Genomic DNA, 55,055 nt, shown 5'->3' on the forward strand with positions numbered 1-55,055 from the left:
GCCCCCCCCCCGCCGCGCGGGGCCCCCCCCCCCCCCCCCCCCCCGGCGCCCGCCCCCCCCCCCCCGCGGGCCCCCCCCCCCCCCCGGCCGCGGGCCCCCCCCACCCCCGTGCCGGCGGCCGGGGGACCGCTGCCCGGTCCCCCGACCGCCACCCTCCGCGCCCTCCGCCCCGGTCGGCCCGTTCGGCAGTGCGGCTATCGTGCACAGGTGCACGAGGCGGCCCGGAACCCCGGGCAGGGCACGTGAGGGGAGCTCCAGGTGATCGGACGGGCGCTGAACGGGCGTTACGAACTCGTCGGCATGCTGGGCGTCGGCGGCATGGCCACCGTCTGGCGCGGGGTGGACCGGGTGCTGGGACGCCAGGTGGCCGTCAAGGTCCTGAACGGCGGCCTCGCCGACGACCCCCGCTTCGCCGAGCGCTTCAGCCGGGAGGCCCAGCACGCGGCCATGCTGGTGCACCCGAGGATCGTCATGGTCTTCGACTCGGGCGTGGACCAGGGCACCCCGTTCATCGTCATGGAGCTGGTCAGCGGCCGTTCGCTGGCCGCACTGCTGGCGGAGCAGCGGACGCTGCCGGTGGAGCGCGCCGTCGGCATCGCGGCGGCGGTCTGCGAGGCGCTGTCGGTCGCGCACGCGGCCGGGCTGGTGCACCGGGACATCAAGCCCGGGAACATCATGATCACCGACGACGGCGGGGTGAAGGTCGTCGACTTCGGCATCGCCCGGGCCGGCTCCTCCAGCAACCTGACCCAGACCGCGAGCGTGCTCGGTACGGCCGCCTACCTCTCGCCCGAACAGGCCACCGCCTCGGCGCTGGACGGGCGGACGGACCTGTACGCGGTCGGCTGCGTGCTGACCGAGATGCTCACCGGCGCGACCCCGTTCACCGCCGATACCCCGGTGGCGATCGCCTTCAAGCACGTCAGCGAACAGCCGTTGCCGCCGTCCGTCCACCGCCCGGGCCTGCCGCCCGCGCTGGACGCGGCGGTGCTGCGGCTGCTGGCCAAGAACCCGGCCGACCGCCCGGCCGACGCGGCCGCCGCCCGGGCCGAACTCCTCGGCACCGTACCGGGCTTGATGGTCGGTGACCCGACGGCGGAGCTGCTCGCGAGCACGGCCGGGGCGGCTACCCGGCTGCTGCCGCCAGTGCCCCACGCGCCGGTGCCGAACCAGCAGCACACCACCGTCCTGCCGCCCCAGCCGCCGGCCGCCGCCACCTCGGTGATGGCGCCGGTCCCCGTCGCGGCGCCGGCTCCCGGTCCCGCGTCGGCATCCGCGCTGGCTCCCGCCCGGAGCCGCCGAAAGCCGCTGGTGCTCGGGGCGTTGGGCGTGGTGGGCCTGGCCGGCGTCGCCGCGCTGGCCCTCACCGCCTTCGACGAACCGGCCGGCCAGGCGGCCACCGCCAAGCCGGCCGCGGCCACCGCCCCGGCCTCCACGGCCGCCGCCGCTCCGACGCCGACCGCCACCGCGTCCTCCGCGGTGACCTCCGCCGCGCCCACCACCCCCTCGGCGGCCCCGGCGTCGACCCAGCCCGTCCCGCGCAACCAGCCCGCCGCGCTCCAGATCCAGTCCTTCCGCCAGGCGGTGGCCCAGGCGCACGTCGGCAAGGAGCGGGACAAGCAGACGGACCTGCTGAAGATCCTCGACACCGCCGCGGCACGCGTCAACGAGGGCAACCCGGACGACGCCGCCCAGGAGCTCAGGAGCGCCCAGAAGGTGGTCAGGGACCTGGGCAAGAAGCACGCCGTCGACGTCGCGACGTACGCCAGCTGGAACGCCAGGCTGTCGGCCCTGTTCGCCACCCTGCACACTGCCGCCGACCTCCAGGACGACTGACGGAGGGCCTGTTCCGGGGCGTTCCGGGTCCGTGCGCGCCCCTCGAAGGCCACAATGGCGCCATGCTGACGATCGGTTCCCTCGTCCTCGGTGTCTCCGACATGCGCCGCGCCGTCGCCTTCTGGACGGCCGCCCTCGACTGCGTCCCGCGCGGCGGCCTGGTCGAGGACGACTGGACGGTCCTCGTTCCCGCCGCGGGCCGCGGCGGCGTGCAACTCGCCCTGGGGCTCAGCGAGTCGCCCGTCCAGGAGCACCCGCGCGTACACCTCGACCTCTACGCGGGGGACGCCGCCGACCAGGCCGCCGAGGTCGAGCGCCTGCTCGCCCTCGGTGCGGAGCGGGTCGACTGGGACCGCTACCCCGAGGACCCGGACTTCGTGGTCCTCGCCGACACCGAGGGCAACCGCTTCTGCGTCATCGACACCAGCCGCTCCTGAACGCACAGTGCTGTCCACAGCCTGTGGACAGCACTGTGGGGTGGCCCGGCGTCCGGACGCGGGACGCGGGCGCCGGCCGGGTCGGCCCCTCGGGGGTCGGAGCGGTGCGGGCGCACGCCAAACGGCCCCTCGCGAGACGAGGGGCCGTTGGAGCGCGACGGAGCGCGATGCGGCGCGAGGCGGAACGCGGCAGGGCGGCGTCCCCGCGCGGCGGCGCCTGCTACTTGGCGGCCGTGAGGGGCTTGCGGGCCCGGGTCAGCAGGGAGACGCCGGGCAGCTTCTTGACCGGCAGGTAGCGCTCGGCGGCGATCACCGTGCTCAGCGCCTTGTTGACGAGGGGCGGAACGTCGTCCAGGTCGCTGCCGGTGCTCTTCTTCCGGCGCCAGGCGGCGGCCGGGCGCAGCAGCACGTTCCAGCTGTCCAGGGTCTCCATGGTGAAGCCGCTGTCGACGACCACCTCGCGCAGGGTGCTGCGGGTGTAGCGGCGGACGTGGCCGACCGCGACGTCGTGCGCCGACCAGAGCTTCATGTCGCTCGGCACCGCGATGAGGGCGACCCCGCCCGGGCGCAGCACCCGGTGGATCTCGGCCATCGCCGCGTCGTCCTCCTCGATGTGCTCCAGCACGTCGAAGGCGACCACCAGGTCGACCGCGCCGTCGGCGACGGGGAGCTTGCGGGCGTCGGCCCGCATCACGGCGAGTCCGCGGTCGCGGGCCACCTCGGCGCCCTCCGCCCCGTACTCGACCGCGATCGGCTTCCAACCGTGCGCCCGCAGGACCCGGGTGTTGCCCCCGCCCGCGGCGCCGATGTCCAGGGCGGTGCCCGCCTTGCTGAACTTGGCGAGCTCCCGCGCCAGCAGTATCCGCCGCTCCTTGTACCACCAGTGCCGGTCCTCGAGCTCGGCGAGCTTGCGCACCTCGTGGCCTTCCACGGATCCTCCCGGACTTCTTGGTCTCCCTGGCCGCCCGCGGAACGCATCGTCCGATCGACCGAGCACATGAGAATTTCGTGAGGCCACTCTACGGGTACCGCGTCGCCGCGGATCAGAACGGCCCGGGCGGCCGTACCGCGGTGCGGGCCGGGTGCCGGCGGCCGGCCCGGAGCCCTCGGCCGTGCGCCGGGCCGTCCGCCAACTCGCTGTCGAGCAAAACCCTTTGATGGCGGGCTGGCGAAGAATGTGGCCGAGCTGCTCCGGTCGGGTGGCGCTCAGTCCTGCCCGCGGATCCTCCGCTCGACGTTCCCGCGGATCGCCCGGGACGCCGTCCCGGCGGCCGCCGCCAGGAACACGAAGTTGTACCCGATCTGGAGCGTCACCACGAGCCGCGCCGTCTGCCCCTCCGGGGTGATGTCCCCGTACCCCACCGTCGCCATCGTCACGACCGTGAAGTACAGCGCGTCCAGCCGGGTCTCCAGCCCGGCGAACTCCGCCCTGTGCGCGCCCAGTACGTAGTACGTGCCCGCGAAGACGGTCAGCGCCAGGATGATCAGGAAGACCAGCCAGACCACCGGCCGCCTGGCGGTGCCCCGCAGCACTCCGACGATCTTGGCCAGCATCAGCCAGCTCATCCCGACCAGCGCCCCCGCGAAGACCAGCCAGCTCACCAGCGGCCGGCGCTCGCCCAGCCATTCCAGCGGCAGCGTGAAGTACCCGGCCATCAGCAGCGCGGACGCGCCGATCAGCCAGAACCAGGCCCTCAGGTCGGCCGGCGGCAGCGGTTTCCCGGACATCCCGCCCAGCCTGCCCGCCGCTGCCGCCGCCCGCCCGTCGAACTGCTCCGCTCAGGCCGGCCCGCGCTGGACGTCCGGTACCGCCGGCCGTATCCGGTTCGGGGCCCGCTCCTGGTCGTCAGGCCGGACACGTGGGTCTTCACCGAATGTCACCCCAGGTGTCTCCGCCCGGCGATCTCCGTGTTGGACGACCCGTCGGCGAGGTGCCCCAGCACCTCTCCCTCCCGCTCGGTGGAGGGCACTCGGCCCGGCCCGCCCAGCAGCTCCGGCGGGCAAAGCGGCTGACGGAGCGATGGACGGTGCGGTCGACGGGAGCGGTCACGGAGGGCGCCGGAACGCGGGAGAGCCCCTGGTGGTTCACCAGGGGCTCTCCGGAGAAGACGGGGACTCAGGCGGTCGTCTCGGGCCGCTTGGTCTCGGTGGCCTTGGTCACGTTGGTCGGCGTGACGGCGGCCGGGCGGTCGGCGCTCTGCTGCGGAGCGGCGGTGCTCTGCGCGGTGCCCGCCGCGGCGTCCGCCGGAGTGTCGTCCTCGCGCATGGCCTTCGTCTCGGCCTTCAGGATGCGCATGGACTTGCCCAGACCACGGGCCATCTCGGGCAGCTTCTTCGATCCGAACAGCAGGATGACGACCGCCAGCACCACGAGAATGTGCCAGGGCTCAAGACCGTTACGCAGCATCCCTGGCCACCGGTCCCTTCTTGTCTCTAGGGTCATGGCGGGCGTTGGCGCCCGTGCTGGCCAGTATGCCTGGCCCTTACGGCGAACGGATACACCAGCCGGGAAACGCTGGCCAAAAACCAGGTGCCGTTCGGGCGGATCGCGAGCAACGCGACGTCCGAACGGCCGAATCCGGGTGCCGAAGCTCACACCCGCCGACCGTGGCCCGTGCGCTCGGTGGACGAACGGCGCGGGCCCGGGCGCTCAGCGGGGCCGGCGCGCCAGCAGGTAGCCGCGGCGGGTGGCGGCCTCCTCGGGCAGGCTCTCCCGTTCCAGCCGGGCCTCGACGGTGAACCCGGCCCCGGTGAGGTGGGCGGCGACGGTGTCGGCCTCCAGGAAGTGGAAGTCCACGTCGACCGGGTGGCCCCACCACTCCTCCATCCGCCGCACCTCGGAACCCAGGTGGAAGGAGACCAGCAGCACCCCGCCGGGCCGCAGCACCCGGCGCATCTCGGCGAAGGCGGGGGTCAGCTCCGCCGGCTCCAGGTGGATCACCGAATAGAGCGCCACGGCGGCGGCGAACTCCCCGTCGGCGGCGGGCAGCGCCAGCAGGTCCCCGGCGCGGAAGACGGCCCCGGGCTGCTCGCGCCGGGCCAGCTCGACCATCCGGGGCGAGAGGTCGATCCCGACGACCCGCGCGCCCTGCTCGGCCAGCCACCCGGCCACGTGCCCGGGGCCGCACCCCAGGTCCGCCACCGGCCCGCCGGCCGCCTCCTCGACGACCACCCGGAGCAGCGCCCGGTCGACCGGCTTGTGCGCCAGCTCGCCCCCGATCCGCCCCAGGTACTCCTCGGCCACCGTGTCGTAACTCCCGCGTACCCGCCCGTGGTCAGCACCCATGCCGCCACCCTGGCACGCCGGACCGCCCCGGTGCCCGCCGTTCCGGGCCCGCACACCGCATGTGCGCCAGGCCCACCCACTCCCGCCGCGCGGCCGGCCACTCCACGGCCCGCCGCGCTGCCGCCCGGCCGGGGACGGCGGAGAGCCCCGGCCCGGGACGGCGGAGAGCCCCCGCCCGGGGTGGACGGGGGCTCTCGATGACTCGCGTGGATCGGGCCGGGACGGGTCAGGCCGCGACGGCCTCCGGGGCGGGAGCGGGTGCGGGGGCGGCGGCCGGGAGGTGACGCATCAGGCGGTAGGCCAGGACCGCGGCGCCCAGGGTGGCGACCAGCCCGACCACGGCCGCGACGTGCAGGCCGTCGGTGAAGGCGGTGCGGGCGGTCTCCAGCAGGTCGGTGCCGAGCCGACCGGGCAGCTGGGCGGCGACGGTGACCGCGCCGCCGAGGGTGTCCTGGGCGGCCGTGGCGGCCTCGCCGTCGAGCCCGGCCGGCAGGGCGCCGTCCAGCCGGTGGCGGTAGACCGCGGCGCCGGCCGCGCCGAGCAGGGCGATGCCGAGCGAGCTGCCGAGCTCGACGGCCGTCTCGGAGGTGGCGGAGGCGGCGCCGGCCTGCTCGACCGGGGCGGCGGAGACGACCATCTCGGCGGTCATCGTCATGGTGCCGACCGTCCCGGCGGCCAGCACGCCGGCCGCGGTGAGGACGAGCGGCAGCGGGGAGTGCGCGCCGACCCGGGTCATCATCGCGAAGCCCACCGAGCCGACCAGGAAGCCGCCGCCCATCAGCACCGCCGGGCGGACCTTCCCGGCCAGCGCCGAGCTGATCCCGACCGCCGCGCCGATGCCCACGCTCGGCACCAGCGACCAGAGCGAGGCGGTCAGCGGGCTCATGCCCTTGACCAGCTGGAGGTACTGCGAGGTGAAGAGGGTGAAGCCCATCATCGCGAACATCGCGACGGTGTTGACGCTGATCGCGCCGCTGAAGGTGCGGATCCGGAACAGGCCCAGGTCGATCAGCGGGTTCGCGGCGGTGCGCTGGCGCCGCACGAAGGCGCCGGCCAGCAGCAGTCCGGTGGCGACGGCGACTACGGGCAGCGGGCTCCAGCCCTCGACGGAGACCGTCTTGACGCCGTAGACCAGCGGCAGGACCGCGGCCAGCGAGAGCGCGGCGCCGAGCAGGTCGAAGCGGCCGGCGCGGGCGGCGGAGCGGTACTCGGGGAGCAGGACGGGCGCGGTCAGCAGCACCAGGGCCATCACCGGGACGGCGAGCAGGAAGGCCGAGCCCCACCAGTAGTGCTCCAGCAGCAGGCCGCCGGCGACCGGGCCGAGGGTGGCCCCGGCGGTGAGGATGCCGCCCCAGGCGCCGAGCGCGATCTGCCGCTGCTTGGGGTCGTGGAACATGGTGCGGATCAGCGCGAGGGTCGAGGGCATCACGGTGGCCCCGGCGGCGCCGAGGGCGGCCCGGGCCGCGATCAGCTGCCCGGCGTCGTGCGACCAGGCGGCCAGCAGCGAGGCGCCCGCGAACCCGGCGGCGCCGATCATCAGCAGTCGGCGGCGGCCGATCCGGTCGCCCAGCGCGCCCATCGTGATGAGCAGTCCGGCCAGGACGAACGAGTACATGTCCATGATCCACAGCTGTTGGGTGCCGCTCGGCGCCAGCGTGGTGGAGATGTAGGGGACGGCGAAGAAGAGCACGCCCATGTCCATGGTGAGGACGAGGGTCGGGAGCAGGAGGACGGCCAGGCCGATCCATTCGCGACGGCCTGCGCGGCCGGTGGTTGCGGTCATGGGCAAGACCGTACGGATGAGTCAGACGCTTGTCTAGTACATATGTGTAAATCGCTCGTGCAAGACGAACGCATCAGACGGTCGTGCGAGACATTCGTCCAGTACTTCCGTAGGATCGGGGCATGGGAAACCGCGAAGACCTGATGGCCGGTGCCAAGACCTGCCTGTACGAGAAGGGCTACGGGCGCACCACCGCCCGTGACATCGCGACCGCCTCCGGGGTGAGCCTGGCCGCGATCGGCTACCACTTCGGCTCGAAGGAGGCGCTGCTCAACGCGGCGATGATCGAGGCGATCGGGGAGATGGGGGACGCCCTGGGCGCGGTGGTGATCGCCGCCAACCAGGTGTCGGACGACCCGGAGGTGCGCTTCGCGGCCGTCTGGGACGGCCTGCGGGACGTCTTCGTCACGCACCGCGGGCTCTGGGCGGCCCAGTTCGAGGCGCTCGCCCAGGCCGGGCACGCCCCCGACCTGGCGCAGGCCTTCGCGGCGGCCCAGAAGGAGGGCCGGCTCGGGCTGGCCGCGCTGTTCCAGGGGCTGCCGGAGGTGCCGGACACCGCGGAGGAGGTCGCCCGCGGGTCCTTCTACCAGACCCTGCTGGCCGGGTACTGCGCCCAGTGGCTGGCCGCACCCGAACTCGCGCCCAGCGGGCAGGAGTTCCTGCGCGGACTGCGGCTGGTCTGCGACAGCGTCCTCAACCCCGTGGAGGCCGCGCCCGCTACGCGGTGACCGCGGTCAGCAGCACCACCGAGTCGACGTGCGCCAGCAGCCCGTGCCGCTCCTGCGGAACGGGCTCCAGGCGGCCGGCCGCCAGCTCCAGCCGCCGACCGGCGATGGTCAGCGAGACCCGGCCGCGCAGCACCTGGACGCTGCCCGCGGTGGGCGGGTTGTGCTCGTCCAGCGCGGTGCCCGCGGTCAGCGCGATCACGGTCTGCCGCAGGATCCCGTCGTGCAGGACCAGATGGGCGCTGCGCCCGTGCGGGCTCTCGGCCGCCAGGGCGGCGTGCTCCACGGCGAGCTGTTCGAGATCGGGCATCGCGCCTCCTCCTCGCTCCGCGGGCGCTCCGTGTGCCCAGGGTCGCGGACGCCCGGGCGGCCCGCACCCGGAGGCGCCGGTGCCGTCCGGCGCGTGCGGGCCCCGGGGCGATGGCGCCGGCGTGGGCGGGCCGGAGCCGTGCGACGTGGGCCGGGCCGTCCCATCCGAGCAGCCCGAGGTGCAGGCCCCGCCGACTGCCCGCATCGTGGAGGCATGGCGACCAACCAGAGAATCTTCAGCGGGTTCCAGGTCAACCGCTCGCTGCTGGCCGGCGGCGCGGTGCTCACCGCGATCGGCACGGCGCTCAGTGCGGCCGGGGCGACGATGGTCTGCGTGGCGCTGGTCACCGCGGGCCGCGGCTGGCTGCGCGGCCTGGAGACCCCGCCGACCGCCCTCGCCCAACGGGCCCTGCACGAGGCACGGGTGGCGTCCACGGCCGGCTGGGAGGCCTGGCGCACCGAGCACGGCTCGCCCAACTAGGCGGGCCCGACAGGGCCGGGCCCGACACGGCCGGGTCCGACACGGGCGGCCCCGGCAGGGCGGGCCCAAGGGCTCGCCCCGCCGTCTCCCCGGCGACCCGAACGGGCCTACAGCCCGAGCGACTTGGCGATGATGCTGCGCATGACCTCGCTGGTGCCGCCGTAGATCCGGAACACCCGGTTGTCGGTGTAGAGCCGGGCGATCGGGTACTCCAGGATGTAGCCGTAACCACCGTGCAGCTGCAGGCACTTGTCGATCACGGTGGAGGCCGACTCGGTGCAGAACAGCTTCGCCGCGGCGGCGTCCGCGACGGTCAGCTCGCCGTCCTGGTACAGCTCCAGCGCCCGGTCCACCATCGACTGCTGCGCCACCACCTGGGCCTCGCAGTCGGCCAGGGTGAACTTGGTGTTCTGGAACTCGGCCACCGCCTTGCCGAACACCTTGCGGTCCTTGACGTACTGCACCGCGAACCGCACCGCCGCCGCGGCCGCCGCGTACGCGCCGACGGCGATCGCCAGCCGCTCCTGCACCAGGTTGTGGGTCAGGTAGGAGAAGGCCCGGCCCTCCTCGCCGAGCAGGTTCTCCACCGGCACCCGGACGTCGCTGAACGCCAGCTCGGCGGTGTCCGAGGTGCGCAGGCCGATCTTCTGGAGCTTGCGGCCGACGGTGTAGCCCTCGGAGGTGGTGTCCACGCAGAGGATGGACAGCCCGGCCCGGCGGTTGTCCGGGTCGTAGGGGGCGGTGCGGCAGACCACCAGGACCAGGTCGGCCAGCACGCCGCCGGTGATGAAGGTCTTGGCGCCGTTCAGGACGTAGTGGGTGCCGTCCTCGGAGAGCCGCGCGGTGGTGGTGATGCCCGCGAGGTCGGAGCCGGCGCCCGGCTCGGTCATCGCGATCGCGGTCATGATGTCGCCGGAGACGAAGCCGGGCAGCCAGCGACGCTTCTGCTCCTCGTTCGCGTACTCCAGCAGGTACGGCAGCACCAGGCCGGTGTGCACGCCGGAGGACCCGAAGCTCACGCCCGCCCGGGCGGTCTCCTCGGCGATCACCGCCTGGTACTTGAATCCGCTCTCGCCCGCGCCGCCGTACTCCTCCGGCACCTCGATGCCGTAGACGCCGAGCGCGCCGAGCTGCCGGTAGAAGTCGCGCGGCGGGTGGCCGTCGGCCTCCCAGCTCTCGTAGACCGGGACGACCTCGTTGGCGATGAAGTCCCGGATGGTCTCCCGGAAGGCCTCGTGGTCCTCGTTGAACACGGTGCGGCGCACGGCGGCGCTCCCTTCGACGGCACCGGCCGGGGCTGCCGGCCGGGGCGGAACATGCCTGGTGATGGCCCCACAAGTTAATCCGGGGTAGCTTCGGCTGTCCAGAGTCGGCCAGGGGCAAGAACGCCGTGCGGAGTACGGCCGGTGGGGGTGCGAAGTGAATCCTTGCTAGCCTTCCGTCGACGCCGGCCCAGGCCGGTCCCGGCGTCGCTCCGGTGCCGCCCCGGTACCGGCGCCCGGTACCGGCCAGGCACCCGGCCGAAGGGGAGGGAGGCTCGTCATGGTGGTCCGACGGCCGCCCGGGCGGCGCGCCCAGATCCTGGCCGTGGCCGCCGACCGCTTCCACCGGAGCGGCTACCACCAGGTCTCGATGACCGAGGTCGCCGCCGGCGTCGGCATCACCGCGCCCGCGCTCTACCGGCACTTCCGGGGCAAGCCCGAACTGCTCGACCGCGCCGTCCGGTTGGGCCTGGACGCGCTCGCCGAAGGCCTGCGTCCGGCCCGCACCACCGCCGACCTCGGTGCCGCGCTGGCCGCCGTCGCGGTCGGCCACCGCCCGCTCGGCACCCTGGTGCAGCGCGACGCCCGGCTGCTGCCGCCGGCCCGGCGGGCGGCGCTGCGCCGCGAACTGCGCGCCGACGTCGCCCTGATGGTCGCGGTGCTGCGCGCGGAACGGCCGGAACTCGCGGACGGGGACGCCGAATTGCTGTGCTGGTCGGCACTGTCGGCCTGCGCCGGTCTCTCCTACCAGTCGGCGGCGCCGCAGCCCCGACGGGCCGAGGCGCTGCTGCGCGAGCTGGTCGCGGCCGTCCTCGCGGTCTCCCTGGACGGTACGGCCGCGGGGCCAGTCGTCGTACCGGCGCCGGGGGCCAGGCCGCGGGCGCGCCGGGAGGAACTGCTCGCGGCGGCCGTGCGGCTGTTCCACCAGCGCGGTTTCGACAACGTCAGCACCGACCAGCTCGGCGCCGCCGTCGGCATCTCCGGGCCCAGCGTGTACCGGCACTTCGACAGCAAGGCCGAGCTGCTCGCCGCCTCGCTGGTGCGCAGCCGGGAGCGGCTCTGGCACGAGGTGGACGGCGCGATCGCGGCCGCCGCCGGGCCCGGGGCGGCGCTCGGGGCCGGGCTGGGCGCGTACGTCGGCTTCGCGCTGCGCAACGGGGACTACCTGGGCGCGATGCTCAGCGAGACGGAGCGGCTGGCCCCGCCCGACCGCCGGGCCGCGGTGGACTTCCGGCGGGACTTCCTGCGCACCTGGGTCGGGCTGCTGCGGCAGGTGCACCCGGACTGCGACCCGGCGGCCGCCCGGATCCGGGTGCACGCGCTGTTCGCGCTGGTCAACGACGGGGTGCGGAACCGCCCGCACAGCGCCCGGCCGGACCTGGGGGACTGCCTGCTGCGGCTCGGCCGGGCGGTGCTGGGGATCCCCGGGGACGGGCCCGGCTAGCGGACCGGGCGGGGGGCCTGGGCGCCGGCGTCGCCGTTGCCGTTGTCCTGGAGGACGCCGACGTTCCCGCTGTTGCCCGTCACCGCGACGCCGTTGTGCTGGTTGCTAGCGCCCGAACCGGTGGCCGTCTGCTGGGTGCCGACCACGTTGCCGTGGACGTCGCCGATGATGTTGCCGGAGCCGGCGTTGTTCACCGCGCTGCCGTTGGAGCGGTCGATCGCACCGGCGCCGTCGTCGGCGTGCGCGGTGGCGGCACCGAGACCGGCGAGGAGGAACGCCCCGAGGGCGGTGACGGCGGCGGCTGTGCGAATACGGGACACGCTGGTCTCCTGAACTGGACGTGCGAATGGTGGCGTCGTCCGGAGTGGCCGCTCCGGGGCGCCAAGGCCTGACGTCGCGGCTTCAGCATTCACCAGTGGGGTGGACGAACTCCACCGGACGGATGGCAATTCCCCCGATGGTGGAGGGCTGGTCAATGAGGAGCTGACCGCATTCCGTCATTCCCCGTCGTTCCCCGTCATTCGCCGGGGCGAGGTCCGGAAGAAAGAAATGGTCGCCGGATAGTCGCACTGGCACACTGGGGCCCCATGTCTGACGGTGCCCCGCCCGAGCCCACCCCCGCCGAGGAACTGCGCACGACCGAGGTCGATCTCGGCGGCCTGGTGAACGTCCTCGCCACCCACCTCTACTCCACCCCGCTGGTCGCCCTGCGCGAACTCGTCCAGAACGCGCACGACTCGCACACCCGCCGGCTCCTGGAGGACCCGGACGGCGACCACGACCCGCTGATCCGGGTGCGCGCCGACGCCGCCCGGCGGACCGTCGCCATCGAGGACACCGGCGCCGGCCTCACCGAGCCCGAGATCCACTCCTACCTGGCCACCGTCGGCACCGGCTACACCCGGATGCTGCGCGAGCTGACCGGCAACCAGGAGCTGATCGGCGCCTTCGGCCTGGGCTTCCTCTCCGCCTTCTCGGTCGCCGACGAGGTCACCGTCACCACCACCTCGCACCGCGAACCGCGGCTCGGCCACCGCTACCGCAGCCGCGGCGGCGAGCAGTACCGGGTCGAGCCGGTGCCCGCCCGGCCCCGCCCGGGCACGGTGGTCGAGCTGGCGCTCAAGGCCGAGCACGGCCACCTCGCCGACGAGGACGTCCTGCGCGACGTGCTCGGCCGCTACTGCGTGCTGCTGCCGATCCCGGTCTACGTCGGCGAGGACGACCAGCCGGTCAACTCCGTCGAGGTGCCCTGGCGGCAGGCCGTGGAGGGGGACCAGTACGCCGCCCGGATGCGCTTCGCCACCGCCTTCGGCCGCCGCTTCGAGCCGCTCACCGCCTTCCCGGTGCTGCCCGTCGAGGCGAAGGCCGAGGGGGAGGGGGCCGTCGGGGGCGGCACCGACGCGGTCGGCCTGCTCTGGGTCCAGGACGGCGGCACCTACGGCAGCAGCGACAACCGCGACCTCGCCGTCTACCTGCGCGGCATGCTGCTCGCCGAGGACGCCCGCGACCTGCTGCCCCGCTGGGCCGGGTTCATCGGCGGCGTGGTCGAGTCCAACCGGCTCACCCCCACCGCCAGCCGCGAGGACCTCCAGCGCGACGAGCACTACCACGCGCTCCGGCAGGCCCTCACCGACGCCATCGTGGACGGCCTGTACGAGACCGCCCGGATGCGGCCCGCCGCCTGGCGCCGCATTCTCACCCGGCACGGCAACGACCTGCTCGGAGCCGCGCTCTGCGACGAGCGGCTGTTCACCCTGCTCGCCGACGACGTCCCGGTGCCCACCTCGCAGGGCGACCTCACGGCCGGCGCGCTGCGCGCGGCGGGCGGCGGCGCGGTGCACGTCGCGCTCGGCAGCGGCGGCGGTTTCGAGGAGATGCTGTACCGGGCGATGCGGGTGCCGATCGCCCGCGGCGACCGCTACGCCGTCCTGCCGTTCCTGCGCCGCTACGCCCAGCTGCGCGGCTGCCGGGTGGTCGAGCTGGGCAGCGAGCAGGGCAACCGCGAGCTGTTCCGCGACCCGGAGCGCCCGCTGCCGGCGCACGAGTCGGCCTGGCTGGCCGGCGCCCTCGCCGACCCGGGCGAGCAGCTCGTCCCGGCCCGCTTCGACCCGCCCGGCCTGCCGCTGGTGCTGGTGCCGGACCGCGAGGCCGAGCTGAAGGCCCGGATCGAGGATGACCAGGCGGACGCCCGGATACCGTCCGCCGCCCTGCGGCTGGCCCGCGCCTTCACCGCCCGCACCGACGGCGGGGTCCGGGCCCGGCTGTACCTCAACCTGGCCAGTCCGGCGGTGCAGGACCTGCTGGCCGCCTACCGTGCCGGGCACACCGGCAGCGCGACCGCGGCCGGGCTGCTCCGCTCGATCAAGGTGATCATGGCCGCGGCCTCGTCCGGCCCGGCCGAGGGCGACCTCACCGCCGCGCTGGCCGGCATCGGCACCGCGGTCTCCGCCCTGACCGCCGCCGTCCCGGCCGGCCTGCCGGAGGTCCCGGACAGCCCCGGCGCCCTCTCGGAGGAGCCGTGACCGGCGGATTGTCAGTGGGGTGCGGTAGACAACTCATCAGCACGACGCAGGGGGAACGGACATGACCGCCGACATCTGGGCCTGGGTGCGCGACACCCACCGGCAGCTGGCCGAGGCCGGCCACCACCGGCTGGCCGACGCCATCGTCGAGCTGCCCGAGCACGCCACCGCGGGGCGCAACGAGCAGCTGGACGCGCTCTACCCGGAGGCGGTGGCCGCCGCCCGGGCCCTCGGGCTGCCCTGGGTCGAGGTCTACCTGCGGCACTGGCGGATGCAGAACCTGCTGAACAAGCGCCAGCAGGGCGAGGCGGTGCTTCCCGAGGCGGTCGACCTGCTGGACTTCGCGCACCGGGAGGAGACGGCGGGCTGCCCGCAGTCCGTCTGCGTGGTGCAGGACTTCGCCATCTGCCACGCCCGGGTCGACGGGCCGGGGTACGTGGCCGAGCGCCTCGCCGTGGTCGGCGAGACGCTGGACCGGATCGAGCCCGCCCGGGCCTGCTACGACTGCCTCTCCCGCGAGTACTCCGACGCGCTGGAGGACGACGGCCGGGCGGCCGAGGCGCTGGACTACCTGGACTCCGCGGCCAACCGGATGCGGGCGGCCGGCCAGCAGGTCTCGCTCCGCTTCCACCACGCCCGGGCCGGCACCCTGCACCTGCTGGGCCGGCACGAGGAGGTGCTGGAGCTGCTCGCGACGGCCGAGCGGGCCGAGCAGGCGCAGGGCCGCCGGCTGGACGAGCGCGACCAGCGCTGGGGCGCCCTGCTGAGGGCCCGCGCCCTCGCCTCGCTCGGCCGCACCGAGGAGGCGCTCGCCCTGCTGCCCGAGCGGGCCGAGGCCGACCGGCACGCGGACCTGCGCGGAGCCTGGACGCAGACGGTCGAGCTGCTGGTCGCGGCCGGCGTCCAGGAGAACGACGCCGAGCTGGGCGCCGTCCTGGCCGGCTGGGTCGGGTACCTGGACGGCGTCGGCGCACACCGCCCGTGCGTCGACCTGCTGCTGGCGGCGGGTCGGCTCGCGCTCGCCCGCGGCGCCCGCACGGTGGCGCTGACCCTCGCCGCGACCGGGGAGCGCAAGCTCACCCGGCTGCGGCGCACCGACGGCGTGTCGGAGCAGGTCGCGGCCCTGCGCGCGGCCGCCGAGGCACTGCCGGAGCCCGAGCTGCCCGTCCCGCCGGGCAGGCTGGCGGCGCACTTGGCCGAGCTCCGGGTGCCCTACGAGACCGGCGCCGACCTGCTCTCCGTCGCCCTGGACCGGTACCAGGGCGTGCAGGCCGGCGCCACCGAACTGGCGGTGCTCCTGGCGACGGTGCTGGGCGGCCTCGGCCACGCCCGGGCCGCGGCCGACGTGCTGTGGCGGTACCTGGAGGACGACCCGGAGGACCGCGAGCTGACCGGCGCGCTCGGCGAGATGCTGATCGACGCCCGGGACGCCGAGGGCATCCGCCGCCTCGCCGACCGGGTGGCCGTCTCCGCCCCGGCCGACGGGCACTGGATACGCGCCCGCTGGGCCGCCGCCGAGGGCCGCTGGGCCGAGGCGCTGGAGCAGTGCCGGGCGATCCTGGCGCTGGACGACGAGGTGCTCAACACCCGCCGCCTCGCCGCCCACGCCGCCACCGAGCTGGGCGACCACGCCACCGCGCAGAGGATGTACCAGGAGCTGCTGGAGCGCGCGGCACCGGCCGGCGCCGCCGAGGAGGAGGACGGCCACCGGACGGTCCAGGAGCCGGACCTGTGGCACCTGATCACCGCGGCCACCGCCAACCGGGACTGGGCCGTGGTCCGCTCCACCGGCGCGCTGCTCGACATCGAGTTCGACGAACCGGAGGGCCCGGTCGACGAGGAGTGGCAGCTGATCACCGTCCGCGCCACCCGCACCAACGGCGCGACGTCCGACCTGCCCGCCCTGCGGACCGGTCCGGCCACCGCGCGCATCCTGCCGGTGCTCGGCGACGACCTGACGCTCAACCACGGCGACGTCGTGGTCTTCGCCCCGGCCCTGCTGGAGCGCCCGCCGGCCGAGGACGCCCCGGAGGAGGAGCGGCACCGCTGGCGCCCGGTCTTCGAACTGCTCACCCTGCTCGACCCGGCCGGGTACACCACCTACTGGATCGACGGCGGCTGGCCCGGCGACGAGGCGTGGTCGGCACTGCGCGAGGAGCTGCACGACGCCGGGTACGCGGTCTGGGTGTACAGCGGGGACGAGTACCGGATCACCGACCCGGCGGACGGCGGCGACACCCTGCCCGGCGTCTACGCCGCCCTCGGCGTCCCGCCGACCGCCTCGGCCGCCGAGGCCGACGCCCTGCTGCGGCGGCTGACCGACGGCTGGGCGCACCCGCTCGCCTGGCCGGAGCTGGCCAAGGCGGCCGGCGCGGACCTCGCCCGGCACGAGGAGACCGTCGAGCGCTACGGGCTCTGACCGACCGACGACCGCACGGCCCCGGCGGGCTCCCGGCCCCGCCGGGGCCGTGCGCGCGTACGCGGCCCGGGACCCGCCGGCCTCCCGCCCCTGGCCGCCCGCACGTCCGGCCGGGAACCATCCAGCCCCGAGCCGAGTCTTTGTCAATGCTTTACTGTCTCATTGCCAAGACTCGACCTCCCGGAGTGCCCGCACCGTGACCAGCCTCGCCCTCGGCCCGTCCTGGCTCGATCCGACCACCCTGATCTCCACCTTCGGCCCGATCGGCATCCTGGCCATCGTCTTCGCCGAGTCCGGTCTGCTGATCGGCTTCTTCCTGCCGGGTGACTCGCTGCTGTTCACCACCGGCCTGCTGGTGGCCGGCGGCACCTACCTGCACCAGCCGCTCTGGCTGATCTGCGTGCTGATCGTGGCCGCCGCGGTGGCCGGGGACCAGGTCGGCTACCTCTTCGGCCGCAAGGTCGGCCCCAGCCTCTTCCGCCGTCCCGACTCCCGGGTCTTCAAGCAGGAGAACGTCGAGAAGGCCGCCGCCTTCTTCGACCGGCACGGCCCCAAGGCGATCGTGCTGGCCCGCTTCGTGCCGATCGTCCGCACCTTCACCCCGATCGTCGCCGGGGTGAGCAGGATGAACTACCGCACCTTCGTGCTGTTCAACGTGATCGGCGGCGTGCTCTGGGGCGGCGGCGTCACCGTGCTCGGCTACTTCCTGGGGCAGATCCCGTTCGTCCGGGACAACATCGAGGCCATCCTGGTCGGCATCGTGCTGGTCTCGGTGATCCCGGTGGCGATCGAGCTGCTGCGGGCCCGCCGTTCCGGCGCGGCCGGCACCGCCCGCCACCGCGCCGGGTAGGCGTCCGCCGCTCCGGCCACGTGACGCCGCGTACATGTGCGTCCGGCTGTTCGATCAGGCAAGGTGTAACCCGAGATCGAGCGGTGGCCGGCGGCCACCAGGGGCGGCAAGGAGCGGAAGTGCCTAAGCGGGGCCGACCGGGTGCGGGCAAGCGGGCGAGGGGAGGCCGGGCGGTCCGACAGGCGCGGCAGGCACCCCCGAAGCCGGTGCACCCTGCCGACGCCCCGCCCACCGAGGGCCTGCTCGGCCACCCCGCCCCGCCGGTCGAACCCACCGTCGTCGTCCCGCTCGCCCCGCCCGTCCCGGAGACCAAGGGCCTGCTGGCCCCCGAGCCGCAGCGGACTCCCGAGCCGGTGCCCGCGTCGTCGGCCCGGCTCGACACCGGCCGGGCCGACACCGGACGCGTCGACACCGGGCGGGCCGACGCTGGACGGCTCGACACCGGGCGGGCCGAGGCCGAGCGCCCGGTGCGCCGCCGTTCGGTCGCCGAGGACACCCTCACCCCCGAGGAGTGGCGGGCGGCCGGCTACACCCCGCCCACCGGCATCCCCGTCCCGGACCTGACCGCCGGCGCCCCCGGCGAGGTCCCCTGGCCGGACCGGATGCGCACCCTGCTGCGCACCCCGATGTCCGAGCGGCCCGCCTTCGAGCGCACCGCCCGGGAGATGCACCCCTCCGCGTCCGTCACCCGCAACGTCCCGCGCATCCTCGACCTGACGCTGCGCATCGGCGAGCTGCTGCTGGCCAGCGGCGAGGCGGCCGAGGACGTCGAGGCGGCGATGCTCGGCATCGCCCACGCCTACCGGCTGGACCGCTGCGAGCCCCAGGTCACCTTCACCCTGATCGGCATCTCGTACCAGCCGTCGCTGGTCGAGCCGCCGGTCACCGCCGACCGCGTGGTGCGCCGTCGCACCTCCGACTACACCCGGCTCGACGCGGTGTACGAGCTGGTCGCGGACATCACCGCGGAGAAGGTGACGGTCAACGACGCCTACCGCCGGCTCGCGGCGATCCGCCGCAACCGGCACCCGTACCCGGCCTGGTTCCTCGCCCTGACCACCGGCCTGCTGGCCGGCGCGGCCACCTTCCTGGTCGGCGGGCGGATGGACGACAAGGCCTGGCTGGTGTTCGCGAGCGCCTTCGTCGCGGCCGTCCTCGGCGACCGGCTGGCCTCGGCACTGGCCCGGCGCCGGCTGCCGGAGTTCTACCAGTTCGTGGCGGCGGCGATGCCGGCCGCCGCGTCCGGCATCGTCCTGTCGCTCAACGACTGGGGCCTGCGCGGGTCGGTCGTGATCACCGGCGGGCTGTTCGCCCTGCTGCCGGGGCGCGCCCTGGTCGCCGCCGTGCAGGACGGTCTGACCGGCTTCTACATCACCGCCGCGGCCCGTCTGCTGGAGGTGGTCTACCTGGTCGCGGGCATCGTGATCGGGGTGATGGTGATCCTCTACCTGGGGGTCGGCTTCGAGGCGAACCTGCGCCCGGACGAGAGCCTCGCGGGCGTCAGCTACCCGCCGGTCCAGATGGTCGCCGCGATGCTGCTGACCCTGGCCTTCGCGACGCTGCTGCAGACCGACCGCCGCACGCTGGCCCTGGTCACCGTCAACAGCGGCATCGGCTGGGCCAGCTACGGCGCGCTGGTGTACAACGCGGGGGTCAATCCGATCGCGGCCACCGGCGTGGCGGCCGGACTGGTCGGCCTGTTCGGCCAGCTGATGGCGCGCTACCGCAACGGCTCGGCGCTGCCGTACGTGACCGCGGCGATCGGCCCGCTGATGCCCGGTTCGGCGCTCTACCTCGGGATGCTCGCCTTCGCCCAGGGGCACTCCAGTGCCGGCCTGGTGTCGGTCTTCCGGGCGGCGGCGATCGCGATGGCGCTGGCCGTCGGGGTGAACCTGGGCGGGGAGATAGCCCGGCTGTTCCTGAAGCTGCCGGTCGGCGCCGAGCGCCCGTCGCTCTACCCGGTGATGCCGCGCCGGGCGGCCAAGCGCACCCGGGGCTTCTGACCGGACGCCGGCCCGCCGCCGGGGGCGATCCGGGCCCGGGCCACGTCACGGCAGCCAGCACGCAGCACCAGGAACGAAGGTAAGACCCATGACGACACTGCTGGACGGCTACCGCGACCACATCGTCGCCGCCCACAAGCAACCGCTGTTCCTGCTGCTGGTCGGATTCATCACCTCCTTCGTCTTCATCCGCTTCAGCGTCCGGATGATCCGCGCCCAGGTGCGCTGGTGGCCGGGCAACGTGACCCCGGGCGGCCTGCACATCCACCACATGGTGTTCGGCCTGGGCTTCCTGCTGCTCGGCGGCATCGGGGTGTTCGCCACCTACGGCGGGCACCCGTGGATCGACTGGTTCGGGCTGGCCTTCGGCATCGGCTGCGGCCTGGTGCTGGACGAGTTCGCGCTGATCCTGCACCTGGACGACGTGTACTGGAGCGAACAGGGCCGCAAGTCGGTGGACGCGGTGATCTTCGGCATCCTGTTCACCTCCCTGCTGCTGGTCGGGTACGTGCCGCTCGGCGTGGTGCCGGGCGAGGAGACCAGGTGGGGCCTGATCACGGTCATCTCGGTGAACGCGCTGGCCTCGGTGATCACCCTGCTCAAGGGCAAGGTGTGGACCGGCCTGCTCGGGATCATGGTCCCCGGCCTGTCCTGGATCGGTGCGATCCGGCTGGGCCGCCCGAGCAGCCCGTGGGCCCGCTGGCGGTACGCCGCGCGCCCCCGCCGCCGGGCGCGTGCGCTGCGGCGCGAGCGCCTGCTGCACCGGCGCGCGGACCGGGCCCGCACCTGGCTCTTCGACCTGATCGCCGGGGCGCCCGACAAGGTCCCGGCCAACCACCCGGCCGCGCACCGGGTGGCCGAGCGGATGGCCGCCCGGGCCACCGCCCACCTCGACGCGCACGCCGCCCGGGCGCTGGCCCGCCGTCAGGCCCGGCTGGCCGACCGCCGCTCGGCCGCCGCCGCGGGGGCGGTCGGAAGGGCCGGGGGTGCGGCGGACCCGGCGTCCGGAGTGGTCGAGGCCGCTCCGGTCCGCTCCCGGCTGGCGCAGCAGCGCCGCCGTACCGTCCGGGCCGGGCGCAGCCGGGCCGTCGCCGTCACTCCGACCGGGCTGGAGAGCCGGCCCGCGCGGCACCCCCGGCTGCGGACGCACACCCGCCGGACAGGGCGGTAGCCCGCCGCTCCGCCTGCTCCTGCACTTGCTCCTGCACTTGCGCCTGCTCCCGCGCCCGACCTGGGGTGCGGGCCACGGTCGAGGATGGGTCGGATCATCCGATGGTCACCCGACCGGCGGAGCGCTTTCCAGGCATGGAGCCAGCCGGAATTGAGAACATGATCCTCATGTGACCGTTCTGTCACGTGATGGGATGATTCATCGGACCCCGCCGATCCCCGGGCCGCCGCCCGCCCGGACGCCGCGCACCGTCCGACGCCGTCCCCTCCGGACCCGTCAGAAGGGATGTCGCGTGGCGCGCAGGCTCCTGCCGACCGTCCTGTTCTCCCTCACCGTCATGCTCGGGCTGCTCCCCGCCGCCCAGGCCGTGCCGACGCCCGGCGAACCGGTGGCCGTCGACCCGGCGACCGGCCGGGCCGTCGATCCGGCGACCGGCCGGGCCGGGGGAGAGGAGCCGTACCCGACCACCGAGGAGATCGACCGGGCCCGGGCCGACGCCGAGCGCAAGGCCTCCTCGGCCGACACCCTGGAGGACGCGCTCACCGCCGCCCGGACCGAGCTGGACCGGGCCGCGCGCACCACCGAACAGGCTGTCGAGGCCTACAACGGCGCCCAGCTCGCCCTCACCCGGGCCCGCGCCGAGGAGGACGCCGCCGCGCAGCGCGCCGCCGCCGCCGAGGCCGAGCGGGCGGCCGCCGCCGAGGACGCGGCCCGGCTCGCGGCCGAGACGTACCGGCAGGGCGCGGGCGCCGAGCTGTCCGCCCTCGACGCGCTGCTCGGCGCCCACGGCCCGCGCGAGGCGGGCGACCGGGCCGCCGCGGTCGGCCAGGTCGGCGAGCGCACCCGGCAGATCCTGGACGCGGCCACCTCCACGGCCGCCGCCGCCCGCAGTGCCTCCGCCGCCGCCCGGGCCGCCACCGAGGCCGCCGGGAGGGCCGCCGCCGAGGTCGGCGCGGCCCGGGGCCGCGCCGAACAGCGGCTCGCCGCCCAGCAGGTGGAGGTGGCCGCCGCCGCCCGTCGCCGCGAGCAACTGCTCGTCGAACTGGCCGCCGCCCGCAACACCACCGTCGAGCTGGAGCGCCGACGCCGCGAGGCGCTGGAGGCGATCGCCGCCCGCGAGGCCGAGGCCGCCGCCCGGGCCGCCGCCGCGGCGGCGGCAGCCGAGGCGGAGAGAGCCGAGGCGGAGAGAGCCGCGAAGGCCCAGGCCGCGCCGCCCCCCGTCCGCCCGTGGTCGGCCGAGGGCGCGGCCGCCGCCGTCGCCTTCGCCAGGTCCAGGATCGGCCTGCCCTACGTCTGGGGCGGCGAGGGCCCGGGCGGCTACGACTGCTCCGGGCTGACCATGATGGCCTGGCGCGAGGGGGGCCGGCAGCTCAACCACTTCGCCGCCGACCAGTACGCCCGGAGCACCCCGATCGGCTACCGCCAACTGCGGCCGGGCGACCTCGTCTTCTGGAGCACCACCGGCCGCGCCGCCGACATCCACCACGTCGGGCTCTACGTCGGCGACGACCAGATGATCGAGGCCCCGCGGGCCGGCATGCCGGTCAAGCAGGCCAGCCTCTGGATCATGGGCACCCCGGACTTCTACGCCAGGCCGTAGCCGGCACCCGCCGCCCGCCCGCTCTCGCCGGGGCCCGGCGGGCGGCACCGGCTACCGGCCGGACAGCGCGGCCGCCTCCCGGCGGCTGTCGCGCAGCCGCACCACGGTCCAGGCCCAGAGCGCGGCGAACGGGAGCGACACCAGGAGGACGGCGAGAGCGCTGCCGATCCGGCCGATCATCTCGGAGTCGCAGGCCTCCGCCATGTGGAAGCCGGTCGGCTCGTAGGAGGCCGGGGAGCCGCAGAGCCCGTCGCCCGGGAGGAAGACCAGCCAGAGCGCCCAGAGCCAGCCCGCGACCGTCAGCCCGCCGACGAGCTTCGCCGCCAGCGCCCGGCCCTCGTACTTCTCCAGCTCGCGGACGTACCGGTCCTCCATGGTTCCCCCGAAGCAGATCGTCTGTGCCTGAACCGGCACGAGGATGCCAGCCCGGGCTGCCCGGGCGCCACTGTCGGTGGGCCGCGTTAACGTGGCCGCCCGGACCGGCACTGAGGAGGCGTCATGCGACTGCGGGATGTTCGGGCGGAGGACGTCGAGGCGTACGTCCGGATGCGCTGCGACCCGGTGATGATGGCCGAGCTGGGCGGCCCGCTGCCCCGGGAGGCGGTGGAGGAGCGGCTGCGCAAGGACCTCGCCCTGACGGCCGCCGACGGCCCCTGGGTCAGGATGATCGTGCCGGACGGCGCCGAGGACGACGAGGCGGTGGGCACCGTCACGCTCTGGTCGGACGAGGAGGACGGCGTGACGGTCTCCGAGATCGGCTGGATGGTGCTGCCCGAGCACCAGGGCCGCGGCCTCGCCAAGGCGGCCGTCCGTCAGGTGCTGGACGCCGCCGCGAACGGTCACTGGGGCGAGATCCACGCCAACCCGGGGGTCACCAACGGGCCGTCCAACGGGATCTGCCGGGCGCTCGGCTTCCGGCTGCTCGGCGAGCGGGACATCGACTTCGCGGGCCGCGTCCTGCGCGCCAACCACTGGGTGGTGGTGCCGGGCGAGCACGTCGGGTCGGGCACGGAATAATCGGATGCCGCCACCCGGAGGGCCGCCGTACGGTGGCCCCATGGGCAGCAGCATCGATCACACGACCGTCGACACCGTGAACGGGCTCCAGGTCCGGGCGGTCTCCGAGGACGAGGTGGAGGCCTGGGGCCGCGCGCTCGACCTCGGCTTCCTGCGCCCTGACCTGGGCAGCGCGGCGGACCTGCGCCGTCGGCAGTGGGTGCCGGGCCGGATGCTGGCCGGCCTCGACGGCGACCGCCAGATCGCGACCTTCCGCAGCTTCGACGCGGAGCTGACCGTTCCGGGCGGGGCCGTCGTCCCGGCCGACGCGATCACCAACGTCACGGTGAGCGCCACCCACCGCCGCCGGGGCCTGCTCAGCGCGATGATGCGCCGGGACCTCGCGGCGGCGGCCGACCGCGGCAGCGCGGTCGCCATCCTGATGGCCGCCGAGTACAACATCTACGGCCGGTTCGGCTTCGGCCCGGCCACCCGTGGCGGCGGCTGGAACATCGAGCTGCGCCGCACCCGGGGGCTGCGCGACGGGCTGCCGGGGGTCCCCGGCGGCCGGATCGACTTCGTGACCATGCCGGAGCTGCGCGAGCTGGGGGCCGCGCTGTACAAGCGCTGGCGGCACACCCAGCCGGGCGCGATCGACCGCGACGCGCTCTGGTGGGAGCGCACCGTCGGGGAGGTCCGTACGCCGGGCAACGAGTTCAAGGAGCCGTTCGCCGCCGTCCACCGGGACGCCGACGGCGCGGTCACCGGTCTGGTGGTCTACCGGATCGGCGACAAGTGGGACGGCGCCTACCCCGACTGCAAGCTCACCGTGGAGGAGTTCCTCGCCCACGACCTGCCCACCTCCGTCGAGCTGTGGCGCCTGGTGCTCTCGGTCGACTGGGTGGCCCGGGTCGAGGTGCCCAACCTCGGCCCCGACGACCCGCTGCCGCTGCTCCTCCAGGACCCGCGCGCGGCCACCCCGCACGAGGACAACGCGGACCTGATGTGGCTGCGGGTGCTGGACGTCGAGTCGGCGTTCGCCGCCAGGACGTACGGCGCCCCGGGCCGGGTGGTGCTGGAGGTCGACGACAAGCTGGGCTACGCCTCGGGCCGTTGGGCGCTGGAGGTGTCCGAGGACGGCACCGGTCGGTGCGCCCGCACCACGGACGACGCCGACCTCGCGCTCGGCGCCTCGGAGTTGGGCTCGCTCTACCTGGGCGCCGAGACGGCGTCGAGGCTGGCCTCGGCCGCGCTGGTCACCGAGCTGCGCCCGGGCGCGGCGTTCGCCGCCGACCTGCTGCTGCGCACCCCGGTGCGGGCCTGGTCGCCGACCGAGTTCTGAGGCCGTCCACGTGGAGGAGGCCGGCCCGCGCTCGTCGCGGGCCGGCCTCCTCCGTCGTCGGGTGCTGCTCGTCCGGGTGCTACTTGACCGCCGTCTTGCCGATGGTGGGGAGGATGAAGTCCTGGATCAGGCCCTTGGCGTCACGGACGATCGGCCGGAAGACCCGGTAGCGGGACAGGTTGATCACCCGGGCCGCGAGCGGCGTCGAGCGGCGGACGAACTCCCTGGTCCGCTCGGTGTCCGGGGTGCGGTCGAAGACCCAGTAGAGCACCACGATCATCAGGTGCAGCCAGAGCACGTCCGGCAGCAGCTCGACCAGTTCGGCGTCCAACTTGGGCGCCAGCTCGGAGCCCTGGAGCACCTCGCGGAACAGCTCCACGGCGGTCGCCCGGGCCGGGTGGGACTCGTTGGAGAACGGGCTCAGCGAGCTGGTCGGGTCGGCGGCGGTGCGGAAGAACTGCGCGGAGAACTCGTGGTACGGCGCGGCCGTGTCGAGCCAGGAGGTCAGCGCGATCTGCAACCGCTCGGAGAAGTCCCGGGTGTGGGCCATGCGGCGTTTGGCGTCGGCCGCGTGCTCGTAGGTCATCCGGTCGTAGAACCCCTGGATCAGGAATTCCTTCGCGGAGAAGTAGTAGTACGCGTTGCCCACCGAGACACCGGCCTCGGTGGCGATCGCGCGCATGGTGGTCTTCTCGTAGCCCCGCTCCTGGAACAGCCGCATGGCCGTCTCCAGGATCAGCGCCCGGGTCGCCTCACTCTTGTCGGTCTTCGGCTGTGCCCGGCCGCCGGGCAGGGGCCCGGTCTCCGGCCCGGGCCCGCCCTCCGGTCCGGGCACGGCCGGAGCCCCGGCCGTGCCGTTCTCGCCGTCCGTTCGGTTCGTCGCTGCCAGGTCGTCCACGAGCACGAGCCTAGCCGGAGACGACGTTCCACCCGGTGTCGGTGCTCGTGGTACCGGATGCCCCCTCCGCATCCGGTACCACGACGACCCCCCTCATTTCGAACGCGTTCAAAAACCCAGCAGAACTGTAGTCGTATCGGTTGAACATGTTCAACTCCTTCTCTGTGGGAGGCTGGTCACATGATCAGTTCAGGTCAGACCCTCATCCGGCGCGGCGGACCGCGGGACGCCGATTCCGTCGCCGAACTGCACGCCCTGAGCTGGCGCACCGCCTACCGGGGGATCGTCCCGGAGGAGGGACTGGGCGACGGAATGGTCGCCCAGCGGCGCGAGCTGTGGAGACTCCGCCTGGACGCCGACTACGGGGAGCCGGAGAACACCCCGGAGCTCCTGGTGGCCGAACGGGCCGGTGCGACGGTCGGGTTCATCTACCTCGTCCCGCAGCCGGACGGCGCGGTGCTGATCGACAACCTGCACGTGCGCCCCGGCCTGAACGGTGGCGGCATCGGCCGGGAGCTGCTGACCGCGGCCCGCGCCCGGGTGGCCGAGCGGCACCCCGGGGCCGGACTCTTCCTGGAGGTGCTGCGGGACAACACCCGCGCGATCGCCTTCTACGAGCGCGAGGGCGCCGAGCGGGTGCGGGAGCAGGAGGGCGAGTTCCCCGGCGGATTCCTGCTGCCCGAGTACGTGTACGCCTGGCCGGCCGCTCGCGTGGCGGTCGGGGCCGACCGGCCGGAGCCGACGGACCGGTAGGAAACGGATTGGGGGAGTCGATCGGTGGGAACGGACCGATGGAGACGGTCGGTGGAAAGGGATCGGTGGAGGGACCGCCGGATCGTTCCGGTCAGTCGAAGTCGTAGACGGTCACCGGGACGCCCCGGGCCGTCAGCCGGGCGGTGACCAGCGGTTCGACCCGCTCCCACCGCCCGCCCGCCAGGCCGCAGCCGATCCGCGGCATGTGGACGGAGGCGCCGAGCCGGAGCGCGTGGCCGCCGAGCGCGGCCAGCCCGGTGTCGATCGCCTCGTAGCGCACCGGCACTCCGGTGGAGCGCCCCGTCCGGATGCCGCGCTGGCCGACCAGGTTGGCCACCCAGAGGTACGGACCGACCGGCACCAACTGGACGGCGCCCAGGCCGAAGTCGTTCTTCGCCCGCTCCCGGTGCCAGCGTCGGTACGCCGCCTCGGGCTCGGGCCAGCGTCTGGAGAGCGCGAGCACGAAGCCCTTGCCCCAGCCGCCGAGGTCGTTGCAGACGTGCGCGATCACCTTCACGCCCTTGCCCTGGGGCGTGGTGGCATCGCCTCGGACGTAGGTGATTTCCCCCATGCCTCGACGTTAGAGGGTGCCACTGACAATCGGCTCGGCATTTTCCGCCGCCCCGCTCCGGCCCCCGTCCGCCGCCCCGCTCCGGCCGCCGTCCAGCGCCGTGCCCTGGCCGCCCTCGACCGCCTCGCCCGCCGCCGTGCCCGCCGCGCCGTCCGCGGCCGGCGCCTTGCGCATCGTCAGGTGCCGCCGCCCCGCCAGCGCGATCAGCAGCGCGGCCCCGGCGGCCACGGCGGGCAGGGCGTAGCCGGTGCCCGGCGCGGCCTGCTCGGCGACTGTCCCGGCGAGCGCCGCCCCGGCCGAGATGCCGACCACGATGCCGGACACCGCCATCGCCATCCCCTCGTTGAACTGCCGCTGCGGCAGCAGCTCCTGGACCAGCGTCATCCCGGTCACCATGGTCGGAGCGGTGGCGGTGCCGGCCGCGAACAGCGTCACCCCGAGCAGCCCCAGCCCGGCCCCGCCCAGCCCGGCGGCGAGCGGCAGCAGCAGCACCGCGGCCATCGCCGTGGCGCCGAGCAGGAAGCGCGCACCCGGTGCCCGGCGCGGGGTCAGCAGCCCGAACAGCAGCCCCGCCACGCAGGAACCGGCCGCGACCAGGGCCAGCAGCAGGCCGGCCGAGGCCTTGTGGCCGAGCGCGTCGGCGTACGCCACGGTGGTGATCTCGGTGGCGCCGAAGACCATGCCGGTCGCCAGGAAGGTCAGCACCAGCACCCGCAGTCCGGGCGCCCGCAGCGGGGAGCCGTGCCGCCGGCCGGCCGCCTCCCGCCCCTGCGCCGGGGCGGCGGGCAGCGGGGGTTCGGTGCGCCGCTGGGCGGCGAACAGCAGGGCGCCGGCGGTGCCGAGGGTGCCGGCGGTGATCAGCCCGGCCTCCGGCGCGAGCGTGGTGCAGAGCACCATCGCGAGCACCGGCCCGGCCATGAAGCAGAGTTCGTCCAGCGCCTGTTCGAAGGAGTTGGCCAGGTGCCGGGCGGCCGGGTCGTCCCGGTACAGGTGGGCCCAGCGGGAGCGGGCCATGCCGCCGAGGTTGGGGGCCGCCGAGCAGGCCGCGGAGCAGAGCGGGAGCGTCCAGTCGGGTGCGCCGAGTCGGACGCAGAGCAGCAGTCCGGTCAGCGGAACGGCGTTGTACAGCGCGGCCGGTACCGTCACCCGCGCCTGCCCGTAACGGTCCACCAGCCGTCCGATCAGCGGCATCCCGATGGCGCCGGCGACCAGCCCGGCCGCCGAGACCGCGCCGGCCAGCCCGTAGGAGCCGCGCCGCTCGGAGAGCAGCACCACCAGTGCGACGCCGTTCATCGACAGCGCCAGCCGGCCGAGCAGCCCGGCCAGGGTGAAGGCGGCGGCGCCAGGGGCCGCGAACAGCCGCCGGTAGGAGGTGAGGAGGGCGCGCGGGGGCATCGGGCTCCTGTGAGCAGGGGGAAGGGGTGTGCACCCAGCCTGGCGCCGGCGGCGGGCGGCCGTCCAACACCTGTTCCGCCGTACTCACAACACGCTGTTGTTAATCTTCCGCCCATGCCCCGTGACCTGCACCCCCGTCTGCTCCGCGGCTTCGTCGCGACCGCCGAGACCCTGCACTTCGGCCGGGCCGCCGAGCGGCTGCACATCGCCCAGCAGGCGCTCAGCCGGGACGTCCGGGCGCTGGAGGGGCTGCTCGGCGAGGCGCTGTTCACCCGCACCACCCGCAGCGTCGAACTCACCCCGGCCGGGGAGCGGTTGCTGCCCCGGGCGCGCCGCTTCCTCGCCCTGCACGACGAGATCCTCGCCGGGGCGCTGACCGGGGCCGCCGCCCGGCCGCTGCTGCTCGACCTCAACAGCGACGTCACCGGCCCGGACCTCACCGCCGACCGGGTGCTCGAACGGGCCCGCGCCGCCTGGCCGGAGGGCGAACTGCTGGCCCGCTTCCACGGCGGACTGGCCGCGGCCGCCGCCGAACTGCTGGCCCACCGGCTGGACGCCTCCTTCGGCCGCTTCGCCGGGCTGCCGGCCCCGGTGCGCGGCCGGCTCGTCCAGCTGCCGGTGCGGTTGGAGCGGGTCTCGGTGATGATGGCGGACACCCACCCGCTGGCCGACCGCCCGGTGCTGCGGGTGGCCGAGCTGGCCGGGCACCCGGTGGACGTCTGCGCGGGCAATCCGGCCACCACCGAGTGGACCGACCTGGGCACCCGGCTGCTGCGCGAGCACGGCCTGACGGCGGCCGCGCCCTACGTGCCGCCGGTGGGCGTGGACGAGACCGCCCGCTACCTCGTCCGGCACGGCGATCCGATGCTGACCACCGTCGGCGGCCCGCGGATCCCGGGGACGGTTCACGTCCCGCTGGTGGAGCCGGTGCCGCTGAGCCTGGTCAGCCTGGTGCACCGGCCCGGCGAGCGTCACCCGGGGCTGCGAGCGCTGGCCGCCGCGGCGAGCGCGCTCGGCGCGGCGGAGGGCTGGCTGCGCCGCCCGGCGGGCAGCTGGCTGCCCGAGGCGGACGCCGCGCTGCTGCCGTAGCCGCCCCGCCGGGGGAGGGAAGGAAACCGCCCCTGCCCCGGGGGGAAGGGCAGGGGCGGTGCTCAGGGGGGAGGTCGGCTCAGGCCGCCTTGACGGCGGAGACGTCGAAGCTGAGCTTGACCTTCTCACCGATCAGGACGCCGCCGGTCTCCAGGGCCGCGTTGTAGGTCAGCCCGAACTCGGTGCGGTCGACGACGGCCTTGCCCTCGAAGCCGACCCGCTCGGCGCCGTACGCGTCGGTGGCGCTGCCGGTGTACTCCAGGTCCAGCACGACCGGGCGGGTGGTGCCCTTGATGGTGAGGTCGCCGGTCATCCGGTACGAGTCGCCGCCGAGCAGCTGCGCGGAGGTGCTGCGGAAGTGGATCTCCGGGTGGGTCTCGACGGCGAAGAAGTCGCCGGTGCGCAGGTGCTCGTCGCGCTGGGCCTGGTTGGTGTCGACGCTGCCGACCTTGATCACCAGCTCGGCCGAGGAGTTGCCGGGGTGGGACCCGTCCAGGTGCAGCCTGCCGTCGTACTCGGTGAAGCGGCCCTTGACGTTGGTGACCATCGCGTGGCGGACCGAGAAGCCGATCTCGCTGTGCGTGCTGTCGATCGTCCAGTCGCCGGTCAGGTGGGCGAGGTCCGGGCCGGCCGGGGTCCGGACGGTGGTCGCGGCGGGGGCGGTGACGGTCTTGGTGCGGTTGAACAGGCCCATGGCTTCCTCCTTGGTTCGAAGCCAGTTGTTTAGGCTTCAACTTGTTGGCTCCAGCGTAGGACAACTTCGTTCAACTTTCAACCATGCGGGGATGGCTTCCCCCGGACGGCTCAGCGGACCGGCCCTGTCGGCCCTCCCGGTTAGGCTGCGAGGAACGGTTCCACCCCTGCGAGGAACGGTTCCACCCCGCCCGGAAGGCCTCCGATGTTCGTCCTGCACGCGCTCTGGCGGGCGGACGGGCAGCTGGCGCTCTGGGCCGAGGACGCCCGCGCCCACCCCGGCGCCACCGAGCCGCCCCCCGGCCGGCCCGCCCCGCGCGCCCACCCCTACGCCTGCCCGGCCGGCGAGCTGGCCGCCGTGCTCGGCGGCATCGGCCCGGGCCTCGGCTGGCTCGCCGGGCAGGCCCCCGAGCGCTGGGCCACCCTGCTGCTGCCCACCGTCGGCACCGTCCCCGCCCCCTCTCCCGACCTGCCGGTCACCCCGCCGCGCGGCGGCGCCGTCCTCACCCCCTGGCGGGTGCCGGCGCTGCTCTTCGACACCGCGGCCGCCGCCCAGCTGCTCGGCGAGGTCTTCGACCCGGTCTGGGCCGTCACCGGCACCGACCTGCCCGGTGCCGGACGGGTCGAGGTGGTCCACGGCCCCTCGCTGCGCTGGCTCACCGGCGTGCACGACCTCGCCTGGCGGACGGTCGGCCGCGGCCGGGTGCTGCCGCTGCCGGTCGGGGCCGCCGACGGCCGCCCGCGGGCCCGGTGGCGGCCCGACCTCACCCCGGCCGGGCGCCGCGAGGCCGCCGCCCTGGCCGCGGGCTGCCCGCCCGTCCTGCTGGGGGAGTGGCCGCACGGGCCCGGCGGCGGCGATGCGCTGCTGGGTGCCGCCCTGGGCGCCCTGGTGGACGCCGAGGCCCGCGCCGCACTGGCGGACACGCCCTTCCCACCGCCCGGCGCGGCCGGGGCCGTCGCCGAACGCTGGCTGCACGCCCTCGCCACCCCCGACGGCGGGTTCGACGGCGCCCCGCCCGGGGAGGTCGCCGAACTGCGCCGCCGGCTCGGCGCCTGGTACGCCGCCGCCGAGCCAGTCGACCCGGCGGTGCGGCTCTGCTTCCGCCTGGTCGAGCCGCTCGGCCCCGACCAGGACGACCCCGAGGGCCGCCCCTCCGACGACGCCTGGCAGCTGGAGTTCCTGCTCCAGGCCGTGGACGAGCCCTCCCTGCTGGTCCGCGCCGCCGACCTGCACGAGGGCGGCGCCGCCCACGCCGCGCTGGCCCGCAGGACGGCCGACCCGGTCGACGTCCTGGTCGCCGAACTCGCCCGCGCCGCCCACCGCTGGCCCGCCCTGGACGGGCTGCGCCACCGCGCCCGTCCGTCCGCCCTGCCGCTCGACCGGACCGGCGCGCTGGACTTCCTGCGCACCGCCGCGCCCGCCCTCGCCGAGGGCGGCTTCGGGGTGCTGCTGCCCGCCTGGTGGCGCCGCCGCCCCCGGCTCGGGCTCGCCCTGCGCGCCACCACCCGGCCCGCGCCCGGCTCGCTCGCGGTCAGCGGCCAGGTGGACCGGGACGCCGTCGTCGCGTTCCGCTGGCAGGCCGCGCTCGGCCCGGACGGGGACCCGCTCAGCGAGCGGGAACTGGCCGAACTCGCCGCCGCCAAACAGGGGTTGGTCCGGGTGCGCGGCACCTGGCTGGAGGCCGATCCGGCCCAGATCGCCGCCGCGCTCGCCTTCCTCGCCGACCGGCGCGACGGCGTGCTCGCCGCCCCCGAGCTGCTGCGGCTCGCCCTCGACCCGGACGCGACGGTCGCCGGGCTGCCGGTCACCTCGGTGCGCGCGGACGGCCCGCTCGGCGAACTGCTCGCCGGGCGGGCCGGCGCCGCCCCCGCGCCGGAGCTGCCGCCGGACTTCCGGGCCGTGCTGCGCCCGTACCAGGAGCGCGGACTGGCCTGGCTGTGGACCATGTCCGGGCTCGGCCTCGGCGCCGTGCTGGCGGACGACATGGGTCTCGGCAAGACCGTCCAGACCCTCGCCCTGCTCGCCTCCGAGAAGGCCGCCGAGCGGCCCGAGGGCGCCGCCGCCCCCACCCTGCTGGTCTGCCCGATGTCCCTGGTCGGCAACTGGCAGCGCGAGGCCGAGCGCTTCGCCCCCGGCCTGCGGCGGTACGTCCACCACGGCGCCGACCGCCTCGGCGCCGAGCGACTGGCCGAGGCCGTACGGGGCGTGGACCTGGTCATCACCACCTACGGGCTGGTCCAGCGCGACCTCGCCGCCCTGCGCGCGATCCGCTGGCGCCGGGTGGTCGCCGACGAGGCCCAGCACATCAAGAACACCGGCACCGCGCAGTCCCGGGCGATCCGCGCGCTGCCCGTCACCCGGCACCGGATCGCGCTGACCGGCACCCCGGTGGAGAACCGGCTCGCCGAACTGCACGCCGTCCTGGACTTCGCCAACCCCGGCCTGCTCGGCCCCGCCGAGCGCTTCAAGGAGCGCTACGCGATCCCGGTCGAACTGCACCGCAGCCCCGAGCGCACCGCCGAACTCCGGCGCCGCACCGCCCCGTTCGTGCTGCGCCGGGTCAAGTCCGACCCGGCGGTGGCGGCCGAGCTGCCCGCCAAGCAGGAGATGACCGTCTGGTGCAACCTCACCGCCGAGCAGGCCGGCCTCTACCAGGCCGTGGTCGCCGACCTGCTGCGGCGGGTCGAGGGCATCCGGGGCGTGGAGCGGCGCGGCACGGTGCTGGCCGCGATCGGCAAGCTCAAGCAGGTCTGCAACCACCCGGCCCAACTGCTGCACGACGGCTCGGCGGTGGGCGGCCGCTCGGGCAAGGTCGCCCGGCTGGCCGAACTGCTGGAGGAGGCGCTGGCCGAGGGCGACCGCACGCTGGTCTTCACCCAGTACGCCGAGTTCGGCACGATGCTCCGCCCGTACCTGGAGCGCCGGCTCGGCGAGGAGGTGCTCCACCTGCACGGTGGGGTGTCCCGGGCGCGCCGCGAGGAGCTGGTCGAGCGCTTCCAGTCCCCGGACGGGCCACGGGTGTTCCTGCTCTCGCTGCGGGCCGGCGGCACGGGCCTCAACCTGACCGCCGCCAACCAGGTGATCCACCTGGACCGCTGGTGGAACCCGGCGGTCGAGGCGCAGGCCACCGACCGCGCCTTCCGGATCGGCCAGCGCCGGGACGTCCAGGTCCGCCGACTGGTCTGCGTCGGCACCGTCGAGGAGCGGATCGACGAACTCCTCGCCGCCAAGAGGTCGTTGGCCGAGGCGGTGGTGGGGGAGGGCGAGCACTGGCTCACCGACCTCTCGGCCGAGGCACTGCGCGAACTGGTCGCCCTCACCCGGGAGGACGCCGTGGCCGAGGAGGACGCGTGACCGACGACCCCCGACCGCCCGCGGTCAACGTCGCCGCCTACTGGCGCGGCGACTTCACCCTGCGTCCGGTCCCCGCCGAGGAGGAGGACGGCCCCGACGAGCCCTCGCTGCGCCGCCTCGGCCGCTCCGGCATCACCGTGCACGGCCGCGACCTCGCGGTCCTGCTCGCCCCCGCCTACGAGGCATTCCGGGGCTGAGCGCGGCGGCTACCGTGCGGTAGCGTCGCGCGGGTGACCGACACCCACGACACCGGGCCGGCCCGCGTGGCCGGGCCGACGGGAGACCCCGGCCCGGCCGGCGGAGCCCGGCCCGCCGACCCCCGGCTGGCGGCCTTCGAGCAGCACCGGCGGATGGTCTTCGGCATCGCCTACCGGATGCTCGGCAGCGTCGCCGACGCCGAGGACCTGGTCCAGGACACCTGGCTGCGCTGGAGCGGCGTCACCGGCCCGGTCGCCAGCCCCGGCGGCTTCCTGGCCCGTACGGTCACCAACCTCGCGCTCAACAAGCTGGACTCGGCCGCCGTCCGCCGCGAGTCCTACGTCGGCCCCTGGCTGCCCGAGCCGCTGGTCACCGAGCCGGACGCGACCGACGGCGTCGAGCGGGCCGAGACCGTCTCGGTCGCCCTGCTGGTGGTGCTGGAGAGCCTGTCCCCGCTGGAGCGGGCGGTGTTCGTGCTCAAGGAGGCCTTCGGCTTCTCCTACCAGGAGATCGCCGGGGCCCTGGACCGCACCGAGGCGGCCTGCCGCCAGGTCGGCAGCCGGGCCCGCGCGCACGTGCGCGCCCGCCGGCCGCGCTACGACGCCCCGCCCGAGCTGCGCCGCCGGGCCACCGACGAGTTCCTGGCGGCCTGCGTCGGCGGCGACCTCAACCGGATGCTGGACCTGCTCGCCCCCGACGTCGTCAGCTGGACGGACGGCGGCGGGGTGATCCGGGCCGCGCTGCGCCCGGTCACCGGCGCCGAGAACGTCGCCCGCTTCATCCTCGGGGTGCTCCAGCGGCTCGGCGAGGGGGCCGGCGCCCGTCCGGTCCTGGTCAACGGCGAGCCCGGCGTGCTGGTCACCGTGGGCGGAGCGGTCGACTCCGTCTCGGTGTTCGAGTTCGCCGAGCAGCCCGACGGCGCCGTGCGGATCTCGGAGATCCGCGGCGTCCGCAACCCGCACAAGCTGGCCCACCTGGCCGGCCTGGGCCCCGCTCCCGCCCCCGGTGACGGCCCCGGCCGACCCGGCCCGGCTTGACCCTCGACCAGGTCGAGCCCGCAGAGTCACCGGGATGGAGAGCGAGCTGCACAGCATCGGCGAACTGGCCCGCGCCAGCGGACTGGGCGTCGGCACCCTGCGCTACTACGACGGCGCCGAGGTGCTCACGCCCGCCTGGGTCGATCCGCAGACCGGCTACCGCTGGTACCGGCCCGGCCAGCTCGCCGACGCCCGGCTGCTGGCCCGGCTGCGCCGGGTCGGCCTGCCGCTGGCCGGCATCCGCGCCGTGCTCGGCGCCCGACCCGGCGGCGGCGAGGCCCGGCAGGTGCTCGACGCGCACCTGCGCCGGCTGGAGGACGGCCTCGCCGACGCCCGCCGCGAGCTCTCCCTGATCCACGCGATGATCGACCAGAGGGAGCAGCCGATGACCACCACCCCCGCCGGACTCCGGTTCACCGTCCCGGCCGACGGCCTCGCGGCCGCCCTGGACGCGGTCCGCTTCGCGGTCTGCGGGGACCCGGAGCTGCCCTCGCTCGCCGGCGTGCTCTTCGAACCGGACGGTCCGGTGCTGCGCCTGGTCGCCACCGACCGCTACCGGATGGCCTTCGCCGAGGTGCCCGCCACGGGCGACTCGCCCGAGGGGCCGGTGGCCGGCACGGTCGTCCCCGTCGCGCTGGTGGACGCGCTGCGCGCGCTGCTCGGCGCGGGGGCGGCCGAGGTGGCGGTCACCCTCGGCGGCGGGTTGGTCCGGGCCGAGGCCGGGGAGCACCGGATCGAGGGCGCCGCTCTCGACTTCGACTATCCCGACCACCGGGCCGTCGCCCGGCTGGAGCCCGAGCACCGGATCACCCTGTCCGCCGCCGACCTGCGCGCCGCCGTGGAGAGCGGCGCCACCCGGACCCTGCCCTCCGGCCCGGGCGGCGCCGACTGCGAGGTCACCGTCCTGACCCTGGGCGGGGACGGCCGGCTGGCGGTCGCCGACGACCCGGCCCCCGAGGGCTACCGGCTGGCCGTCAACCGGGACTTCCTGCTCGACGCCCTCGACGCCGGGCGGCCCGGGCAGCTGCTCCTCGAACTCGGCGGCCCGATCGCCCCGCTGGCCGTCCGCAACCCCGGGCGGGCGGGCACCTTCTCCGTCCTGATGCCGATCCGGCTGCCCGAGTCCGGCTGACCGGCGGGGCCGGCCGGCCGGTCAGCCGGTCGGAATCCGGAAGGACTCCGGAGGGACTCCGGAAGCGCTCTGGAAGGATCACCGCATGAGCCCGCACCCCGATCCCCCCGCCTCCGAACTCCACGTCCCCGCCCCCGGCGGCGGCCGGCTGTGGGCGGAGCGCCGCGGCACCGGCAGCCCGGTGGTGCTGCTGCACGGCGCCGGCATGGACTCCCGGCTGTGGGACGCCGTCGCCCCGGCGCTCTCCCGGCACCACGACGTGATCCGCTACGACGCCCGCGGCCTCGGCCGCTCCAGCTCGCCGGAGCGGGCCTTCGACGACGTCGCGGACCTGGGCGCCGTGCTGGACCACGCCGGTCTGCGCAGCGCAGCCCTGGTCGGCCTGAGCATGGGCGGGGAGACCGCGCTGGACTTCGCCCTCGCCCACCCCGGCCGGGTCACCGCGCTCGGCCTGGTCGGCGCCTCGGTCAGCGGCCACGACTGGCTGCCGTCCCCGGAGACCACGGCCTACGCCGAGGCCCGGCGGCGCGGCGACGCGGCCGCGCTGGCCGAGCTGGAGCTCTCGGTCTGGGCCGCGATGGGCCCCGGCGCGCCGGGCGGCGAGCTGATCGCGGCGATGGTCCAGGCGAACGCGGCCCGTCGGATCGTCAGCGAACACCACCTCGCGGGCGCCCCGGCCCGGGCGGCCGAGCCGCTCCTCGGCACCGTCACCGCCCCCACCCTGGTCGTCCACGGCGACCGCGACCACCCGGAGATCGCGGCGATCGCCGAGCGGCTCTCCGCCGAGATCCCCGGCGCCCGCGGCCACCTCGTCCCGGACGCCGACCACTACCTCCCGCTGCGCACCCCCGAACGGCTCACCGCACTCCTCCTCGCCCACCTGGCCTGACCGGCGACCGGCCCGCCCGCGCCCGCCTCCCGCCGCCGTCCCCGCCTTCCCGCCTGCCGCCCGGGCCGCCTCGCGCCCGGCGCGTTTGCTGCCGCTAGCACCCTGCTTGCATTTGCAAGCGGGGTGTTGCAGGCTGTCCGCATGGCCTCACTGAACGTCGGCTCGCTGGGCGAGTACATCCGCGAGCAGCGCCGCAACGCCCAGTACTCGCTGCGCCAGCTGGCGGAGGCCGCCGGCGTGTCCAACCCGTACCTCAGCCAGATCGAGCGCGGGCTGCGCAAGCCGAGCGCGGAGATCCTCCAGCAGATCGCCAAGGCGCTGCGGATCTCGGCGGAGACGCTGTACGTCCAGGCCGGGATCCTGGAGGAGCGGCGGGGAGAGGGCCTGGAACTGCGGGCCTCGATCCTGGCCGATCCGCTGATCAACGAGCAGCAGAAGCAGGCGCTGCTCGCGGTCTACGACGCCTTCCTCAAGGAGAACGCCGCGTCGGCCCCCACCGCGCCGACCGACGGCCCAGCCACCCAGAACACCCACCGGGAGGACCGGTAACCATGCCCATCACCGACGAGATCAAGAAGACCCTCAGCGACCCGACCCCGCTGTACGCCCTGGCCGGCGCCGGGGACCTCGCGTACGAGAAGCTGCGCGAGGTGCCGGGCCGGGTCGAGGCGCTGGCGGCGGACCGCAAGGGCGCGCAGGAGAAGGCCACGGCCACGCTCCACGAGGCGCAGTCGCTGCTGACCGGGGCGCAGGCCAAGGTCGCCGAGACCGTCACCACCCTGCCGACCGACTTCAAGGCGCTGCAGGAGCGGGCCCAGGGCTTCGCGCTGCAGCAGGTGGCCCGTGCGGTCGAGCTGGCGGTGAAGGCCAGGGAGACGTACGACGAGCTGGCCGAGCGCGGCAAGGTCGTGGTGGACAAGGCCCGCCCGGCCGCGCCGGAGGAGCCCGGGCGGCCCGAGGTGGTGGTGGAGCGGATCGAGGCCGAGCCGGTGACGGACGGCGCCGCCGAGCCCGCGCCGAAGAAGTCCGCCCGGGCCCGCAAGAACGCCGCCGACGCCGCGGAGTGACCTCGCGCCCCGTGGGGCACGACAGGTGACCGTGGGACGTTGACCCCGTCGCGGACGGTCGTCGTGCCAGGATGGACGGCGGTCGCAGCGCCGGAGTCGAGAGCAGAGGAGATCGAAATGGTCGGAGTGTTTCAGATTCTGGCCTTTTCCTACCTGAACCCGGTCTGGTGGGCGACCGTCGCCATCCTCGCCTACAAGCTGTTCGCCCTGGTCGACGCGGCCACCCGCCGGGAGGACGCCTACCGGGCGGCCGACAAGAAGACCAAGGGCTTCTGGGTGGCGATCCTGGCGGTCTCCTTCGGCTGGGACCTCCTGTTCGGGGTGAACTTCTTCACCGGCATCGGCACGCTGGCCGGCCTGGTCGCCTCGATCGTCTACGTGGTGGACGTCCGCCCGGCGATCCGGGCGCTGACCGGCGGCGGCGGGCAGGGAGGCCGGAGCAACACCGGGCCGTACGGCCCCTGGTAGGCGCGGCAGCGGACAACGCGACGGCCCGGACGGGGAGTTCACCCGCCCGGGCCGTCGTCTGCTCCGCCGCCGCTTGACCGACCGTCCGGCTACCGGACCGCCCGGCCGCCGGACCGCCGGCTGCCGGACCACTCGCCTGGCGGGCCATCAGCCGAGGATCAGCTGCACCGGGTTGCGCTCCAGCAGCAGCACCGCGACGTCGTCGGTCAGCGCGCCGCCGTTCAGCTCCTCGACCTCGGCGATGGCGCTGTCGACCAGCCGCCCCCTGGTCAGTCCGGCGGCCTGGTGGTCGCCGACCAGGTCCGCGAGCCCGTCCTGGCCCAGCCGGCGGGACCCGGCCCCGACCCGGCCCTCGATCAGCCCGTCGGTGTAGAGCAACAGCCGCCAGCCGGGCCGCAGTTCGACCTCGTGGGCGGGCCAGGCGGCCTGCCCGTCGTGGCACGGCAGCAGGCCGAGCGCGGGCCCGGCGAGGTCGGCGGGCAGGCTGACCGGCTCGTGGTCCCGGCCGAGCAGCAGCGGCGCCGGGTGCCCGGCGAGGTAGAGCCGGGCCCGCTCGCCGGCGCCGAGCGAGTCGAGGTCGCTGCCGGTGCCGCCGGGCTCGATGACGAGCATGCAGAGCGTCGCGAAGATCTCGTCGCTGCGCCGCTCGTGCTCCAGCACGTGCTGGAGGGTGGTGAGCAGGGCCTCGCCGGTGAGGCCGGCGAAGACCAGGGTGCGCCACGCTATCCGGAGCGCCACGCCGAGCGCGGCCTCGTCCGGGCCGTGGCCGCAGACGTCGCCGATCACCACGTGGACGGCGCCGTCGTCGGTGCGTACGGCGTCGTAGAAGTCGCCGCCGAGCAGCGCGCGCCGGCGGCCGGGGCGGTAGCGCCGGGTGAAGGAGAGCCCGGCGCCGTCGAGCAGCGGGGTGGGCAGCAGGTGGCGCTGGAGACGGGCGTTCTCCTGGCCGCGCAACTCGGCCTCGACCAGGCGCCGCTGGGACTCGTCGGCGCGCTTGCGCTCGACGGCGTAGCGCAGGGCGCGGGCGAGCAGCGGGCCGTCCGTCTCGTGCTTGAGGAGGAAGTCCTGGGCGCCGGCCGCGACGGCGGCCGCGCCGAGTTCGGCCCCGGCAGCGTCGGTGAGCACCACGACCGGGGTGTGCGGGGCGCGGCGGAGCAGCTCGTGCAGGCCCTCCAGCCCGTCCGAGGCGTCGGAGGGGTGTGGCAGGTCGGCGGGCGCGGCGAGGTCGAGCAGCACGCAGCCGAACTCGGGGGTGCGGGAGCGCCCGCGCCGGGCCCAGGGGGCGGGCGGGGAGAGCAGTTCGGTGGCCTGGTCCAGGCCGCGGGCCCAGTGGATCTCGATCGAGGCGCCGCTGTCGGCCACCGCGGCCTTGATCAGCTGGGCGTCCGAGGCGTCGTCCTCGATGACCAGCAGCCGCAGCGGCCCGTCGTCGGCCGGCCCGTCCGCCGCCGGAGGGCCGGCCGGGTCGGGGACGTGGGACGGGTGGGAGGCGTGCGCGGCCCGCGAGCGGGGGTGGGGTATCGGGGGAGTCGCCGTGGCCGGTCCGGTCGTGGCGTGGCTGCGGGCATGGCCGACGCGGGCGCCGTCGTGGGCGCCCGGCAGGTCCGCGGCACCAGGTGCCCGCCCGTCTCCCGTTGCGGGCATCGATCGTTCCTCCCTTTCCCCGACTGCGTAACGGTCGACGTCCGTCCGCGGTGCCCGCCTGGCACCGCGCGTCGGGAAACTTCTCGCGACCATAACGTGATCTCCGGGGATTTCTCCGGCCGACCGGCGCCGTTGTGGTTATTGCCACGCCGGTGGCGGTGTGGTGTCTGGACTCGGACGACGACTCGGCTCCCGTCCCGGCGGCTGCCGGGCGGCCCGGGGGAGGAACGGGAGATGGTGGCACGGATCACCCTGGTGAAGGGTGACATCACGGAACAGGCGGTGGACGCGGTGGTGAACGCCGCCAACTCGTCCCTGCTGGGCGGCGGCGGGGTGGACGGCGCGATCCACCGCAAGGGCGGGCCGCGGATCCTGGAGGAGTGCCGCCGACTGCGCGCCTCGCACTGGGGCAAGGGGCTGCCCACCGGCCGGGCGGTGGCGACGGCCGCCGGACGGCTGCCGGCCCGGTGGGTGGTGCACACCGTCGGGCCGGTGTACCGGGCGGAGGAGTACGAGGAGCGGGCGGAGCTGCTGGCCTCCTGCTATCGCGAGTCGCTGCGCACCGCGGCGGAGCTCGGCGCGCGCACGGTGGCCTTCCCGGCGGTGTCGGCCGGGATCTACGGCTGGCCGCCGGCGGACGCGGCCCGGATCGCGCTGGGCACCGTCGCCGAGGTGCTGGGCGGCGGTGACGCGGAGGCGGGCGCGGAGCTGACGGAGGTGCGGTTCGTGCTGTTCGGGTCGGAGATGTACGAGGTGTTCGAACGGGCCTGGCGGGAGCTGTCCGAGCGGGACGGCTGACGGCGCGGCGGGGTCGTGGTGTGCGGGGTCGTGGTGCGGGCCGGGCGGTGTGGGGTGCCGCCGCTCGGTCGGTCCATCGTGGCGTGCCGGGGCGTCAACACGCCATAGATATTCGATAACTCGTTCGAGTGAATGTATCGGGTCGCTCACCAGCTCCGGCGCGCACCGGCCCCCGCGCGCTCCCCTGCCCGCTACGGGGCGAGCGCCGACCAGGGCACCGTGACCTCGCCCTGCCGCCACCGGCCGCGCGCGTCCACCAGCGGCCAGCTGCCCGCGAGCGCCGTGCAGGCCGCCACCCAGCGCTGCCGCGCCCCGAACGCCCCGTACGGCGCGGCCGCCGCCCAGGCCCGGTCGAAGTCGGTCAGGAAGCGGTGCACCGGCCGACCCGGCACGTTGTGGTGGATCAGTGCCTTCGGCAGCCGCTCGGCCAGGTCGGAGGGCTGGCCCAGGCCGCCCAGCCGGGCCGCGAAGGTCACCGTCCGGGGCCCCTCCGGGCCGAGCGCGACCCAGACGTGCCGCCGCCCGATCTCGTCGCAGGTGCCCTCGACCAGCAGCCCGTCCGGGGCGAGCCGCGCGCACAGCCGCTCCCACACCCCGGCCACCGCCGACTCGTCGTACTGCCGCAGCACGTTGGCCGCCCGGATCAGCTGGGCCGGCGCGCCGCCGTCCAGCGGCACCTCGAAGCCGCCGCGCCGGAAGGTGAGCAGCGGCGGCTCGGCGTACGGCAGCGCGGCGGCGACCCGCTCCGGCTCGATCTCGATCCCGACCACCCGGACGTCCGGCCGCACCGTGCGCAGCCGCCCGGCCAGCTCGACGGCGGTCCACGGCGCGGCGCCGTAGCCGAGGTCCACCGCGACCGGCGGGCGCTCGGCGGCGCGCAGCGCACGGCCGAGCGCGTGGGCGATCCAGCGGTCCATCCGGCGCAGCCGGTTGGTGTTGGTGGTGCCCCGGGTGACCGTCCCCACCGGGCGCCCGGTCCGTCCGCGGGCGGGCGCGGCGGGAGCGGGGTCGAAGGAGGCAGCCATGCCCAGAAGGGTAGTCGGACCTTCGGCGGCACCGCGCTGACCTGGGGCGATGGCGGCCGCTCGGGCCGGGGGCCGGGGCGGGAATGCCGGACACGGTCCGTGTGGTTGGCACACTGGTGGTGATGTGTGCCCGGACGGGGCAGCGCACACCGGACAACGGGCGGCCCGGACGGACCGCCTCGACGGGCCGCACAGAGGAGGCTTCAGCCAGGTGATCCAGCACCCCGTCCGTTCGGTACGCGGTGTCCAGCCCGCCGCCCCCGCGCGCGGCCGGCTCCAGTCGCTCGTCCCCGGCCGCCGTCGCCCGCGCCGGATCGCGATGCTGAGCGTCCACACCTCGCCGCTGCACCAGCCCGGCACCGGGGACGCCGGCGGGATGAACGTGTACATCGTCGAGCTGGCCAAGCGCCTGGCCGACCTCAACATCGAGGTCGAGGTGTTCACCCGGTCGATCAGCTCGGACGACGCGCCGACGGTCGAGCTGGCCCCGGGCGTGCTGGTGCGCCACGTCACCGCCGGGCCGTACGAGGGCCTGGTGAAGGAGGACCTGCCGGCCCAGCTGTGCGCCTTCACCCACGCGGTGCTGCGGACGGAGGCGGGCCACCGCCCCGGCCACTACGACCTGGTGCACTCGCACTACTGGCTCTCCGGGCAGGTCGGCTGGCTGGCCGCGCAGCGCTGGGGGGTGCCGCTGGTGCACACCATGCACACCATGGCGAAGGTCAAGAACGCCGCGCTGGCCGAGGGCGACACGCCCGAGCCCGCGGCCCGGGTGATCGGGGAGACCCAGGTGGTGGAGGCGGCCGACCGGCTGATCGCCAACACCACCGAGGAGGCCGCCGAGCTGGCGCTGCACTACGCCGCCCGGCCGGACCAGCTGGCCGTCGTCCACCCCGGGGTCAACCTGGACGTCTTCCGCCCCGGCGCCCCGTCGGCGCCCGCCGCCGCGCGCGCCCGGCTGGGCCTGCCGCAGGACGCCGCGGTGCTGCTGTTCGCCGGCCGGATCCAGCCGCTGAAGGCCCCGGACGTGCTGCTGCGGGCGGTCGCCGCACTGCTGGACCGCCGCCCCGAGCTGCGCGAGAACCTGGTGGTGCCGGTGGTCGGCGGGCCGTCCGGCACCGGGCTGGCCCGGCCGGAGAGCCTGCACAAGCTCGCCGCCCAGCTGGGCATCTGCGACGTGGTGCGGTTCCACCCGCCGGTCGGCCAGCCGCAGCTCGCGGACTGGTACCGGGCGGCGACGGCGCTGGTGACGCCCTCGTACAGCGAGTCCTTCGGGCTGGTCGCGCTGGAGGCTCAGGCCTGCGGCACCCCGGTGGTGGCGGCCGCGGTCGGCGGCCTGCCGGTCGCGGTGCGGGACGGCGAGACCGGCACCCTGGTGCAGGGCCACGACCCGGTGGACTGGTCGTACGCGCTGGAGCCGTACGTCACCGACCGGGCCCTGGTCGCCCGGCGCGGTGAGGCGGCGGCCAGGCACGCGGCCCGCTTCGGCTGGGACACCGCCGCGGCGACCACCGCCGAGGTGTACGCCGGCAGCATGGCCCGCCCGGCCGGCCGGCCGGCCGCGGCCCGCCGCCGACTGGCCTGAGCGCCGGGCGGCTCGGGCTGCGCCCGCCCGGTACCGGCGAGTAACGTCACCTCCATGGCAATCCGCACCAAGGACGAGGCCCTGACCCTCCTGCGCACCGCCCTGGACGACGCCGGGGTGGCCTGGGAGCCGGCCGCCGCCGACCCGTTCACGCTGGTGGCGGCCCTCCCGGGCACCCGGAAGCTGAGCACCGCCTGCGCCCTGCGGGTCGGCGACCACACCCTGTCGGTGAACGCCTTCGTGATCCGCCGTCCGGACGAGAACCACGAGGCCGTCTACCGCTGGCTGCTGGAGCGCAACACCCGGATGTACGGCGTCGGGTACGCGGTCGACGCGCTCGGCGACGTCTACCTGGCCGGCCGGCTGCCGCTGGAGGCGCTCACCCCGCAGTCGGTGGACCGGCTGCTCGGGACGGTGCTGGAGAACGCGGACGAGCCGTTCAACACCCTGCTCGAGCTGGGCTTCGCCACGGCGATCCGGCGCGAGTGGGAGTGGCGGACCAAGCGCGGGGAGTCCACCCGCAACCTGGCCGCCTTCGCCCACCTGGCCGCGCCGCAGGCCCCGCCTGCGGGTGCCCAGGACAGCCGGGAGGCCCCGGGCACCCCGGACGCCGGCTGACCCGTCCGGTCAGGCGCCCGTCGGAGCCTTCGCGGGCCGTGCGGCCGGCTCCGCGACGGGCTTCGGCTTCGCAAGGGCCTCCGCCGCGGGCGCCGGAACCGCCACGACCTCGTCGGTCCCGGTGCCCTTCGCGGCGCCGGTCCGCCCGCCCAGCAGCACGTAGCCGACCGCGGCGACCGTGCCGCAGACCCCGCACGCGCCCCACAGCACCACGCTGCCGGCCCGCTCCAGCAGCACGCCGCCCACGGCCGGACCGAGGAACGAGGCGAGCGACCAGGACAGCGAGTAGACGCCCTGGTAGCGCCCGCGGGCGTGGGTCGGCGACAGCTCGGCGATCAGACCCATCAGGGTCGGGGTGTAGAGGATCTCTCCGATCGTCCAGACCGTCACGGTGAAGGCGTAGAACCACGCGGACGATCCGGCCAGGGCCGTCACCCCGAACCCCCAGCCGATGAACAGCGCGGCCGCCGCCAGCATGGCCGAGCGGCTGCGGTTCTCGACCCACCGGGTGAGCGGGATCTGCAGCAGCACGATCAGCAGCCCGTTCAGGCCGATGACCAGGCCGTACTCGGTGGACGTGATCCCCCGGCGGCCCATGTCGACCGCGAGGGTGGTGGCTCCCTGCTGCAGCACCAGGGCGAGCAGCAGGGTGAGGCCGACCACGGCCATGAAGCGGCTGTCCCGGAACACGGTGCCGAGACCGACCGCCGGCCCGTCGGCCTTCGCGCCCGCCGGGGCGTCGGGCCTGGTCTCCGGGATCCTGATGAAGATCACCACCGCGCAGAGCACGGTGGACAGGGCGTCCAGCAGGAAGAGCGTCAGGTACCCGTGGGTGGCGATCAGACCGGCGACGGCCGAGGAGAGGCCGAAGCCCAGGTTGATCGCCCAGAAGTTCAGCGAGTAGGCGCGGACCCGGTCGGCGGCCGGGACGATGTCCGCGATGATCGCCGAGATGGCGGGCCGGGTGGCGTTGTTGCAGAACCCCACCAGGAAGGCCACCACGGCGATCGCCACCTGCCCGTCCGTGAAGCCGAGCACGGCGGTGAACAGGGCGGTGCCGAGCTGGGCGGCGAGCAGGGTCGGACGGCGTCCGACCCGGTCGGTGAGCACCCCGGCGATGATCGAGGAGACCGCCGAGCCGAGGCCGAACAGGGCGGCGACCAGGCCCGCGTAGGTTGCCGAGTACCCGCGGCTGCTGGTGAGGTAGAGCGCCAGGAAGGTGACCACGAAGGCGCCGAGCCGGTTGACCAGGGTGGAGACCCAGAGCCACCAGAACTGGCGCGGCAGCCCGCCCGCCGTTTCCTGGACCATTCTTCGGAACCGGGCGGTGACGAGCATGTGGGGGCTCCCGAGGGCAGGCGTCCGCTGAGCGGTACGGCAGGCCCGGTCAGCCGACGCATGTAAGTGGCAGATGCGCGCGGCACACATTACCCAGAGGTCGAAGGTCCCCACCAGGGGTTTTCCCACCCCCCACTAAGCTGGGGGCCATGGCTGACACGACGTACCGACTCATCCTGCTCCGCCACGGCGAGAGCCAGTGGAACCAGAAGAACCTGTTCACCGGTTGGGTCGATGTCGACCTCAACGAGAAGGGCGAGAAGGAGGCCGCCCGCGGTGGCGAGCTCCTGGCCGCCGAGGGTCTGCTCCCCGACGTGCTGCACACCTCGCTGCTGCGCCGCGCCATCCGCACCTCGCAGATCGCCCTGGACAAGGCCGACCGGCACTGGATCCCGGTCAGCCGCAGCTGGCGGCTGAACGAGCGCCACTACGGCGCGCTCCAGGGCAAGGACAAGGCCCAGACCCTGGCCGAGTTCGGCGAGGAGCAGTTCCAGCTGTGGCGCCGCTCGTACGACACCCCGCCGCCGGTGCTGGCCGACGACGCCGAGTACTCGCAGGCCGGCGACGCCCGCTACGCCGACATCCCGAGCGAGCTGCGTCCGCGCACCGAGTGCCTGAAGGACGTCGTCGAGCGGATGCTCCCGTACTGGTACGACGCCATCGTCCCGGACCTCGCCGCCGGCAAGACCGTCCTGGTCACCGCCCACGGCAACAGCCTGCGCGCGCTGGTCAAGCACCTCGACGGCATCTCCGACGAGGCCATCGCCGGCCTGAACATCCCGACCGGCATCCCGCTGGTGTACGAGCTGGACGCCGACTTCAAGCCCGTCGTCCAGGGCGGCCGCTACCTCGACCCGGACGCCGCCGCGGCCGCCATCGAGGCCGTCAAGAACCAGGGCAAGAAGTAGGCCCAGGAGCGCAGAGGCCCCGCCGCCGGGTTGGACCGGGGGTGGGGCCTTCGTTCGTTTCCGGCCGGTTCCGGGTCAACCCGCTTGCCAGGCAGGGGAGTTGGGTAGACGGAAAATGGTTCAGACCATTGACGGTCCAGTCGGCGACTCCTACCGTGAGGGCACCGGACCGGCGCAGGCATGCCAGGAACTCCCGTCCGGGCCGCCGCGCCCCCACGCGCGCGTCTGCGCCCCCGGCGCACACTCCATCCACCCCCACGGAGGAGCACCATGCGCACACGCCACATCGTCGGGGCGGCCGTCGCCGCGCTGGCGATCCCGTTGACCCTCGCCTTCCCGGCCTCGTCCCACGGCTGGATCTCGACCCCGCCCAGCCGGGCCGCGCTCTGCGACAGCCACGTGGACGCGGTGCCGTGGGACTGCGGCGCCATCCAGTGGGAGCCGCAGAGCGTCGAGGGCGGCAAGGGCTTCCCGGCCCTCGGCCCCTCGGACGGCACCATCTGCGCCGGCGGCAACTCGCGCTTCGCCGAGCTGGACGACCCGCACGGGGGCGCCTGGCCGACCACGCCGGTGACGGCGGGCCGGCCGCTCACCTTCACCTGGACGTTCACCGCCCGGCACGCGACCACCGACTTCCGGTACTACCTGACCAAGCCGGGCTACGACGCCAGCCAGCCGGTCACCCGGGCCAACCTGGAGCTGACGCCCTTCCTGACCGTCCCGTACGGCGGCAAGCAGGTGCCGAGCACGCTCAGCCACACCGCGACCATGCCGAGCGGCCGGACCGGTCATCAGGTGGTCGTCGCGGTCTGGACGATCTCCGACACCCCGAACGCCTTCTACTCCTGCTCCGACGTCCGGTTCTGACACCGGCGGCAACGCGCGAGGTGCACGGCCGCGGCCGGCCGTGCACCTCGGGAACCCGGCGGACGACGGCCCGCTCAGTGGCCGCCGCAGCAGCCGCCGTCCGCGCCGCCGCACTGGCAGGGCGCGCCGGACTGGCAGCCGCAGCCGCAGCCGGGGCCGCAGCCGCAGCCGGCCGCGACGACGGGGAGGAACTTCGGGGCGGGCGGCTCGACGGTGTCGTGGGCGGTCGCCGGTCGGGTCGGGTTGGCCTTCATCGAGCTTCCCTCCTAGTGACGGGCACAGTCCTGTGCCCCCACTGTCGAGTGAAGCCGCCGGACGGAGGGAGCGTCAACGGGCGCGCAGTGGTGGGGCGCACGGAGTCCGTGCGCCCGCACCACCCTCGTCACAGGTTTACCCACCCCTCGGGGCGGGCCGGACCGGCGGTCCGGCCCGCGGCGGTCAGTCGACCGGCGAGGCCTCGGCGGCCTCGGCGGCGGCCACGAACTCGGCCACGTGCTCGCCCGTCACCAGGTACACCACGCGCTTGGCGACCGACACCGCGTGGTCCGCGAAGCGCTCGTAGTAGCGGCCGACCAGGGTGATGTCGACGGCGGTCTCGATGCCGTGGTGCCAGCGCTCGTCGATCAGGTGCGACAGCAGCTCGCGGTGCAGGGTGTCGATCGCGTCGTCGTCCTGCTCCATCTCCAGCGCCTTGTCGACGTCCTTGGTGGCGATGACCAGACCGGCCTTGGCCACCAGGCGCTGGGCGAGCTGGCCCATCTCCAGGACGGTGGAGTGCAGGTCGCGCGGCACGGCGGTGTCGGGGTAGCGCATCCGCGCGACCTTGGCGACGTGCCGGGCGAGGTCGCCGCAGCGCTCCAGGTCGGCGCTCATCCGCAGCGAGGTGACGACGATGCGCAGGTCCGTGGCGACCGGCTGCTGGCGGGCCAGCAGGTCGATGGCCCGGTTCTCCAGCTCGTGGTGCAGATCGTTGATCTTCGCGTCGGCGGCGATCACGCTCTCCGCCAGCGCCAGGTCCGCGTCGAGGAGGGCGGTGGTGGCGCGGCCCAGGGCAGAGCCGACCAGCCGGGCCATCTCGACCAGGCTGTCGCCGATCGCATCGAGTTCCTCGTGGTACGCGTCGCGCATGTTCTCTCCTCAGTAGCTGTGTCGGTGGCGGTGCCGACCGGTCAGCCCGTCCGACCGTCGTTCCGGTGTCCGGGTGACCGCTGCTGGTGGCGCGCATCGTACGCGCACACCCGAGCCGGTGGCCGCTGTTCGGCGCACCGATCTCTCCCACACGGGCTGCCTGGCCAACTTTCGGCCGTCAGGGCGACGGTGCACGGCCGCCACGGTGAATCGGCGGCTTCCTGAAGGTGAATTCTCGGCAACGCGTGGTCGATGCCTTGATCCAACGCTTGGGGAGTGCCCTGGCCGTGCGCTTACGCTGGCCACATGGACGTGAACGTGGCCGCCGCCGCTGCCTGTGCCATAGCCGGGCTCGGCGTCGGCCTCACCGCCTCCATCGCCTTCCGCTGGAGCGAGCGCGAGCAGGCCAAGGGCAGGTACGGCGGAACCGGCGGCAGGAACCCCGGCCGGCACCAGTCGCTCGGCACCGGCAACCCCGAGCCGCCGCTGCCGCCCGGGGTCGACACCGTGCTCTCCGTGCTCCGCTCCTGCGCGATCGTGCTGGGCGAGGGCGACGAGGTGGTCAAGGCCAGCTCGGCGGCGTACGCGATGGGCCTGGTGCGTGGCGGCGCGGTCGCCGTGGACCAGATGCTCGCGCTGGCCCGCTCCACCCGCCGGGACGGCGAGATCCGCCAGGTCGAGCTGGAGGTGCCCCGGCCGGGCGCGGCCCGCGCGGCGGAGCCGCTCGCGGTCTCCGTCCGGGTGGCCCCGCTGGGCTCCCGTCTGGTGCTGGTGCTGGTCGAGGACCAGACCGAGCGGCGCCGGGTGGAGGCCGTCCGGCGGGACTTCGTGGCCAACGTCAGCCATGAGCTCAAGACCCCGGTCGGCGCCCTGTCGCTGCTCTCCGAGGCGGTCGTCGACGCGTCCGACGACCCGGAGGCGGTGCAGCGCTTCGCCGGCCGGATGCAGGTCGAGGCGGCCCGGCTGGCCAGCCTGGTCCAGGAGATCATCGACCTGTCCCGGGTCCAGGACGACCGGCTGATGGTCGATCCGGAGCCGGTCGCGGTGGACGAGCTGATCGCCGAGGCGATCGACCGCTGCCGCCAGCAGGCCGCCGCCAAGCAGATCCTGATCGCGGCGGGCGGCATCGCCGGCCTCTACCTGCACGGCAACCGCGGCCAGCTCGCCGCCGCGCTCGGCAACCTGGTCGAGAACGCCGTCAACTACAGCCCGCCCCGCACCCGGGTGGCCATCGCCACCCGCCGGATCTCCAGCGCCGCGGCGCTCGGGGAGGCGGACGGCGAGCTCATCGAGATCTCGGTCACCGACCAGGGCATCGGCATCTCCGAGAAGGACCGCGAGCGGGTCTTCGAGCGGTTCTACCGCGTCGACCCCGCCCGCTCCCGGGCGACCGGCGGCACCGGCCTGGGCCTGTCCATCGTCAAGCACGTCGCGGCCTCGCACGGCGGCACCGTCTCGGTGTGGAGCGTCGAGGGCCAGGGTTCGACCTTCACCGTGCGCCTGCCCGCCGGGCAGGAACCCGCGGAGGACGGGCCCGACGACGGATTCGACGACGGGCCCGACCACGGTCCGGACCACGGGCCGGACGGCGACCCCGCCGGACCCGCCGCCGCACCCCGAACCCTCACCACGGACCGTACGGCCCGTCCGCTCCCCGCCGGGGAGCGGGAACAACACCTGTCAGACACAACCCCGCAGCTTGCCCCGGAGGCCTGATCGTGACCCGAGTACTGGTGGTAGAGGACGAGGAGTCGTTCAGCGACGCCCTCTCGTACATGCTCCGCAAGGAGGGCTTCGAGGTGGCCGTCGCCGCCACCGGCCCGGACGCCCTGGAGCAGTTCGAACGCAACGGCGCCGACCTCGTCCTGCTCGACCTGATGCTGCCGGGCCTGCCCGGCACCGAGGTCTGCCGCCAGCTCCGGGTGCGCTCCAACGTCCCGGTGATCATGGTGACCGCCAAGGACAGCGAGATCGACAAGGTCGTCGGCCTGGAGATAGGCGCTGACGACTACGTCACCAAGCCGTACTCCACCCGCGAGCTGGTCGCGCGGATCCGCGCGGTGCTGCGCCGCCGCGGCGAGGACGGCGGCGCGGGCGACAACGGCGGCGGCCCGGGCGCCCTGGAGGCGGGCCCGGTCCGGATGGACGTGGACCGCCACGTGGTGACCGTGGACGGCGCCAAGGTCGACCTGCCGCTCAAGGAGTTCGACCTGCTGGAGATGCTGCTGCGCAACGCGGGCCGGGTGCTCACCCGGATGCAGCTGATCGACCGGGTGTGGGGCGCGGACTACGTCGGCGACACCAAGACCCTGGACGTCCACGTGAAGCGCCTGCGGGCCAAGATCGAGCCGGACCCGGGCGCGCCGCGCTACCTCGTCACGGTCCGCGGCCTGGGCTACAAGTTCGAGCCGTAAACCGCCCCGACCACGCGGAAGGCCCCCGCCGGCAGCAGCCGGAGGGGGCCTTCGCGTCGCTCCGGCGGGCCCGGGCGGGGCGGCCGGAGGCGGGGCGGGGCGTCAGTGCGCGGGCGGGGCGGCCGGAGTGGTGGCCGTGCCGGTGGGGGTGGCGGCGCCGGTGGCCGGGGCGGTGGCACCCGGGGTGGCGGACTTGGAGGGGGTGGCGGTCGGGGACGAGGTCGGCCCGAAGCCCTTGTAGAGGCCGCGGCCGTGCTCGCCCGAGTCCGGGCTGACGCCGGCCTGGGCCTCGACCTTCCGGCCGTCCTTGAAGGTGAAGACGGTCGGGACGAAGCCGCCGACGTGGACGGTCGCCGAGGCGACGTAGGCGGACGGGTTGTCCTGGCCGCCGATCACCACCGACCCGCCGGCCGGGACGACGACGCCGGACAGCGGGGCGCCGGCGGCGTCCTTGAAGGTCGCGGCGGCACCGCCGACGGTGACGGACTGGAGCTCGGTCGCGGTGTCCGCGGAGTTCGCGATGTTCACGACCACGTTGGCGGCACCGGTGTGGTCGCCCGCGGCGCCCTCCTCGGTGACGACCACGATGTTGTTCAGCCGGATGTTCGTGCCGAGGGTCGCCGCGGCGTTGTCGGGCCTGATCTGCAGGGTGTCCGGCGTGTTGCCGGCGGCGCAGGAGGACAGCGAGGCGATGGCGATGGCGGCGATGGCGGCGATGCTGCCGCGTCGAAGGCTGCGGCTCACGGCGGCGGCTTCTCCCTAGGTCACGTGTCGGTCGGTCAGGTCTCAGATTATCGACCTCGCTTATGCGCTCCTCACGGGGTGGTCCCCGTGTCGCACTCCCGGGGGCCGCCGAGGGCCGTCCGGCGGTACCTCCGGCGCCGCGTCCGGCACGTCCGGGTCACCCGACGGACAAGGTTCGACCAAGATCGAATAACGATTGCGTCGCGACCCGGAAAGGGGTGAAAGCTCAAGATCCAATCATGGTTGCGGGGGTGTTGCGCAAGGGTTTCGCCGAACCCCGGAACCGCCTCCGACCTGCGGGAAGCCCCTCTCGAACACCGGTCGCAGCACGTCATGGGGGTCCTTGTCAAGCCCCGAGACCGGCCCTGACCTGCGAAAACGCCCTTCGGGTGGGCCGAGAAGCGTGTTATTCTGGAAAGCCACGGAAGGGGTCCTGTCACATGACGTTCAAGGTTGGCGACACGGTGGTCTACCCCCATCACGGGGCCGCGCTGATCGAGGCCATCGAAACTCGCCAGATCAAAGGTGTGGACAAGACCTACCTGGTGCTCAAGGTGCAGCAGGGAGACCTGACGCTCCGCGTGCCCGCCGAGAACGCGGAGTTCGTCGGTGTGCGCGATGTAGTCGGCCAGGAGGGTCTGGACCGGGTCTTCGAGGTGCTGCGGGCACCGTACACGGAAGAGCCGACCAACTGGTCCCGTCGCTACAAGGCGAACCTGGAGAAGCTCGCCTCCGGCGATGTCATCAAGGTCGCCGAGGTCGTCCGCGACCTCTGGCGCCGCGAGCGCGAGCGCGGCCTCTCGGCCGGCGAGAAGCGGATGCTCGCGAAGGCGCGCCAGATCCTCGTCAGCGAGCTCGCGCTGGCGGAGAACACCAACGAGGACAAGGCGGAGACGCTGCTCGACGAGGTCCTCGCCTCGTAGCGCACGCCACCGCAGTGCGGTCGGGCTGCCGCCCAACGCTCACAGCGCCCGGTGCCGGCGCGCCACTCCTCGGACGGACCGTCCGGGAGTGGTGCAGTGGCACATCGGGCGCTGAGGCATGTCCGGACCACGCCACCCGCTCCGGCCGACCGAGGCCGACAAGACCGTTTCTGCACCCGCTGTCGTGCGGAGTTCGCGGAGCCGTGCGGCGGGCGGTGGACCGTGGTTCTTCGGAAGGGGCCCGGTGCGCCCGCCGGGCACGCCATGGCCATACCCACTTCGCCGAAGGAGTGAAACCTGAACGCGTCAGGAGCAGTCGCAGCAGCAGTGGTGCCCGCCGCCGGACGCGGTGAGCGGCTGGGGCCCGGAGCCCCGAAGGCCCTGCGGGAACTGGGGGGCGTGCCGCTCCTGGTGCACGCCGTCCGGGCCCTGGCCCGCAGCCGGGCGGTCGGCCTGGTCGTGGTCGCCGCACCCGCCGACGGGGTGGCCGAGGTGGTCGCCCTGCTGGACAGCCACGGGCTGGACGGCAAGGACATCCGGGTGGTGGCCGGCGGGGCGACCCGCCAGGAGTCGGTCCGGCTCGGCCTGGCCGCCATCCCGGACGAGGTCGGGATCGTGCTGGTGCACGACGCGGCCCGTCCGCTGGTCCCGGTCGAGGTGGTGGACGCCGTCGCGGCCGCCGTCCGGGCCGGGGCGCGGGCCGTGGTGCCGGCGGTGCCGCTGGCCGACACGGTGAAGCGGGTCGAGCCGAACCCGGGCGGCCCCGAGCCGGTGCTCGACACGCCCGAGCGCGCCACCCTGCGCGCGGTGCAGACCCCGCAGGGCTTCGACCGCGCCGCCCTGGTCGAGGTGCACGCCAAGGCGCTGGCCGAGGAGGGTGCGGGCACCGCCGACGCGCCGCCGGTCACCGACGACGCGGGCCTGGTCGAGCGCTACGGCGGCCGGGTCGTCGTGGTGCCCGGCCACGAGGAGGCGTTCAAGGTCACCCGTCCACTGGACCTCGTGCTCGCCGAGGCCGTACTCGCCCGCCGGAGGGCCGCCGATGCCTACTGACCCGCAGACCCCCGTGATCCCCCGGATCGGGATCGGCACCGACGTGCACGCCTTCGAGGCCGGCCGCCCGCTCTGGGTGGCCGGGCTGGAGTGGCCGGACGCCGAGGCCGGGCTCTCCGGCCACTCGGACGCCGACGTCGCCGCGCACGCCGCCTGCGACGCGCTGTTCTCGGCCGCCGGGATCGGCGACCTGGGCGCCCACTTCGGCACCGACCGCCCGGAGTGGGCCGGCGCGTCCGGGGTGAAGCTGCTCGCGGAGGCGGCCCGGCTGGTCCGCGAGGCCGGCTTCGAGATCGGCAACGTCGCGGTCCAGGTGATCGGCGTGCGGCCGAAGATCGGCAAGCGCCGGGCCGAGGCGCAGGCCGCGCTGTCCGGGGCGGCCGGCGCCCCGGTGTCCGTCTCCGGCACCACCACCGACGGGCTGGGGCTGACCGGCCGGGCCGAGGGCCTGGCCGCGATCGCCACCGCGCTGGTGTACGAGCGGCGTTGAGCCGTACGCGGTGAGCGGGCCGGAAGATCCCGCGCCTGACGGGTGTTCACCGGGTGTCCCCGGGGCCCGAGTCGCTAGTGTTCGACTCGGGCCCGTGCGGGGCTTCCGCTCGGGCCGCGCGCCGCGACGAGAAGAGGTTTCCGATGGGTGTCGAACTCGCCGACAAGGTCAAGGATCTGCTCGACAGCAAGAGCTTCGCCGTGGTCTCCACGATCCAGCCCGACGGGAGCCCGCAGGCTTCGGTGGTCTGGGTCAAGCGGGACGGCGACGACATCCTGTTCTCCACCGTCCAGGGCCGCCGCAAGCACCTCAACCTGGTCAGGGACCCCAGGGTGTCGCTGGTCATCAACTCGAAGGACAACCCGTACGAGTACTTCGAGGCGCGCGGCGAGGCCACGCTGACCACCGAGGGCGGGCGGGAGCTGATCGACGAGCTGTCCCACAAGTACATGGGCAAGGACTACGGCTGGGACGGCCCGGAGGACGTCCGGGTGGTCGTGCGGATCTCCCCGCGCAAGGTGGTCGGCAACATCTGATCCACCCGCCCGCGCCGCACCGTTTCCCCGGGACCGCGCCCCCGTTGTCCCGGGGAATGTGGCGGGGCACCCCCCGGTGCCCACTACGCTTGACGCTGTGAGCATTCGTCTGTACGACACCAGCACCCGCCAGGTACGCGACTTCGTCCCGCTTGTACCGGGTTGTGTCTCGATCTACCTGTGCGGCGCTACCGTCCAGTCGGCGCCACACATCGGGCACATCCGGTCGTACCTCAACTTCGACCTCATGCAGCGGTGGTTCGCCTACCGCGGCTACCAGGTGACCTTCGCCCGCAACGTCACCGACATCGACGACAAGATCATCGCCAAGGAGCGCGAGCTCGGCACGCCGTGGTGGCAGATCGCCTACGAGAACGAGCGCGCCTTCAACGACGGCTACGACGCCCTCGGCTGCCTGCGGCCGACCGTCGAACCGCGGGCCACCGGGCACATCCCCGAGATGATCGAGATGATGCGGGGGCTCATCGCCGAGGGCCACGCCTACGCGGCCGACGGCAACGTCTACTTCGACGTGCGCTCGTACCCCGACTACCTGGCGCTCTCCAACCAGAAGCTGGACGACCTGCGCCAGCCGGAGGGCGAGGGCGAGACCGGCAAGCGGGACCAGCGCGACTTCGCGATGTGGAAGGCCGCCAAGCCGGGCGAGCCGAGCTGGGAGACCCCGTGGGGCCGCGGCCGTCCGGGCTGGCACCTGGAGTGCTCGGCGATGGCCCACAAGTACCTGGGCACGGCCTTCGACATCCACGGCGGCGGGCTGGACCTGATCTTCCCGCACCACGAGAACGAGATCGCCCAGTCCAAGGCCTACGGCGACGACTTCGCCAACTTCTGGGTGCACAACGCCTGGGTCACCATGGCCGGCGAGAAGATGAGCAAGTCGCTGGGCAACTCGGTGCTGGTCTCCGAGATGGTCCGGGCGTGGCGGCCGATCGTGCTCCGCTACTACCTGGCC

Annotated in this window: 54 protein-coding genes (1 of these 54 running past the window's edge); 35 read left to right on the forward strand and 19 right to left on the reverse strand. The window is 74.7% G+C overall.

Annotation, left to right across the window (positions count from 1 at the left end):
- Positions 1-258 precede the first annotated feature (258 nt).
- Entirely contained in the window at positions 259-1,836 is a 1,578-nt protein-coding gene (locus ACFY0X_RS12465) for a protein kinase (RefSeq protein ID WP_387752685.1), read from the forward strand.
- Positions 1,837-1,898: 62 nt separating this feature from the next.
- Positions 1,899-2,273, forward strand: a complete 375-nt coding sequence (locus ACFY0X_RS12470; RefSeq protein ID WP_387752688.1) for a VOC family protein — start codon at positions 1,899-1,901, stop codon at positions 2,271-2,273.
- Between the two features lie 220 nt (positions 2,274-2,493).
- On the opposite strand, the gene ACFY0X_RS12475 is transcribed toward ACFY0X_RS12470, so the two are convergent.
- From ACFY0X_RS12475 to ACFY0X_RS12495, 5 genes are all read right to left on the reverse strand, one after another.
- On the reverse strand, positions 2,494-3,204 hold the full coding sequence (locus tag ACFY0X_RS12475) for a class I SAM-dependent methyltransferase (protein ID WP_387752690.1): 711 nt from the start codon (positions 3,202-3,204) through the stop codon (positions 2,494-2,496).
- Positions 3,205-3,479: 275 nt separating this feature from the next.
- A complete protein-coding gene (locus tag ACFY0X_RS12480; protein ID WP_387752692.1) occupies positions 3,480-4,001 on the reverse strand; it encodes an ion channel in 522 nt (173 codons plus the stop codon).
- A 388-nt stretch (positions 4,002-4,389) separates the two neighbouring features.
- Positions 4,390-4,680: a Sec-independent protein translocase subunit TatA gene (gene tatA / locus ACFY0X_RS12485; RefSeq protein WP_359825912.1), complete on the reverse strand. Its 291-nt coding sequence runs from the start codon at positions 4,678-4,680 to the stop codon at positions 4,390-4,392.
- Between the two features lie 243 nt (positions 4,681-4,923).
- A complete protein-coding gene (locus tag ACFY0X_RS12490) occupies positions 4,924-5,559 on the reverse strand; it encodes a class I SAM-dependent methyltransferase (RefSeq protein WP_387752695.1) in 636 nt (211 codons plus the stop codon).
- A gap of 226 nt (positions 5,560-5,785) precedes the next feature.
- A complete protein-coding gene (locus ACFY0X_RS12495; protein ID WP_387752698.1) occupies positions 5,786-7,342 on the reverse strand; it encodes an MFS transporter in 1,557 nt (518 codons plus the stop codon).
- 122 nt (positions 7,343-7,464) lie between these two features.
- On the opposite strand from ACFY0X_RS12495, the gene ACFY0X_RS12500 reads away from it, so the two are divergent.
- A complete protein-coding gene (locus ACFY0X_RS12500; RefSeq protein WP_387752700.1) occupies positions 7,465-8,070 on the forward strand; it encodes a TetR/AcrR family transcriptional regulator in 606 nt (201 codons plus the stop codon).
- Here ACFY0X_RS12500 and ACFY0X_RS12505 read toward each other — a convergent pair.
- Positions 8,060-8,377, reverse strand: coding sequence for a cupin (locus ACFY0X_RS12505; protein ID WP_387752703.1), 318 nt, complete (start codon positions 8,375-8,377; stop codon positions 8,060-8,062). The two genes, ACFY0X_RS12500 and ACFY0X_RS12505, sit on opposite strands and share 11 nt — an antisense overlap.
- A gap of 213 nt (positions 8,378-8,590) precedes the next feature.
- Between ACFY0X_RS12505 and ACFY0X_RS12510 the strand changes: the two genes are divergently transcribed.
- Positions 8,591-8,857: a hypothetical protein gene (locus ACFY0X_RS12510; RefSeq protein ID WP_387752706.1), complete on the forward strand. Its 267-nt coding sequence runs from the start codon at positions 8,591-8,593 to the stop codon at positions 8,855-8,857.
- 107 nt (positions 8,858-8,964) lie between these two features.
- Here ACFY0X_RS12510 and ACFY0X_RS12515 read toward each other — a convergent pair whose 3' ends face one another.
- Positions 8,965-10,122 (reverse strand): acyl-CoA dehydrogenase family protein, encoded by a 1,158-nt coding sequence (locus tag ACFY0X_RS12515; protein WP_387752709.1) that lies wholly within the window; start codon positions 10,120-10,122, stop codon positions 8,965-8,967.
- A gap of 277 nt (positions 10,123-10,399) precedes the next feature.
- On the opposite strand from ACFY0X_RS12515, the gene ACFY0X_RS12520 reads away from it, so the two are divergent.
- On the forward strand, positions 10,400-11,563 hold the full coding sequence (locus tag ACFY0X_RS12520) for a TetR/AcrR family transcriptional regulator (protein ID WP_387752711.1): 1,164 nt from the start codon (positions 10,400-10,402) through the stop codon (positions 11,561-11,563).
- On the opposite strand, the gene ACFY0X_RS12525 is transcribed toward ACFY0X_RS12520, so the two are convergent.
- Complete coding sequence (locus tag ACFY0X_RS12525) at positions 11,560-11,883, reverse strand: hypothetical protein (RefSeq protein ID WP_387752714.1); 324 nt, start codon at positions 11,881-11,883, stop codon at positions 11,560-11,562. The two genes, ACFY0X_RS12520 and ACFY0X_RS12525, sit on opposite strands and share 4 nt — an antisense overlap.
- A gap of 267 nt (positions 11,884-12,150) precedes the next feature.
- Here ACFY0X_RS12525 and ACFY0X_RS12530 point away from each other — a divergent pair, with 267 nt between their 5' ends.
- The 6 genes from ACFY0X_RS12530 to ACFY0X_RS12555 all read left to right on the forward strand — a co-directional run bounded on the left by ACFY0X_RS12530 (position 12,151) and on the right by ACFY0X_RS12555 (position 22,128).
- Positions 12,151-14,085, forward strand: a complete 1,935-nt coding sequence (locus tag ACFY0X_RS12530) for an ATP-binding protein (RefSeq protein ID WP_387752717.1) — start codon at positions 12,151-12,153, stop codon at positions 14,083-14,085.
- A gap of 61 nt (positions 14,086-14,146) precedes the next feature.
- Positions 14,147-16,504, forward strand: coding sequence for a hypothetical protein (locus tag ACFY0X_RS12535; protein WP_387752720.1), 2,358 nt, complete (start codon positions 14,147-14,149; stop codon positions 16,502-16,504).
- A gap of 196 nt (positions 16,505-16,700) precedes the next feature.
- A complete protein-coding gene (locus ACFY0X_RS12540) occupies positions 16,701-17,354 on the forward strand; it encodes a DedA family protein (protein WP_387752723.1) in 654 nt (217 codons plus the stop codon).
- A 206-nt stretch (positions 17,355-17,560) separates the two neighbouring features.
- On the forward strand, positions 17,561-19,357 hold the full coding sequence (locus tag ACFY0X_RS12545; RefSeq protein WP_387752725.1) for a threonine/serine exporter ThrE family protein: 1,797 nt from the start codon (positions 17,561-17,563) through the stop codon (positions 19,355-19,357).
- An 88-nt stretch (positions 19,358-19,445) separates the two neighbouring features.
- A complete protein-coding gene (locus ACFY0X_RS12550) occupies positions 19,446-20,528 on the forward strand; it encodes a hypothetical protein (RefSeq protein ID WP_387752728.1) in 1,083 nt (360 codons plus the stop codon).
- 292 nt (positions 20,529-20,820) lie between these two features.
- Entirely contained in the window at positions 20,821-22,128 is a 1,308-nt protein-coding gene (locus ACFY0X_RS12555) for a C40 family peptidase (protein ID WP_387752730.1), read from the forward strand.
- A 51-nt stretch (positions 22,129-22,179) separates the two neighbouring features.
- On the opposite strand, the gene ACFY0X_RS12560 is transcribed toward ACFY0X_RS12555, so the two are convergent.
- On the reverse strand, positions 22,180-22,503 hold the full coding sequence (locus ACFY0X_RS12560; protein ID WP_387752733.1) for a hypothetical protein: 324 nt from the start codon (positions 22,501-22,503) through the stop codon (positions 22,180-22,182).
- A gap of 123 nt (positions 22,504-22,626) precedes the next feature.
- Between ACFY0X_RS12560 and ACFY0X_RS12565 the strand changes: the two genes are divergently transcribed.
- Together ACFY0X_RS12565 and ACFY0X_RS12570 are read left to right on the forward strand one after the other, a co-directional pair.
- Positions 22,627-23,145: a GNAT family N-acetyltransferase gene (locus ACFY0X_RS12565; RefSeq protein WP_387752736.1), complete on the forward strand. Its 519-nt coding sequence runs from the start codon at positions 22,627-22,629 to the stop codon at positions 23,143-23,145.
- A 40-nt stretch (positions 23,146-23,185) separates the two neighbouring features.
- Positions 23,186-24,466 carry a GNAT family N-acetyltransferase gene (locus ACFY0X_RS12570; RefSeq protein ID WP_387752739.1) on the forward strand — a complete coding sequence of 427 codons (1,281 nt, stop codon included), beginning with the start codon at positions 23,186-23,188 and terminating at the stop codon, positions 24,464-24,466.
- A gap of 79 nt (positions 24,467-24,545) precedes the next feature.
- Here ACFY0X_RS12570 and ACFY0X_RS12575 read toward each other — a convergent pair whose 3' ends face one another.
- Positions 24,546-25,364 (reverse strand): TetR family transcriptional regulator, encoded by an 819-nt coding sequence (locus tag ACFY0X_RS12575; RefSeq protein ID WP_387752741.1) that lies wholly within the window; start codon positions 25,362-25,364, stop codon positions 24,546-24,548.
- A 180-nt stretch (positions 25,365-25,544) separates the two neighbouring features.
- On the opposite strand from ACFY0X_RS12575, the gene ACFY0X_RS12580 reads away from it, so the two are divergent.
- The gene (locus tag ACFY0X_RS12580; RefSeq protein WP_387752744.1) at positions 25,545-26,117 is read left to right on the forward strand and encodes a GNAT family N-acetyltransferase; all 573 of its coding nucleotides are present in this window, start codon (positions 25,545-25,547) and stop codon (positions 26,115-26,117) included.
- Positions 26,118-26,208: 91 nt separating this feature from the next.
- Here ACFY0X_RS12580 and ACFY0X_RS12585 read toward each other — a convergent pair whose 3' ends face one another.
- Both ACFY0X_RS12585 and ACFY0X_RS12590 read right to left on the reverse strand, forming a co-directional pair.
- Positions 26,209-26,688 carry a macro domain-containing protein gene (locus ACFY0X_RS12585; RefSeq protein ID WP_387752746.1) on the reverse strand — a complete coding sequence of 160 codons (480 nt, stop codon included), beginning with the start codon at positions 26,686-26,688 and terminating at the stop codon, positions 26,209-26,211.
- 9 nt (positions 26,689-26,697) lie between these two features.
- The gene (locus tag ACFY0X_RS12590) at positions 26,698-28,083 is read right to left on the reverse strand and encodes an MFS transporter (protein WP_387752749.1); all 1,386 of its coding nucleotides are present in this window, start codon (positions 28,081-28,083) and stop codon (positions 26,698-26,700) included.
- A gap of 114 nt (positions 28,084-28,197) precedes the next feature.
- Here ACFY0X_RS12590 and ACFY0X_RS12595 point away from each other — a divergent pair, with 114 nt between their 5' ends.
- On the forward strand, positions 28,198-29,172 hold the full coding sequence (locus ACFY0X_RS12595) for a LysR family transcriptional regulator (RefSeq protein ID WP_387752751.1): 975 nt from the start codon (positions 28,198-28,200) through the stop codon (positions 29,170-29,172).
- 79 nt (positions 29,173-29,251) lie between these two features.
- Here the strand turns inward: ACFY0X_RS12595 and ACFY0X_RS12600 are convergent, their stop codons facing one another.
- Positions 29,252-29,866, reverse strand: a complete 615-nt coding sequence (locus tag ACFY0X_RS12600) for a YceI family protein (RefSeq protein ID WP_387752754.1) — start codon at positions 29,864-29,866, stop codon at positions 29,252-29,254.
- A 204-nt stretch (positions 29,867-30,070) separates the two neighbouring features.
- On the opposite strand from ACFY0X_RS12600, the gene ACFY0X_RS12605 reads away from it, so the two are divergent.
- From ACFY0X_RS12605 to ACFY0X_RS12640, 8 genes are all read left to right on the forward strand, one after another.
- Positions 30,071-33,220, forward strand: a complete 3,150-nt coding sequence (locus tag ACFY0X_RS12605; RefSeq protein WP_387752756.1) for an SNF2-related protein — start codon at positions 30,071-30,073, stop codon at positions 33,218-33,220.
- Positions 33,217-33,417 (forward strand): hypothetical protein, encoded by a 201-nt coding sequence (locus tag ACFY0X_RS12610; RefSeq protein ID WP_387752758.1) that lies wholly within the window; start codon positions 33,217-33,219, stop codon positions 33,415-33,417. The genes ACFY0X_RS12605 and ACFY0X_RS12610 overlap by 4 nt, the downstream gene beginning before the upstream one ends.
- 153 nt (positions 33,418-33,570) lie before the next feature.
- On the forward strand, positions 33,571-34,455 hold the full coding sequence (sigJ, locus tag ACFY0X_RS12615) for an RNA polymerase sigma factor SigJ (RefSeq protein WP_387753182.1): 885 nt from the start codon (positions 33,571-33,573) through the stop codon (positions 34,453-34,455).
- Positions 34,456-34,489: 34 nt separating this feature from the next.
- Complete coding sequence (locus ACFY0X_RS12620; protein ID WP_387752761.1) at positions 34,490-35,587, forward strand: MerR family transcriptional regulator; 1,098 nt, start codon at positions 34,490-34,492, stop codon at positions 35,585-35,587.
- An 85-nt stretch (positions 35,588-35,672) separates the two neighbouring features.
- Complete coding sequence (locus ACFY0X_RS12625; RefSeq protein ID WP_387752763.1) at positions 35,673-36,476, forward strand: alpha/beta fold hydrolase; 804 nt, start codon at positions 35,673-35,675, stop codon at positions 36,474-36,476.
- Positions 36,477-36,617: 141 nt separating this feature from the next.
- On the forward strand, positions 36,618-37,025 hold the full coding sequence (locus ACFY0X_RS12630) for a helix-turn-helix domain-containing protein (protein ID WP_387752766.1): 408 nt from the start codon (positions 36,618-36,620) through the stop codon (positions 37,023-37,025).
- 2 nt (positions 37,026-37,027) lie between these two features.
- The gene (locus ACFY0X_RS12635; protein WP_387752769.1) at positions 37,028-37,543 is read left to right on the forward strand and encodes a hypothetical protein; all 516 of its coding nucleotides are present in this window, start codon (positions 37,028-37,030) and stop codon (positions 37,541-37,543) included.
- A 117-nt stretch (positions 37,544-37,660) separates the two neighbouring features.
- Entirely contained in the window at positions 37,661-38,011 is a 351-nt protein-coding gene (locus tag ACFY0X_RS12640) for a DUF2516 family protein (protein WP_387752772.1), read from the forward strand.
- A gap of 147 nt (positions 38,012-38,158) precedes the next feature.
- Here the strand turns inward: ACFY0X_RS12640 and ACFY0X_RS12645 are convergent, their stop codons facing one another.
- Complete coding sequence (locus ACFY0X_RS12645) at positions 38,159-39,655, reverse strand: PP2C family protein-serine/threonine phosphatase (RefSeq protein ID WP_387752774.1); 1,497 nt, start codon at positions 39,653-39,655, stop codon at positions 38,159-38,161.
- Positions 39,656-39,892: 237 nt separating this feature from the next.
- On the opposite strand from ACFY0X_RS12645, the gene ACFY0X_RS12650 reads away from it, so the two are divergent.
- Entirely contained in the window at positions 39,893-40,453 is a 561-nt protein-coding gene (locus ACFY0X_RS12650; RefSeq protein WP_387753184.1) for an O-acetyl-ADP-ribose deacetylase, read from the forward strand.
- Positions 40,454-40,644: 191 nt separating this feature from the next.
- Here the strand turns inward: ACFY0X_RS12650 and ACFY0X_RS12655 are convergent, their stop codons facing one another.
- Positions 40,645-41,478: a class I SAM-dependent methyltransferase gene (locus ACFY0X_RS12655; protein WP_387752777.1), complete on the reverse strand. Its 834-nt coding sequence runs from the start codon at positions 41,476-41,478 to the stop codon at positions 40,645-40,647.
- Positions 41,479-41,692: 214 nt separating this feature from the next.
- Between ACFY0X_RS12655 and mshA the strand changes: the two genes are divergently transcribed.
- Both mshA and ACFY0X_RS12665 read left to right on the forward strand, forming a co-directional pair.
- The gene (gene mshA / locus ACFY0X_RS12660; protein ID WP_387753186.1) at positions 41,693-43,063 is read left to right on the forward strand and encodes a D-inositol-3-phosphate glycosyltransferase; all 1,371 of its coding nucleotides are present in this window, start codon (positions 41,693-41,695) and stop codon (positions 43,061-43,063) included.
- A gap of 54 nt (positions 43,064-43,117) precedes the next feature.
- Complete coding sequence (locus ACFY0X_RS12665) at positions 43,118-43,681, forward strand: YbjN domain-containing protein (protein WP_387752779.1); 564 nt, start codon at positions 43,118-43,120, stop codon at positions 43,679-43,681.
- 9 nt (positions 43,682-43,690) lie between these two features.
- Here ACFY0X_RS12665 and ACFY0X_RS12670 read toward each other — a convergent pair whose 3' ends face one another.
- A complete protein-coding gene (locus tag ACFY0X_RS12670) occupies positions 43,691-44,992 on the reverse strand; it encodes an MDR family MFS transporter (protein ID WP_387752781.1) in 1,302 nt (433 codons plus the stop codon).
- A 176-nt stretch (positions 44,993-45,168) separates the two neighbouring features.
- Between ACFY0X_RS12670 and ACFY0X_RS12675 the strand changes: the two genes are divergently transcribed.
- Both ACFY0X_RS12675 and ACFY0X_RS12680 read left to right on the forward strand, forming a co-directional pair.
- Positions 45,169-45,927 carry a phosphoglyceromutase gene (locus ACFY0X_RS12675; RefSeq protein ID WP_387752783.1) on the forward strand — a complete coding sequence of 253 codons (759 nt, stop codon included), beginning with the start codon at positions 45,169-45,171 and terminating at the stop codon, positions 45,925-45,927.
- A 270-nt stretch (positions 45,928-46,197) separates the two neighbouring features.
- On the forward strand, positions 46,198-46,794 hold the full coding sequence (locus tag ACFY0X_RS12680) for a lytic polysaccharide monooxygenase (RefSeq protein ID WP_387752786.1): 597 nt from the start codon (positions 46,198-46,200) through the stop codon (positions 46,792-46,794).
- A gap of 74 nt (positions 46,795-46,868) precedes the next feature.
- Here ACFY0X_RS12680 and ACFY0X_RS12685 read toward each other — a convergent pair whose 3' ends face one another.
- On the reverse strand, positions 46,869-47,048 hold the full coding sequence (locus tag ACFY0X_RS12685) for a hypothetical protein (protein WP_387752789.1): 180 nt from the start codon (positions 47,046-47,048) through the stop codon (positions 46,869-46,871).
- Between the two features lie 184 nt (positions 47,049-47,232).
- Positions 47,233-47,922 (reverse strand): phosphate signaling complex protein PhoU, encoded by a 690-nt coding sequence (phoU, locus tag ACFY0X_RS12690; RefSeq protein ID WP_387752792.1) that lies wholly within the window; start codon positions 47,920-47,922, stop codon positions 47,233-47,235.
- A gap of 306 nt (positions 47,923-48,228) precedes the next feature.
- On the opposite strand from phoU, the gene ACFY0X_RS12695 reads away from it, so the two are divergent.
- Together ACFY0X_RS12695 and ACFY0X_RS12700 are read left to right on the forward strand one after the other, a co-directional pair.
- Positions 48,229-49,638, forward strand: coding sequence for a sensor histidine kinase (locus ACFY0X_RS12695; protein ID WP_387752795.1), 1,410 nt, complete (start codon positions 48,229-48,231; stop codon positions 49,636-49,638).
- Positions 49,639-49,640: 2 nt separating this feature from the next.
- The gene (locus tag ACFY0X_RS12700) at positions 49,641-50,336 is read left to right on the forward strand and encodes a response regulator transcription factor (protein ID WP_031069385.1); all 696 of its coding nucleotides are present in this window, start codon (positions 49,641-49,643) and stop codon (positions 50,334-50,336) included.
- A gap of 102 nt (positions 50,337-50,438) precedes the next feature.
- Here ACFY0X_RS12700 and ACFY0X_RS12705 read toward each other — a convergent pair whose 3' ends face one another.
- Positions 50,439-51,080, reverse strand: a complete 642-nt coding sequence (locus ACFY0X_RS12705; RefSeq protein ID WP_387752797.1) for a DUF461 domain-containing protein — start codon at positions 51,078-51,080, stop codon at positions 50,439-50,441.
- 440 nt (positions 51,081-51,520) lie between these two features.
- On the opposite strand from ACFY0X_RS12705, the gene ACFY0X_RS12710 reads away from it, so the two are divergent.
- The 5 genes from ACFY0X_RS12710 to cysS form a co-directional block, all read left to right on the forward strand.
- Positions 51,521-52,003 (forward strand): CarD family transcriptional regulator, encoded by a 483-nt coding sequence (locus ACFY0X_RS12710; protein ID WP_014136563.1) that lies wholly within the window; start codon positions 51,521-51,523, stop codon positions 52,001-52,003.
- A 297-nt stretch (positions 52,004-52,300) separates the two neighbouring features.
- On the forward strand, positions 52,301-53,056 hold the full coding sequence (gene ispD, locus ACFY0X_RS12715; RefSeq protein ID WP_387753189.1) for a 2-C-methyl-D-erythritol 4-phosphate cytidylyltransferase: 756 nt from the start codon (positions 52,301-52,303) through the stop codon (positions 53,054-53,056).
- On the forward strand, positions 53,046-53,546 hold the full coding sequence (gene ispF / locus ACFY0X_RS12720; RefSeq protein ID WP_387752800.1) for a 2-C-methyl-D-erythritol 2,4-cyclodiphosphate synthase: 501 nt from the start codon (positions 53,046-53,048) through the stop codon (positions 53,544-53,546). Before ispD ends, ispF begins: the two co-directional genes overlap by 11 nt.
- 143 nt (positions 53,547-53,689) lie before the next feature.
- Positions 53,690-54,082 carry a PPOX class F420-dependent oxidoreductase gene (locus tag ACFY0X_RS12725; protein ID WP_387752802.1) on the forward strand — a complete coding sequence of 131 codons (393 nt, stop codon included), beginning with the start codon at positions 53,690-53,692 and terminating at the stop codon, positions 54,080-54,082.
- Between the two features lie 97 nt (positions 54,083-54,179).
- On the forward strand, positions 54,180-55,055 hold the 5' portion of the coding sequence (gene cysS, locus ACFY0X_RS12730) for a cysteine--tRNA ligase (protein WP_387752804.1). 519 nt of this gene lie beyond the right edge of the window; the window shows 876 of its 1,395 coding nt (coding positions 1-876); it begins with the start codon at positions 54,180-54,182; its stop codon lies beyond the right edge, outside the window.

This window comes from Kitasatospora sp. NPDC001547 (genome assembly GCF_042894165.1).
Lineage (GTDB): Bacteria > Actinomycetota > Actinomycetes > Streptomycetales > Streptomycetaceae > Kitasatospora.

What these genes read in the sequence shown, in the direction of transcription:
- ACFY0X_RS12605 (WP_387752756.1), top strand. Translation starts at nt 30,071, where the DNA reads ATGTTCGTCCTGCACGCGCTCTGGCGGGCGGACGGGCAGCTGGCGCTC.
- ACFY0X_RS12655 (WP_387752777.1), bottom strand. Translation starts at nt 41,478, where the DNA reads ATGGCTGCCTCCTTCGACCCCGCTCCCGCCGCGCCCGCCCGCGGACGG.
- ACFY0X_RS12665 (WP_387752779.1), top strand. Translation starts at nt 43,118, where the DNA reads ATGGCAATCCGCACCAAGGACGAGGCCCTGACCCTCCTGCGCACCGCC.
- ACFY0X_RS12550 (WP_387752728.1), top strand. Translation starts at nt 19,446, where the DNA reads ATGACGACACTGCTGGACGGCTACCGCGACCACATCGTCGCCGCCCAC.
- ACFY0X_RS12565 (WP_387752736.1), top strand. Translation starts at nt 22,627, where the DNA reads ATGCGACTGCGGGATGTTCGGGCGGAGGACGTCGAGGCGTACGTCCGG.
- ACFY0X_RS12680 (WP_387752786.1), top strand. Translation starts at nt 46,198, where the DNA reads ATGCGCACACGCCACATCGTCGGGGCGGCCGTCGCCGCGCTGGCGATC.
- ACFY0X_RS12535 (WP_387752720.1), top strand. Translation starts at nt 14,147, where the DNA reads ATGACCGCCGACATCTGGGCCTGGGTGCGCGACACCCACCGGCAGCTG.
- ACFY0X_RS12675 (WP_387752783.1), top strand. Translation starts at nt 45,169, where the DNA reads ATGGCTGACACGACGTACCGACTCATCCTGCTCCGCCACGGCGAGAGC.
- ACFY0X_RS12495 (WP_387752698.1), bottom strand. Translation starts at nt 7,342, where the DNA reads ATGACCGCAACCACCGGCCGCGCAGGCCGTCGCGAATGGATCGGCCTG.
- ACFY0X_RS12595 (WP_387752751.1), top strand. Translation starts at nt 28,198, where the DNA reads ATGCCCCGTGACCTGCACCCCCGTCTGCTCCGCGGCTTCGTCGCGACC.
- phoU (WP_387752792.1), bottom strand. Translation starts at nt 47,922, where the DNA reads ATGCGCGACGCGTACCACGAGGAACTCGATGCGATCGGCGACAGCCTG.
- ACFY0X_RS12585 (WP_387752746.1), bottom strand. Translation starts at nt 26,688, where the DNA reads ATGGGGGAAATCACCTACGTCCGAGGCGATGCCACCACGCCCCAGGGC.
- ACFY0X_RS12505 (WP_387752703.1), bottom strand. Translation starts at nt 8,377, where the DNA reads ATGCCCGATCTCGAACAGCTCGCCGTGGAGCACGCCGCCCTGGCGGCC.
- ispF (WP_387752800.1), top strand. Translation starts at nt 53,046, where the DNA reads ATGCCTACTGACCCGCAGACCCCCGTGATCCCCCGGATCGGGATCGGC.
- ACFY0X_RS12620 (WP_387752761.1), top strand. Translation starts at nt 34,490, where the DNA reads ATGGAGAGCGAGCTGCACAGCATCGGCGAACTGGCCCGCGCCAGCGGA.
- ACFY0X_RS12645 (WP_387752774.1), bottom strand. Translation starts at nt 39,655, where the DNA reads ATGCCCGCAACGGGAGACGGGCGGGCACCTGGTGCCGCGGACCTGCCG.
- ACFY0X_RS12600 (WP_387752754.1), bottom strand. Translation starts at nt 29,866, where the DNA reads ATGGGCCTGTTCAACCGCACCAAGACCGTCACCGCCCCCGCCGCGACC.
- ACFY0X_RS12635 (WP_387752769.1), top strand. Translation starts at nt 37,028, where the DNA reads ATGCCCATCACCGACGAGATCAAGAAGACCCTCAGCGACCCGACCCCG.
- ACFY0X_RS12470 (WP_387752688.1), top strand. Translation starts at nt 1,899, where the DNA reads ATGCTGACGATCGGTTCCCTCGTCCTCGGTGTCTCCGACATGCGCCGC.
- ACFY0X_RS12560 (WP_387752733.1), bottom strand. Translation starts at nt 22,503, where the DNA reads ATGGAGGACCGGTACGTCCGCGAGCTGGAGAAGTACGAGGGCCGGGCG.
- ACFY0X_RS12570 (WP_387752739.1), top strand. Translation starts at nt 23,186, where the DNA reads ATGGGCAGCAGCATCGATCACACGACCGTCGACACCGTGAACGGGCTC.
- ACFY0X_RS12710 (WP_014136563.1), top strand. Translation starts at nt 51,521, where the DNA reads ATGACGTTCAAGGTTGGCGACACGGTGGTCTACCCCCATCACGGGGCC.
- ACFY0X_RS12510 (WP_387752706.1), top strand. Translation starts at nt 8,591, where the DNA reads ATGGCGACCAACCAGAGAATCTTCAGCGGGTTCCAGGTCAACCGCTCG.
- ACFY0X_RS12630 (WP_387752766.1), top strand. Translation starts at nt 36,618, where the DNA reads ATGGCCTCACTGAACGTCGGCTCGCTGGGCGAGTACATCCGCGAGCAG.
- ACFY0X_RS12685 (WP_387752789.1), bottom strand. Translation starts at nt 47,048, where the DNA reads ATGAAGGCCAACCCGACCCGACCGGCGACCGCCCACGACACCGTCGAG.
- ACFY0X_RS12500 (WP_387752700.1), top strand. Translation starts at nt 7,465, where the DNA reads ATGGGAAACCGCGAAGACCTGATGGCCGGTGCCAAGACCTGCCTGTAC.
- ACFY0X_RS12725 (WP_387752802.1), top strand. Translation starts at nt 53,690, where the DNA reads ATGGGTGTCGAACTCGCCGACAAGGTCAAGGATCTGCTCGACAGCAAG.
- ACFY0X_RS12670 (WP_387752781.1), bottom strand. Translation starts at nt 44,992, where the DNA reads ATGGTCCAGGAAACGGCGGGCGGGCTGCCGCGCCAGTTCTGGTGGCTC.
- ACFY0X_RS12695 (WP_387752795.1), top strand. Translation starts at nt 48,229, where the DNA reads ATGGACGTGAACGTGGCCGCCGCCGCTGCCTGTGCCATAGCCGGGCTC.
- ACFY0X_RS12580 (WP_387752744.1), top strand. Translation starts at nt 25,545, where the DNA reads ATGATCAGTTCAGGTCAGACCCTCATCCGGCGCGGCGGACCGCGGGAC.
- ACFY0X_RS12490 (WP_387752695.1), bottom strand. Translation starts at nt 5,559, where the DNA reads ATGGGTGCTGACCACGGGCGGGTACGCGGGAGTTACGACACGGTGGCC.
- ACFY0X_RS12640 (WP_387752772.1), top strand. Translation starts at nt 37,661, where the DNA reads ATGGTCGGAGTGTTTCAGATTCTGGCCTTTTCCTACCTGAACCCGGTC.
- tatA (WP_359825912.1), bottom strand. Translation starts at nt 4,680, where the DNA reads ATGCTGCGTAACGGTCTTGAGCCCTGGCACATTCTCGTGGTGCTGGCG.
- ACFY0X_RS12480 (WP_387752692.1), bottom strand. Translation starts at nt 4,001, where the DNA reads ATGTCCGGGAAACCGCTGCCGCCGGCCGACCTGAGGGCCTGGTTCTGG.
- ACFY0X_RS12520 (WP_387752711.1), top strand. Translation starts at nt 10,400, where the DNA reads ATGGTGGTCCGACGGCCGCCCGGGCGGCGCGCCCAGATCCTGGCCGTG.
- ACFY0X_RS12590 (WP_387752749.1), bottom strand. Translation starts at nt 28,083, where the DNA reads ATGCCCCCGCGCGCCCTCCTCACCTCCTACCGGCGGCTGTTCGCGGCC.
- ACFY0X_RS12530 (WP_387752717.1), top strand. Translation starts at nt 12,151, where the DNA reads ATGTCTGACGGTGCCCCGCCCGAGCCCACCCCCGCCGAGGAACTGCGC.
- ACFY0X_RS12625 (WP_387752763.1), top strand. Translation starts at nt 35,673, where the DNA reads ATGAGCCCGCACCCCGATCCCCCCGCCTCCGAACTCCACGTCCCCGCC.
- sigJ (WP_387753182.1), top strand. Translation starts at nt 33,571, where the DNA reads ATGGTCTTCGGCATCGCCTACCGGATGCTCGGCAGCGTCGCCGACGCC.